Below are 57,671 nucleotides of genomic sequence, written 5' to 3'. Positions count from 1 at the left end.
GTCACCGGGTGACATCGACGTCGTCTTCGCGGACGCGGCGGCCACCCCGGAGCTCGACCGGATCGAGGCGGCGACGATCACCGAGGTCTTCGGGCCCCGGGCGGTCCCCGTCACCGCGCCCAAGACCATGACGGGCCGGCTCGGTTCGGGGGCCGCCCCCCTGGACGTCGCCACCGCCCTGCTGGCCATCCGGGACGGGGTGATCCCGCCGACGGCGAACGTCACCCTCTCCCCCGACTACGACCTGGATCTGGTCACCACGCCGCGGCACACCCCCGTGACCACGGCTCTCGTCCTGGCCCGGGGCCGCGGCGGCTTCAACTCCGCCCTCGTCCTGCGTTCCGTCGACTGGAACTGACCGAAAAAGTGAAGGAGACCAGGGTGAGCACCACCGGGTCCGCCACCGCTCATCTCCCCGTACAGAAGCGACGCATCCTCGGACTGTTCCGCCCGTATCGCAGGAGCCTGCTGTTCGTCGCGTTCCTGGTCGCGGGCTCGTCCCTGGTCTCCCTCGTCAACCCGTTCCTGATCCGCGAGATCATGGACGTGGCACTGCCGCAGGGCAGGACGGGGCTGCTGTCGCTGCTCGCCCTCGGCATGATCGTCGTCTCGATCTCCACGAGCTCGTTCAACGTCTGGCAGACCCACGTTTCCGCCAAGGTCGGCCAGCTCGTCATGCACGACCTGCGCACCTCCGTGTACGGCCACCTCCAGCGCATGTCGCTGGCCTTCTTCACCCGGACCCGTACCGGCGAGGTGCAGTCGCGCATCGCCCACGACATCGGCGGGATGCAGGTCACGGTGACGACCACCGCCACGGCGCTGGTCTCGGACGTGACGATCGTCATCGCCACGACCACCGCCATGGCCGTGCTCGACTGGCGGCTCACGATCGCGTCGATGATCATCCTCCCGGCCTTCGTCTGGGTGAGCCGGCACGTCGGGGACGAACGCCGCGTCATCACCCGTGACCGGCAGCGGCAGTTCGCCGACCTCTCCTCGATGGTGCAGGAGTCGCTGTCGGTCAGCGGGATCATGCTCGGCCACACCATGGGCCGGTCCCGCTCGCTGACCGACACCTTCGCCCTGCAGTCCCGCAAGCTCACCGACATCGAGGTGCGCGCGAGCACGGCGGGCCTCTGGTACCAGTCCACGATCTGGATCGTCATGGCCTCCATGCCCGCGGTGATCTACTGGGTGGCGGGACTGACCGGGCGCGGCGGCCACATGGCCATCTCCATCGGCTCCCTGGTCGCCTTCACCACGCTCCAGCAGGCCCTGTTCCGGCCGGCGCAGCGGCTCCTGACCATCGGGATCGACATCCAGGCCTCCCTCGAACTGTTCGGCCGCATCTTCGAGTACCTCGACCTGCCCGTCGACGTCGCCGAGCCGGAGCGGCCCGTCGTGCCGGCGCACCTGCGCGGCGAGGTGTGCCTGCGGGGAGTCGGCTTCTCCTACCTGGGGGCGGAGCGGCCCACGCTGGACGGCGTCGACGTGACCGTCCCCGCCGGGCGCAGCCTGGCGATCGTCGGCGAGACCGGTTCGGGCAAGACCACCCTCAGCTATCTCATCCCGCGCCTGTACGACCCGACGTCCGGCAGCGTCACGATCGACGGGGTCGACGTGCGCGACCTGTCCTTCGCCACGCTCGCCGCAGCGGTCGGCGTCGTCTCCCAGGAGACCTACCTGTTCCACTCCACGGTCGCCGACAACCTCCGGTTCGCCAAGCCCGACGCGACCGACGAGGAGCTGGTCGCGGCGGCGCGGATCGCGCACATCCACGACTATCTGATGTCCTTGCCCGACGGCTACGACACGGTGGTCGGGGAGCGCGGATACCGGTTCTCCGGCGGGGAGAAGCAGCGCCTCGCGATCGCCCGCGCCATCCTGCGCGACCCGCCGATCCTGGTGCTCGACGAGGCCACGAGCGCCTTGGACACCCAGACCGAGCAGGCCGTCCAGGAGGCCATCGACGCGGCGAGCGCGGGCCGCACCACCATCACGGTCGCCCACCGGCTGTCGACCATCCGCGACGCCGACGAGATCATCGTGCTGGAACGGGGCAGGATCGCCGAGCGCGGCACCCACGACGAGCTGCTCGGACTCGGCGGCCACTACGCGACGCTCGTCAACCGGGACACGGAGATGGTGACCGCCTGAGCCGGTGGGGGACGGCCGCCCGAACCGCCGCGGCACCGCTGCGGCGGGGCTGGAGCCGGGCTCGAGCCCGGCGAGAGCGGCCGTCCCTAGCGTCTGGCGAATGGAACCGACCGTTGCGAGAAGACCCGACCCGACCGGGCTGAACCGTCGTGCGCTCCTCCAAGGCGGCATCTTCGCCGGCCTGGGCGCCCTGGTGGCCACCGCCCCGCTCTTCGCCGATTCGCCGGCCGCGGCCGCCGCGACGCCCGGCGGGCCCGAGCCGTCGGCGGCCGGGCTGAAGCTGACCAAGTTCAAGGATCCGCTGCGGATCCCGCCGGTGCTCCGCCCCCGCGGCCAGGGCGGTCACGACGAGCTGACCGTGCGCCTGCGCACCGCCGACGTCACCCTGCACTCGGAACTGCCGCCGGTGACCATGTGGACCTACGAGGGCGTCTATCCCGGTCCGACGATCGAGACGGTCAGCGGCCGTCCGCTCCGGGTCGCCTGGGAGAACCACCTGACGGGGAACATACCGGTCACCGCCGTCGACTTCGGCCTGGCCACCGGCCCCTCCCCCGACCCGCTCTCCAACTACCCCGGCACGGACGGCTGCCAGGAGGTCCCCGGCGTGGCCGGCCTGCCGCCGTGGGCCGCGGTGCACCTGCACGGCATGCTGACCGGCGGCGGCAACGACGGCTGGATGGAGAACCTGATCGGGCCCGGCGACGTGCAGTTGTCGGCCTACCCGAACAAGCAGGCCGCGACGACGCTCTGGTACCACGACCACACCCACCACGTGAGCCGCTTCAGCGTGTACGCCGGGCTGGCGGGCCTGTTCATCTCGCGCAACGCGGAGGAGCGCGCGCTGAACCTGCCCAAGGGCGCCCACGAGGTGCCGCTGATCCTCAGCGACCGCAACTTCGGGCTGGACGCGTCGGGCGCCCTCACCGGCCGGTCGGTCCACAAGGTGGAGATGGTCGGCGCGCAGCGGCTCATGCGCCCGCACCACGGCCCGTACACCCTGGTCAACGGGGTGGTCTGGCCGTATCTGGAGGTCGAGCCGCGCTGGTACCGGTTCCGCATCGCCAACACCGCGAACTCCCGGCTCTACCGGCTGATGCTGCTGGCGGACGGCCGGCCCGTCCCGGGGGCGTTCCAGGTGATCGGGACCGACCAGGGCCTCATCGACAAGCCGGTCGCGGTCGACGGGGCCCTCAACCTCTCCCCCGGCGAGCGCGCCGAGGTGCTGGTCAACTTCGCCGCGTTCCGCGGGCAGGCCCTGAAGCTGGTCAACACGTTCCAGGGCGTCACGCCCGGCGCCTCCAACCAGCGCAACGACCTGGCGGAGCCCGACGTGATGCAGTTCCGCGTCGCGGACCGCAATCCGGTCACGCGCTTCGCGCTGCCCCCGGTCATCTCGCCCACCTTCAAGCGGGTCACCCCCGGGGACCTTCCGCACGACCACCCCCACCGGTGGGTGGTGCTGGTCGGTCCCGGCGCGGCGAACCTTCCCGAACTCTGGGAGATGGAGGAGATCGACGCGGCGGGGATCACCTTCCCGTCCGCCGGGATCGTCCAGGTCCAGGACGCCCAGGGCGCGGTGAAGACGCTGCGCAGGACGGCGATGTCCTACGACGAGGGCAGGGCGTTCACCGCGGCGCACGACGGCGTGGAGACCTGGAAGTACCTCAACCTCGCCGCCGCCCCGCACCCCATGCACATCCACCTGGCCCACTTCCAGGTGCTGTCCCGGGAGAACTACGAAGTCACCGGGTTCGACCGGGTCACCCGCGGGTCGGCCCGGCCGATCGCGTTCAAGGCCGCGTCGGTGCTCGAAGCGCACGAGCTCGGGGAGAAGGACGTGATCCGCGTGGGGACCGCCGGCCAGATCGTCCCCGGGCCGAACGGCACCCCGGGCGAGCTGGTCACCGTGGCCGTCCGGTTCCCCGTCGTCGGCAGGGGCGTCCACCACTGCCACATGCTGGAGCACGAGCAGCACATGATGCGCCCCCTCGTGGTGAGCCCGGCCGCCCATCTGCACCGGGGCGGCGCCGGCGGCCACCACTGACGCAACGCCGAGTGCCCGCGCCGGAGGGGCCGGCGCGGGCACTGCTGGGGGGACCGCTCAGGGATTCAGCACCCAGGCGGAGTGGTGCGCGGTGAAGCCGATGTGCGGGTAGTAGTCCGCCGCGGCGGGCGCCGACAGCAGGACGATCTTGGCCTGCGGCGCCTCCTTGCGGGTCGCCTCGATGAGTTCCCGGCCGATGCCCGAGCGCTGGTGGGCGCGGACGACGGCGATGTCGGACAGGTAGGTCACGTAGGAGAAGTCCGAGATGCTGCGCGCGATGCCCACGAGCTCGCCGTCGACGCGGCAGGTGACGACCAGGTTGGCGCCCCGCACCATCGCCGCCATGCGCTCGGTCTCCCCGATCGGCCGGCGTTCGCCGAGGCCCGACTCCCGGTAGACCCGCAGCACCTCCCCGAGGTCGAGGCCGGGACCGCTCTCCCGCTCAATGCTCCAGCTCACGAAGGTTTTCCAATCGCTTGTGAATGACGTCGTGGTTGACCAGGAAACGCTCGGGGCCCGGCAGTTCGGCCTCGATCCCCCCGGTCCTGAGCAGCGTGAAGAAGTCCTCTCCGTTCGCGGCGTCCTGGATCATCCGGTACGTCCGCTCGCGCTCGCTGCCGCCCTCCAGCAGGTCGGCGAGCACGGCCGAGCTGTAGGCCAGCCCGTTGGTCTGGTCGATCGCGGCGCGCATCCGGTCGGGGAAGACCTCGAGTCCCCGTACGAGGTCGGCCGCCGCGGTCACCTGGTAGTGCGCGACCGTCAGCGCGTCGGGCAGGGCGACCCGTTCGACGGACGAGTGGGACAGGTCCCGCTCGTGCCACAGCGCCACGTTCTCCAGCATCATCCCGGCGTACCCGCGCAGCAGCCTGGCCAGCCCGGTCAGGCGCTCGCTGGTCGTCGGGTTGCGCTTGTGCGGCATGGCGCTCGACCCCTGGTAGCCGGCCGTCCGGGGCTCCTCCACCTCGCGGACCTCGCTGCGGGACAGCAGCCGGACCTCGACGGCGATCTGCTCGACGCACGCGCCGAGCGTCGCGATCGCCTGGACGAGCTGGACGTGCCGGTCGCGGGCCACGACCTGGCTCGGCGCCGGCTCCACGCCGAGGCCGAGCGCCTCGCACACGTGCTTCTCGACGAAGGGGTCGATCAGCGCGTACGTCCCGACCGAGCCGGAGATCGTGCCCACGGCGACCTGCTCACGCGCGTCCCTCAGCCGCCGGACCGAGCGGTCGATCGCGAAGGCGAATCCGGCGAGCTTGTGGCCGAACGTCGTGGGCTCGGCGTGCATGCCGTGCGTGCGCCCGATGCACGCCGTGTCCCAGTGCTCGACCGCCTTGGCCACCAGCACGCCGCGCAGCCGCTCCACCGCGCCGATCAGGAGGTCGCAGGACCGGGCGAGGGTGTACCCGAGGGCGGTGTCCACGAGGTCGTAGCTCGTCATGCCGAGGTGCACCCAGCGGGCGGAGTCGTCCGGCATGTCCTCGCAGAAGGCGGCGAGGAACGAGAGGATCTCGTGGTCCCGCTCCCGTTCGAGCTCCGCGACGCGCGCCACCGAGGGCACCCGGGCCCGCCGGATGTCCTCCAGGGCGCTCGCGGGAACCCGGCCGAGCAGCACCTGCGCCTCGGAGGCCAGGACCTCCACCTCGGCCCAGGTGGTGTAGCGGGCCTGGTCGGACCAGAGCTCCGCCATCTCGGGCAGCGAATAACGGGCTATCACGAGCGTCGTACCTCCTCAGGAATGACCACCGGCCCGCGGGAGCGAAGGCGCGGCGCGGCGGCTTTCAGGCGACCTTGCGGACGATCTCGACGGCTCCGGAGTCCACGAGGGTCCGGATGTCCGCCTCGCCGCCGGCGAGGGCCAGGTCCATGTCGTGGAGGCGGTCGACGATGGACAGCACGACCTTTTCGGTGTGCGTCTCCTCGGTGCCCTCCCAGATCAGGTCCGGGAAAACGGTCAGATAGACCTTGTCGTTGCCCTGCGTGTAGATGTTGACTTCCATGATGTCCCGGAGAGCCATTCGGGCGTTGTAGATCAGAGTATTCATGTGAGCCACCGACTTTCGATATCCGATTTTTGAGACAAACACAGTCTGAGGCTTACTCGCCGCAGGTCCTGACCCATCGTGGTCAGCCGCCGGGGCGGCGGCATCTCCGACCTTGCCATGGTGGACCGCCACCCCGGAACGGTGCCCGGCGTTCACTTGTTCAAGTGCGTGAAATCCGCAATCGAACGGGGCACCGTTCTTTGAGAGTGTTTGACAGAAAAAGCGCCCGCTGTGGAACATCGGTGTGTTCACAAATGCGTCAGGCCGCGTCTCACGAAAAGCATCCGGAGTGCCATGAAAATCCTGTTCATCACCACGGGCAGCCAGGCCACCTTCTATGCCGCCGCACCGCTGGCAACGGCCGCACGGAACGCCGGTCACCAGGTCATCCTGGCGGGCCACGAACCGTGGGTGGAAACCGCGGAGGCCATCGGAATTCCCACGTTCTGCTACACGGTCGACCCGATCCGGCATTTCATGCGGATCACCAACCCGGGCAAGGGCCTGCGGTTCCCCCGGGAGCTGGGCGACGAGGAGATGTTCGGCCAGGGCCGCGGCTTCGCCCGGATGGGTCTGGCCGGCGTGGAGTCCCTCCTGGACCTGGCGAAGGACTGGACCCCCGACGTGGTCGTCGGCAGCTCGCAGAGCTACGCGGCGATGCTGCTCGCCGCCCACCTCAAGGTCCCGTACGTGCGCCAGGTCGAGTACCTGGGGATCCCGCTCACCGGCATCGACCCGGGCGCCGAGGAGGAGCTCCGGCCCGAGCTGGAGCGCCTGGGCCTGGACGGGCTGCTCAAGCCCGACCTGCTGCTCGACTCGACCCCGCCGTCGCTCCGGCCGAACCACGACCCGACCGCCCAGCCGATCCGCTGGATCCCGAGCAACCCGCAGCGCCGGCTGGAGCGCTGGATGTACACGCGCCCCGAGGGCCGTCGCCGCGTGCTGATCACCTCGGGCTTCCGCAGCCTGATGTTCCGCGACCCGGGCTGGTCCATGCCGCTGCTGGTGAGCGAGCTCAACGACCTGGGGGCCGAGGTGCTGATCGCGGCGTCCCCCGGCGCCGCCGAGCGGTTCGGCTCGCGGCTGGGCGACGCGCGCGTCGGCTGGATCCCGATGGACGTCGCCGCCGGTACCTGTGACCTGGCGGTCCACCACGGCGGCGCGACCACCGCCACGACCCTCATGGCCAACGGCGTGCCGCAGCTGATCATCCCCGAGAACCCGCCGGAGTTCCCCCCGAACTACCACCGGGAGGCCATCGCCAAGGCCATCACCGACTTCGGCGCCGGCAAGACCCTGTGGCCGCAGGCGGAGCAGCCCGACAAGGCGCCGGGCGAAGTGATCGCCGCCGCTTGCAAGGAACTGCTGGAGAACCCGAGCTACACCGAGCGGACGCAGTTCATCGCCAAGGAGATCTCGACGCTCCCCACCCCCGCCGAGATCGTGCCCATGCTGGAGGCGCTGGCTTCCCGGTAAGTCCGGCCCCCGCAACGCGAATCGCCCTGAGACCACGGAGATCCTCTCCATCGGTCTCAGGGCGATTCGCGTTGCCGCGTGGCGGCGGGGCCGCGCGCCGACGGCCGGCCGGCGGGGCTGCCGGCCGGCACGTCGACGGTCAGGCAGCGGCGAGGGCTTCCAGTTCGAGCAGTACCTCGGCGGGGGTCGGCAGCGTCGCGGCCTGCGCGGCGAGGGCGCGCGTCCGCTCGGCGTACCGGGGGTCCGACAGGATCTCCCGGCAGCCCGCGGAGATCACCTCGTCGGGGCTGCGCCCCGCCTGCGGCCGGTTCCGGTCCACCACCAGGGCGGCGCCGAAGCCGGCCACGGCTTCCGCGACGGCCTTGCCGTAGCCGTTGTCGGGGATGATCAGCTGCGGGACGCCCGCGTTGACCAGGGTCATGGCGGTGGTCGCGCCGCCGTGGTGGACCGCCAGGTCACAGGTGGGGGCGACCACGTCCAGGGGGAGCCAGCCGATGCGCACGTCGCCCAGTTCCGCGCCGAACCGCTCGGCCGCCTCGGGCAGCGCGGCGATCAGCACCTCGGCACCCGCCCCGGTCAGTTCGTCCACCAGCTTCCGCAGCGAGCTGCCGGGGGTGTCGAGCATGAGATTGCGGGTTCCGGCGGTGATCAGCACCCGCCGGCGCCCCTCGGGGCGGGTGTACATCCAGGGTTCGAGCCGGCTCTGGCTCACCCGGGGGACCCAGCGCATCGACCGCGCGGCCGGGGCGCCCTCCGGGCGGATGGACGGCGGGCAGAGGTCGATGAAGAGGTCGGGCGCCGGCAGTTCGGTCAGCCCCAGGCGTTCCAGCTCCGGCTGGAGCTCCTGGACCGCCTTGCGGTCGCGGTGCGCCATCGGGGCGATGTGCCAGATGTGGCGGACGTAGGGGACCTTGAGGAGGGCGGCGAGCACCCTCGGGACGTGGGACAGGCCGCCGACGACCAGGTCGGGGGTCCACGCCCGCGTCAGCTCCAGCAGGGCGTCGAGCCGGACGGTGGCCGTCATGGACTCCTGGCCGTACCGCATGCGTTCGGGGGTGATGCAGACCGCGGGGAGCCCGACGGACGCCGCGGCCGCCATCAGCGGCTCGTCGGCGGCCAGCAGGATCTCGTGGCCCGCGTTCCGCGCGGCCGCGGCGAGGGGGGCGACGCCGAAGACGGCCGCCTGGCTGCCACCGACGGTGAACAGTATTTTCATGGCGATGGGACTTCTTCCGGTGAGAAGGCGGATACGACGTTTTGGCGTTCTGGGGCTTGGGGCTTCCTTCGGGAATCAGCCCGCCTGGGCCACCTCCATGACGTATTGGCCGTACCCGGATTTCGCGAGGCGGCTGCCGAGCCGGTAACAGGACTCGCGGTCTATGTAGCCCATGCGCCAGGCGATCTCCTCGATGCAGGCGATGCGCACTCCCTGACGGTGTTCGAGGACCTGGACGTAATTCCCCGCCTCCATGAGCGCGTCATGGGTTCCGGTGTCCAGCCAGACGAAACCGCGGCCCAGCGGGATCAGCGTGGCCTGGCCCCGCTCCAGGTAGACGCGGTTGAGGTCGGTGATCTCCAGTTCCCCGCGCTCCGACGGCTCCAGCTCCCGCGCGATGTCCACGACCTGGTTGTCGTAGAGGTACAGGCCGGTGATCGCCAGGTTCGTCTGCGGCTTGGCGGGCTTCTCCTCCAGCGCGACGAGCCGGCCCTCCCCGTCGAGCGTTCCGACCCCGTAGCGTTCGGGGTCGCGCACCGGGTACCCGAAGAGGACGCAGCCCTCGATGTCCTGGGAGGCCCGCTGGAGCATGGGGCCGAACTCGTAGCCGTGGAAGATGTTGTCGCCCAGCACCAGGGCGACGGAGTCGTCACCGATGTGGTCCGCGCAGAGCAGGAACGCGTCGGCGAGCCCACGGGGCTTGTCCTGCTCCACGTAGGTCAGGGAGATGCCGAGCCAGGAGCCGTCGCCCAGGAGCCGGCGGAACATCTCCTGGTCCTCGGGGGTGGTGATGATCGCGATCTCGGTGATCCCCGCCAGCATCAGGGCCGACAGCGGGTAATAAATCATCGGCTTGTCGTAGACCGGGAGCATTTGCTTTGATACACCGAGCGTGATCGGATGAAGCCTCGTACCATTGCCGCCGGCCAGGATGATGCCCTTCACCGTGGCGCCTCCTCAGTATTCGTGCCAATAAGGCGGATGCCCCGCACTTTATATCGGCGGAACGCACGGCCGGAAGTCGCTTCGATGCCACAAGGTTCCGAATATCGGCGGGCATTGACGAACAAAGCGCTACCTCTCCATGCTGGCGTACACGCCGGTTCAGGCACGCGAATTCCTATGCCCTTTAGGTGGACCTGTGAAAATGGAAGATCTGACCCCCCTTCACGAATCCGAGCGGACGGCCCGCATCGGCGTCATCGGGTGCGCCGACATCGCCGTACGGCGGGCCCTCCCGGCGATCCGGCAGTCGCCGTTCCACCTGGTGGCGGTCGCGAGCCGTTCCCGGGAGAAGGCCGCGGGCGTCGCGGCCTCGTTCGACTGCAAGGCCGTCGAGGGCTACGAGAGGCTCCTCGAACTGCCCGACATCGACGCGGTGTACATCCCGCTGCCGAACAGCGAGCACGCCGAGTGGGCGCGCCGGGCACTGGACGCGGGCAAGCACGTCCTGATCGAGAAGCCGGCGGTGCCCAGTGCGGAGACCGCGCGGGAGCTCGTCGCGCTCGCCGAGGAGCGCGGACTGCTCGTCATGGAGAACTTCGCGTTCCTCCGCCACCCCCAGCACGCGCTCGCGCAGACCCTGCTGGCCGACGGGGCCATCGGGCAGCTGCGCGCCTTCAACGGCGTGTTCGGCATTCCGCCGACCGACCCGCAGGGGATCAAGTACCAGGCGGAGCTCGGCGGCGGGGCGCTGTGGGAGGTCGGCTGTTATCCGGTGCGCGCGGCGCAGGCGTACCTCGGGGGGTCGCCGCAGGTCCTGGGAGCGGGCCTGGAGTTCGACGCGGAGCTGGGCGTGGACGTCTCCGGAGTGGCGCTGCTGCGGAGCGACGACGGCGTCACGGCGAACTGCTCCTTCGGCCTGTCCCACAGCTACCGGTCGACCTACGACCTCTGGGGGACCGAGGGGCGCCTGACCCTGGAGTGGGCCTTCACCCCCGCGCGGGAGGCCCGTCCCGTGCTGTGGCTCCAGCAGAAGGACCGCGAGACCAGGATCGCCGCCCCGGCCTCGGACCAGTTCCTCGGCGTGTTCAACGCCTTCCACGACGCCGTGCGCGACCCGGCCGCGCGGCCGGCCCACCACCACGACCTGGTGCGGCAGGCCGAGTTGATGGCCCGGATCCGCGCGCACGCCGCCGGCCAAGGAGACTCGGTGGGCGCACACGCGTGAGCGCCTCGCGACAGCGGAAAACGGCAGCCGGTGTCCGAGGACACCGGCTGCCGTTCTCGTCGTACTACTGCGGGGTGAGCTTGACGATCGGGTACTCCCGCTCGGACTTGCTCTGGTACTTGGCGATGCGCGGCTGGAGGGTGGAGATGAGCTTCCACGCCTCCTCGCGCTCGGCGCCGTCGAGCCGGTGCGGCTTGATCTTGACCGCACCGCGGCCGGGCAGCTCGACCGTCGCCCGCTCCGGGTTGGCCATCAGGTTCGTGTACCAGTCCGGGTGCTGGGTCCCGCCGCCCGAGGCGATGCTCAGCCAGGCGTCGTTGCCGTCACCGAACCAGGCCACGGGGGTCACCCGCGGCTGGCCGCTGCGCTTGCCCACCGTGTTGAGGAGCAGCACCTCCATGCCCATGAACTGGGCCTTTCCATTCCGGACCTTGCGAATCATCCGGTCGTTCATTTTCTTCTGCATCCACCGGGAGAACGCCCCGGGCGTACCCGGCTTGCGCTTGGTGTCCGCCATCGCCCACCTCCAGTCATTTCCCGCGCCTCACGGCGCGATATCACGTCGGAATTGTTGTCGTCATTCGCCGTGCCCGCCACCCGAATCCGTTCAGACGGCCAGGAAAGGACGCGGGAGGCACTGTTCCCAGGTCGGCAGGAGGCCGGCGGCCGCCGCCTCGGCCAGGGTGGGGGCCACGGCGTCCTTGTCCGAACGGATCGGCGGCTCCTTCAGGTCCCACGGAAGGGCCAGCTCCGGGTCGAGCGCGTCGACGTCGATCATCGTGCCCGGCACGTACTCCTGCGAGCAGAGGTAGCTCATGCACGTGTCGTCGGTCAGGGCGAGGAACGCGTGCCCGACCCCGTCGGGCAGGTACACGGCCGTCCCCGTCTCCGGGCTCTGATAGGTGACGTCGTAGTGCCCGAAGGTCGGCGAGCCCACGCGCAGGTCGACGGCGATGTCGAGCGCGCTGCCCCGCACACACGTGACGAACTTCGCCTGGCCGGGCGGGACCTTGGTGCCGTGGATGCCCCGGAGGGTGTTCCGCTTGGACACCGAGTAGTTGACCTGGCGGACCGCGAAGTCCCAGCCGCTGTCCGCGAGCAGGGCGCTGGTCTTCACCGACTCGAAGAAGTACCCCCGCCGGTCGCTCAGCGGCTCGGGTTCGACGCGGTACGCGCCGGGGACCGCCATTTCCGTGATCAACACCGCATGCTCCTCACTGACTCATCCGGCGGTGACCGGGCCGGCTCCGGCCGCCTCGGCGATCCGCCGGCGCATGGCCGCGGAGTCGTTGGCGTGCGGGAAGTCCTCCTCGGGAACCTCGACGCCGAGGAAGGCGCACAGCGGCTCCCACCCCTGCTTCACGTCGTAGACGAGGACGTTGTCCGGGCCGAGGGTGCGCACCACGTCCTCGTTGTGCCGGTGGTAGACCTCGATGGCGTGGTCCTTGTCGGCGAACCCGCCGTCGAAGAGACCGTCCCAGACCATGGTGTTGGTGAAGTCGAGCAGCCGGGCCTGCCGCGAACCGGGCGCCGGCGGGTTCTCCTGGCTGCGCAGGACGAACTGGTACAGCGTGTCGTAGGTGCTCCGGTACCAGCCCTCGGCATCGCGCACCGTGAGGATCACCTTGGCCTCGGGGAACGCCTCGCTGATCTGCTGGTAATGGACCGCGCAGGGGCCGTCCACCGCGGCGGTGTAACCGCCGAACAGCGCCGGCCAGTCGGGGCGCTCCCCGTCGCAGACGATCCTCGCCCACTGCTCGAGGCGCTGCTCGTCCCCGACGATGTCGAACATGTGAAAGCAGGGGCCGAGACCGAGCCGGTCCAGGGCCACCTGCAGTGATGTGGTGCCGGTCCTGCCCAGACCGGCGTTGATCAGCTTCAGCACGGTGCCGTGTCCCCTTCCTCAGCGCCAGGCCGCGGGTTCCTGGCTGCTGGCCACGTTCACGCGGTTCCAGAAGTTGACCAGGCCGATGTGCATGACCAGCGCGCCGAGCTGCTCGTCGGTGTAGTACTTGGCGGAGTCCTCCCAGACCTCGTCCGACGCCATGTCCTGGGGGTCGGTCATCAGGGTGACGGCCTCGGCCATCGTCAGGGCGGAGCGCTCCGCGTCGGTGAAGCAGGACTCGGTCTGCCAGGTCGCCACCTGCGGAAGGCGCGCGTCCGCCTGCTCGGCCTCGTCCGCGAGCGTGTAGACGCGGCCGTTGATCTGGCTGACGCGCAGCCGGACCAGGTCGAGGGTCGTCTGCGGCACGCCGACCTTGCCGATGACCTCGGTCAGGTCGAGCAGGGGCTGCAGGGCGCCGGGAACGACCAGGGAGGGGTTTTCCATCCGTGGAGTCATCGGGTCTTCTCCTGTGCGATTAAGTACGTGGGATTTACCTCGGAAACATGCTGCTCGCCGCCCGCCCCATTCGCAAGAAATCTTGTTCAAGTGCGGATTGCACGCAGATGCAACACCACACAATCCGTAAGTTGCCAGAAATTCAGACGATGACTTGTAGTGGTCTCGTGTCAGAGTCCACCGCAACGAAGAGTAGACAGCCGATCTGCCGCGGCATTCACGAGACGCGGCAATTCCTTCTCGAGGGTCATTCCACGGTCGCCGGGCACGTCCTCGACGTGCTCACCGCCATCCGTGAGACGGACCCGGAGCTCGGGGCGTACGTCGAGGTCGCGCAGGCCCGTGCGCTGCGGGAGGCCGAGGCGGCCGACCGCCTCATCGCCGGCCTCGGCGCGGCCGCCTTCCGCGACCGGCCGCTGCTCGGCGTGACGGTGTCGGTGAAGGACCTCATCCAGACACGGGAGATCCCCACCCGGCGGGGGTCTCTGCTGCCGAACGGCCGCGCCGCCGCCGACGCGCCGTCCGTGGCCCGGATCCGGGCCGCGGGCGCGATCGTCGTGGGCAAGACGACGACCTCGGAGTACGGATGGAGCGCGAGCACCGTCAGCCGGGTGTCCGCCCCCACCCGCAACCCCTGGGCGCTCGACCGGACCGCCGGCGGCTCCAGCGGCGGGTCGGCGGCCGCGGTGGCGGCCGGCCTCTGCACCGCCTCGCTCGGCACCGACGGGGCCGGGTCGGTGCGCATCCCCGCGGCGTTCTGCGGCGTGGTCGGGTTCAAGCCCTCCTACGGGCGGATCCCGTACGTGCCGCCGTGCGCCGAGCGGCTGTCCCATGTCGGGCCGCTCGCACGGAGCGTGGCGGACGTCGCCGAGCTCATGGCGGTGCTGAGCGGCCCCGACCACCGCGACCCCGACTCGGTGACCGCGGCGCCCGCGCCCCCGGCGGCGCTCACCGCGCTGCGCGTCGGCTGGATCGAGTTCCCGGGGACGTCCGGAGCGGTCCGCGACGTCACCGAGGGCGTCCTGCCGGTGCTGACCTCGCTCGGACACCGCGTCGACCGCATCGAGGTCCCGTTCCCCGACCCGTACGGCGCCCTGGTGGACATCCTCGCCGCCGCCGACGCGCACGGCACGGCGCCGCAGGACGATCCGTGGTGCGACGAGGGCCGGCTCGCGATCGTGCGGTACGGGCGCTCCCTGAGCGGCGCCGCGGTGGCCCGCGCCGAGGCCGCGCGGCTCGCCCTGCGGACGCGGCTCGCCTCGGTGATGGAGACCTACGACCTGCTGGTCATGGCGACCGTCCCGATCGAGCCGTTCGCCGCCGACGCGATCGCCCCGCCCTGGGCCGCCGACCCCGGGGACCTGCGCTGGCTCGCGTGGTCCCCCGCGGCCCACCCCTTCAACCTCACCGGCCAGCCCGCCCTGTCGCTGCCCGTCGGCCTCACGCCGGCCGGGCTCCCGGTCGGGCTCCAACTCGTGGGCCGGGTCGGCGACGACGACCTCGTGCTCTCGGCAGCCGAACGCCTCGAGACGGCACTCGGCCTCACCCTCACGCCCCCCGGCATCACAACGGAAGGAAAATGATCATGGTTTCCAGGTCGTGGTCCCCGTACAGCGACGACAGCGGCGCCGCCCGCCCCTCGCTCGCCGCCGAGCCCGTGGTGAGCCGGGTCGACATCGACGATCTCGTGTTTTCGGCCGCCGAACTCCTCCAGGCCGCACTCGGCCTCACCCTGACGCGCCGCGGCGTGCCAACGGAAGGTAAATGATCATGGTTTCCAGGTCGTGGTCCCAGTACGGCGAAGTCGGCGGTGGCGTCGGACGCCCCTCGTTCGTCGCCGAGTTCGGGCTCTGGGACGACCGGCAGGCCGCCGCGGCCGAGCAGGTCGAACTGCAGCTGGACGAGGTCGATCTCGTCCGGGTCGTGTTCTGTGACCCGCACGGCCTCGCCCGGTCCAAGACGGTGCCCGCGAACGTGTTCCGCTCGGTGCTGCGCAACGGCATGGACTTCAGCGCCGGGCCGTTCCTGTTCGACACCGGCCACGCCGTCGCCGTCGACTTCCTCGCCGACGCCGGCGTGGGGGTCGGCGAGCTGCTCGGCGCGGGCGACTTCGTGCTCGTCCCCGACCCGCGCACGTTCCAAGTGCTGCCCAGGAGCGGGCCGAGGACCGCCTGGGTGCTCGGCAACGAGTACCTGCGCGACGGCACGCCGCACCCGCTCTCCGCCCGGGGCGTCCTGCACCGGGTCCTCGCCGAGTACGCCCGGCACGACCTGTCGCCGGTCATCGGCCTGGAGGTCGAGTGGTACCTGACCCGGCTGACCGGCGGCCCGGTGGGCAACGCCGGCAACGGCTTCGGCCTGCAGGGCGCCGCCCCCGAGGTGGAGGCGGTGAACCCCGGGTACCAGTTCAACCTCGACAGCTCCTACGACTCGGTGGCCGACGTCGCCGACCCGCTGGCCGCGATGCTCATGCAACTCGGCCTGCCCCTGCGCTCGTTCGAGCACGAGTCGGGTCCCGGACAGCTGGAGACGACCTTCAACCCGATGTCGGCACTGGACGCCGCCGACGCGATGCTCCTGCTCCGCACCCAGCTCAAGCAGGAGTGCCGGCGGCGCGGCTACCACGCGTCGTTCATGACGCTGCCGCGCCTGGAGAGCTTCGACCCCAGCGGCTGGCACCTCCACCAGTCCGTCAGCAGCACGAAGACCGGCGTGAACCTGTTCGCCGAGGGCGACGGCCTGCAGGACGCCATCTCCGCCGGGGGCGAGGCCTACATCGGCGGCCTGCTGTCCCGCGCGCGGGAGTTCTGCCTGCTGTCCGTTCCGACCGTGAACGGCTACCGCCGGCTGGCCCCGGAGTTCACGCTCGCCCCGACCTCGGTCGACTGGAGGTTCGAGGACCGCAGCGCTATGGTCCGGGTACTCAGCGGTGGCAGCTCGACCCACGTCGAGAACCGGATCGGGGAGCCGTGCGCCAACCCCTACCTGGCCATCGCCTCCCAGCTGCACGCGGGCCTCGAAGGGCTGCTCTCCGGCGTTCCGGCCGACCGTAGCCCCCACCCGCCGCTGCCGCGTTCCCTGCCCGAGGCGCTGGAGGCGTTCCGCGCGAGCGACAGCGCCGAGCGGCTGCTCGGCGCGCCGCTCAAGTCCTGCCTGGCGAAGCTGAAGGAGAGCGAGGCGGCCAGGTTCGACGCCTGGTCCGCGGCCGAGCCTCCCGAGAGCGCCGCCGGCGGCGTCACCGAGTGGGAGCACCGCGAGTACTTCGGTGCCTTCTGACCCTCCCCCGCGCCCTCCCGCGCACCCTCCTGTTCCCCCGTTCCCCCCTGCACCCTCCGCACCCCCCGCACCCCCTTGTCACTCATGCACCCGCTGCTTTCCCGCAGCCGGCTCACACCCAGAAATAAGGAGCACACCACTATGTCGCGGTACGAATGGGATGGGACCAACCCGGCCATCGAGACCCTCAAGGACGCCATCCAGCCGTCCCGTCAGAAGGTCCTCAGCCACCCGATCTACCACCAGCTGACCAGCGTGGACGCGGTCGTCACGTTCATGGAGCACCACGTCTTCGCGGTGTGGGACTTCATGTCGCTGCTCAAGTCCCTCCAGCGCCGGCTGACCTGCGTCGAGGTGCCGTGGGTGCCGTCCGCCCTCACCGGCAGCCGCCGGCTCATCAACGACATCGTCCTCGTCGAGGAGAGCGACGAGCTCGGCGAGGGCTTCATCAGCCACTTCGAGCTGTACCTCGACGGCATGCGCCAGTCGGGGGCCGACACCACGCGCATCGACGCCTTCATCGCCCTGCTGCGCGACGGGCGTTCGGTCCCGGACGCGCTCCAGGAGGCGGGCGTCCCGCAGTCGGTGTCCGAATTCGTGGGCACGACCTGGGACTTCATCGACCACTCCCCCGTGCACTGCCAGGCCGCGGCCTTCGCCTTCGGCCGCGAGGACCTGATCCCCGACATGTTCGACCAGGTCGCCGCCCTCAACGCCGGCCACGGCACGCTGTCGACCTTCGTCGACTACCTGCGGCGCCACATCCAGGTGGACGCCGAGGAGCACACCCCGATGGCGATGCAGATGCTCGCCGACCTGTGCGGCGACGACGAGGTCAAGTGGGCCGAGTGCCAGGACACCATCGACCGCGCCCTCGCGGCCCGGACGCGGCTGTGGGACGGCATCTCGGACGCGATCACCGAGCACTCCCGCTGACGGGCCCCCGACTTGTGAAGGTGAGACACCATGCCGTGGGTAAAAGACACTCCTTCCGTAGCCACCACCGCACGTACCGAACGGATCGCCCGCCAGTCCCGCGATGAGAACTGGCGCAAGCCGCCGCGCCGCATCGAGACGTCGGAGTGCATCACGTGCGACACGTGCGTGCGCAGCTGCCCGCCCGAGTTCGGGGCGATCTTCGACGACGGCCTCAACGTCGTCATCGTCCCCGAGCTCTGCTCCGGCTGCCCGGTGTGCGTGATGGTCTGCCCCGTCGACTGCATCTACGTGGACGAGGACTGGACCGCCACCGAGGCCCGGATGTGGGACCACGTCGACCTGACGGTCAGGGGATCTGCATGACTCTCCCGACCGAGCGGGACGACAGGCTCCCCCGCAGGGCCGCCCTGGCCAAGGCGCGGCAGAGCCGCCGGCCCAGCCGGCTCGGCCGGCCGGCCGGAGCCGCGGGCGAACCCGACTACCTGACCGCCGAGGACGCCGGGTTCCCGGCGCTGCTCAAGCAGACCTGGCGGCGGGCGACCGCCGCACCGGACCTGGCCACGGCCGTCGACACGCTGCTCACGCTCGCCGGGCACGTCCCGGCGGACATCCAGCTGCGGGCGCTGGCCGTCGAGGACGAGACCGCGCTGAAGGTCCTGGTCGGCCGCTCCTGGCGGGGCGACCGGCCCACCGACCGGGCCGCCGGCGCCGCCACGGCGTTCCTCGGCGAGATCGGGCTGGACAAGAGCGGCCGGGTCGTCGTGCGGGTCCCCTCGAAGGGCCCGCTCAGCGGCGAGGCCGACCTGGTCGACGGCGTGCTGCGGGTTCCGTGGTCCGCCGAGGACCTGGCGGACTACCAGGTCGAGCTGGCCCTGGCCGCCGAGCGGTGGGACACGTCGGTCGCCGACTGCCGTCAGTGGCTGATGGCGGCCGGCGCCGACGGCCGGCGCGGCCTGCTGGAGGACCTGACGGAGGCGGCGATCAGAACCGCCCCGTTCATCCTCTACGCGGGTGGACGCCAGTACACCAACTTCCGCGACCAGAACACGCTGACGGGCAAGACGCTGCGGCCGGGCCACCCCGACTGCGCGCTGAGCAGCCTGGCTTCGGTGCCGCTGGAGCTGTGGTCGGACAGCGACGTGCTCCTGGTCGTCTGCCTGACGCTGCTGGTGCGGTCGGCCGGGTACGCCCGCATCGAGGAGGCCAACGGGACCCAGCTCACGCTGGACCACGTGGCCCTCCTCTTCGAGCGGACGCGCACGGCCTACAACGCGGCCTGCGAAACGCTGCCCCCCGTGCCGGCTCCGGCCTCGCACGGGGTGGCGGCGCTCGGCGAGCTCGCGGAGGCACTGGCCGGACGGCGCCGGGAACTCATGGGGAGCGTGCAGCTCTACCGCGAGATCTACGGCCCGCTGATGCACAAGATCGAGCGGGTCGCCGGCCCCGTCAAGGACGACGCGCGGCAGCTGGAGGCCGCGCTGTGCGCACGCGTGCGCGAGCGGCTCCCGCTCACCGGCGACACCCTCGCCGAGCTGGCCGCGGACCTGGAGGCGTCGCCGGGCTGGCTGGCCGAACCGCACGGCGGGTTCGGCTCCGGCCTGGAGTCCCTGGTGTACGAGACCGTGCGCGCGGCGACGGAGGTGTTCGACGCCGACTTCGCGATGAGCCGCGGCATGCGGTCGCTGCCCGCACTGATCGCGGCGCTGCGCGCGGAGGAGCTCCCCAGGATCGCCGCCTGGGACATCCCGCACTTCTTCTGCTGTGTCGTCCCGTCGCGGGAGGCCCGCCGGTTCTTCGGCGGTTCCGCCTCGCACCTGGCCGACACCGCGTGGGCCATCTCCTCGCGGATGCAGTACAACTCGTGGCACTTCCTGGTCGGGAACCTCCCGAAGGTTCCCGAGATCGCGGCACGGGACCACTTCGTGCCGCCGGTGATCCCGGACATCGCGTACTACTCCGACCAGCACCACAACGGCCACGTCGCGGCCCGCGTGCGCTTCACCGTCCGCAGTCCGCAGGCGGTGGAGGTGCTGGGCCGCAGGTTCAACGGGTTCATGGACCTGCGCCTGCTGCGCTGCGAGGGGCTGCCCTTCGACGAGCAGGACCTGCTGGCGGCGCACCGGACCTCCGGGTTCATCGCGAAGGCGACGAGCCTGGCCGCCACCCTGGTGGCCGGCGGGGCGGAGATCGAGATCGCCTCGTTCGACTCCCAGTGGCACTGGGACGAGATCGCCGCGTAGGAGCGCGACCACGCGTAGGGCCCCTGGCTGGAAGCCAGGGGCCCTACGCGTGGTCGGTGTCCGGGGGGTCAGACCTTCACGGGCTGCTCGGCGGACCGGGTGTGGACGGCGCGGTAGCCGTTCCAGTCGGCGCTCTTCGTCAGCGAGTTCCGCTTGTCCTGGAACCCGCGCCGGGCGGACGACCACTCGGACTCGGCCAGCGCGCGGAAGGCGTCGTAGGACTCCTTGCCGTCCCACTGGGAGTAGACGACGACGAAGTCGTTGTCCGTGCCCACGGTCGCCAGGGTGCCCTCGCCGCCCTCCAGGTTGCGGGAGCGGATGCCGCGCATCACGCTCTGCGAGCGGTAGCCGGGGACGTCGACCAGCCAGGAGTGGGCGGTGCCCTGCGCGGCGACCAGGGCGCCCTGCTCGCCGGGGGTCACGCCGAGGATCTCGACGACCGTGTAGTCGTCGCGGTCGGGCGAGACCTCGGTGACGTCGACGCCGGGGTGGCGCTGGCTCAGCTCCACCTCGGTCTGCATCAGGCGGACGTAGTTGGTGATCTCACGGAAGACCGGCACGGTGTGGTGCTTGAACTCGCTGTCGTTGTAACGCGATTCCAGGTCCTGCATGCCGCGCCACTGGATGAAGTTCAAGGTGCCCGGCGTGTGCTCGCCGCGGTGCACCGTGCTGGAGATCCAGCCCGGGTACGCCGCCACGTCGACGATCTTCTTCATCTCCGTGACGAGCGTGTCCACGCGGGCGCGGGTATCGGTCTTGAAGAGGTTGAGGACGGTCAGGTGCCCGTCTTCGGGGTTGATGAACGGCATGGTGTCTCCTCGGTAACGGTAGGGCGCCCGCGACGGCGGGGCGTTCGTCGTGTCGGTGTCAGTGGGAGTCGCGGGGAGCGCCGAACCAGCGGTTCAGGGCGTCCGTCAGGCCGGCCGCGCCGGAGCCGCCGGAGGCGATCCAGGCGATGTAGCCGTCCGGACGGACCAGCAGCGCCTCGACGTCGGCGAGCGCGCCCTCGGGCCGGGAGTCCGCGGTGACGACGTCGATCCGGTCGGTCCACGGCTCGGCGGCGGCGCTCAGCTCGGTGCCGCCGCGCAGGTCGAGGACGAAGCCGCGGCCGCCGTGCAGGAGTTCGTACGCGGTCGTCTCGCCGTCCGCGCCGGCGGTGAGGCCGAAGTTCGGCAGCCGGCGGCCGTGCAGCGGGTGCTCGCCCGCCGCGCCGTCGTAGGCGATGTCGAGGCCGGTGACCATGCCGACCAGGAGCTTGCGGACGTCGTCGTACGCCAGCAGCTCGGCGAAGACCGCCCGCATCGGGTCCAGCTCGGGGCCGCCGAGGTACAGGCTGCGCTGGGTGAGCGTGTTGGCCAGGATGCGGGCCCCGACCGGGTGGCGCTCGGCGTGGTAGGTGTCGAGCAGGCCGTCCGGGGCGTGGCCCTGGATCACCGCGGCGAGCTTCCAGCCGAGGTTGACGGCGTCGCCCACGCCGGCGCTGATGCCCTGCGCGCCGATCGGCATGTGGATGTGCGCCGCGTCGCCCGCCAGGAAGACCCGGCCCTTGCGGTACTCGGCGGCCTGGCGGCTGGAGTCGGTGAAGTAGCTGAGCCACACCGGGGTGCCGCTGCTGATGTCCTCGCCGGTCACGCGCTTGAAGGAGTCGGCCACCTCCTGGAAGGACGGCGGCTCCGAGGTCGGCCGCACACCCGCGCCGCGCTCGAAGACGACGACGCGCGTGGTGTTCGGGCCGACGGGGAGTACGACGACCATGCCCGCTTCGCCGAGCTCGCCGGTGGGACGCAGCCGCACCTGGACGTCGGTGACGTCGGCCATCAGCATCTCGAGGGTGGCCTCGTAGCCGGGGAAGTCGATGCCGGACAGCTTGCGGACGACACTGCGCGCGCCGTCCGCACCGACCACGTAACGGGCGCGCAGGGTGCGCGGGCCCTCGGGGGTCTCCGCCGTCACCACGACGCCGTCGTCACCCTCGGTCAGCCCGCTGAGCGCCCAGCCGCGGCGGACCTCGGCGCCGAGGCCGGTCGCCCACTTGTTCAGGATGGCCTCGGTGAACGCCTGCGGCACCCCGCGCACGCCGAAGTTGCCGCCCGGTATGACGGTGTAGTCGAGGGGCATGCCGCCGAAGTGGCCGAACGGAATGACGCCCATGTCGCCGAACTGCTCCAGCAGTCCGCGCTGGCCGAACTCCTCCATCGTCCTGGCCGAGAAGCCGAGGGCGCGCGACTGCCGCATCGGCTCGGTCAGCCGCTCCAGTACGACGGCCTGGACGCCCGCGAGGCGCAGTTCCCCCGCGAGCGTCAGCCCCGTGGGGCCCGCCCCCACGATGATCACGTCTGTGTCGAAATCCTGCACTGTCTTCCTGCCTTCCCTACGTGTCGTTTGGTCAGAGCCGGTGGTCGAGGTTGCTCGCCATCGCCGTCAGATGGGCGCGGACCCGGTCGAGGCCGATCAGCTCGGAGAGGACCGCGCGCAGCGGCTCGGCCTCGGGGCCGCCGAGCATGAGCTGTTCCTGGGCCGCGACGTGGTCGAGCACCCGGGCCGCGACGGGATGCCGTCGGTCGTGGTAGGTGTCGAGGGATCCGGGCGCGGCGCCGCCGTGCACGGCCTCGGCGAGGGCGCGGCCCAGGTCGACCGCGTCCTGGAGCCCGGTGTTGAGCGCCTGGCCGCCGACCGGCGGATGCCAGTGGGCGGCGTCGCCGGCCAGCAGGATCCGGCCGACCCGGTAGGCGTCGGCCTGTCCCTTGGCGTTGTCGAAGGCGTCCAGCCAGAGGGGGGCCGCGCCGGAGACGTCCTCCCCGGTGACCCGCTCCCAGGCCTGCACGACCTCCCCGAAGGCGGGCGGCGCGGTGCGTTCGGCCACGCCCGCGCCGAACGCGTGCACCATCACCCGGGTGACGCCGTCACGGGTCGCGGCGACCGCGAAGCCGCCGGCGAGCCGTTCGAACCGGCGGTCGCGGATCCGCAGTCCCGTGAGGTCGGCCCGCAGCAGTTCCTTCGTCGCGGCCTTCGCCGTCACGGGGAACCCGGCGAGCCGGCGCACCGTGCTGTGGGCGCCGTCGCAGCCCACGACGTACTGCGCCCTGATCCTTGCCGGGCCGTCGGGGCCCTGGATCCGGCACAGGACGTGGTCCGGCCGCTGGGTGAGCCCGGTCAGTTCGTGTGCGCGCAGCACGGTCGCGCCCAGCCGCACGGCGCGTTCGCCCAGGGCGGCCTCGGTGCGGTACTGGGGCACCTTCCAGTTGCCCGCGTACGCGCTGTCGACGGCGGAGAGCGCGAAGCCCAGTCCGCCGAAGTGCGTCCGCGGCTCGTGCGCGGCCTCGGCGAGCAGTGCGTCGAACCCGCGCTCGTGCAGCAGTTCGGCGGTCAGCGTGGTGAGCTGGCTGGCCCGGGACTCCGTCATCGGGCCGGCCAGACGCTCCACGACGACCGCCTGGACCCGGGCCCGCCTCAGCTCGCAGGCCAGCAGGAGCCCGACGGGGCCCGCACCGACGATGACGACCTGCGCATCCGCCCGGGACGGGCTCACTGCGCCGTGCGCCCGCCGCCGAGGCCCTCGGCGTAGGCCTTCGCGAGGCCGAGGGTGGCCAGGCTGTTGCCGCTCAGGGCGGTGCGGACGAACTGCTGCGCGCTCTGCACGGTCGCGTCCTCGCCGAGGACCTTGGCGATGTTCGCGGTGTTGATGCGCACCGTGTGGCGCGACGTCACCGAGACCCCGCCGCCGTCGCGCTCCTCGATGAGCCAGCGCCCGGTGTGCAGTGTCATCAGCGCCGGCAGGACGATCTGCTTGTACACGATGGCGGTCGCGGGCCGGCACACGCGCACGGACCGCGTGGTGTGGGTGCTGCCGTCCTTCGTGCGGGTGTCCATCTCCAGGACCTGCAGGCCGGGTTCGTCTTCCTCCAGCGACACCCGGGCCACGTGCGGCAGCCGCTCCTGCCAGAGCTGCGCCTCGTTGAGGAAGTCGTAGACGTCCTTGCCGTTCCCGTCGACGGTCACGGTGTCGTCGAAGGTGATGAGCTCGTCGGGGCCGGTCGCCTCGGCGCTCGCCTTCAGCGCCTGGAGCTCCGACGCGCTGTTGCGGTCGACGGCCTCGCTGATCCAGTCCAGGTCGGCGGGGTCGTCGGTCGCCGCCCGGAAGTCGTGCAGCAGGCGCACGCGGCACGAGGTGTCGGAGACGGGCTCCACCACCCACGCGCCCCCCATGGAGCCGACCGGTTGCTGCGACCGCTCCTGACGGAACGTCACGCTCATGCCCTCCGGGTCGTGCACGCGCCGGGAGGTCCAGGTCTTGGCGGATCCGTTCGCGGTCGCCCAGAGCCGGATCAGCTCCGTGTCGCCGTCCTTCTCGACGACCTCGGCGTGCACGGTCGGGGGGAAGCTCTCCGGCCACCTGGTGACGTCCGCGACCAGCGCGTACACCAGCTCGGCAGGGGCGGATACGTTGATCTCGTGTTCCGTCTCGCGTATCGCGTTCTCGGTCACGTTCCTTCTCCTCTCGGTAGCGGGGGGCCTCTCGTGCTGTGGCCGGAAAGGTTTGCCGGGTCGCGGCGTCCGGTGCGGTGCATCGCAAGGCGGAGGGCCGCAGCTCGTACTGGACGTACCTGCGCGGTCCGACAACGCGGCGAGGTGCCGTGCCGGGGGCCGTGACCCGGTGAACCTTGCCGGTCACAGCACTAGCGGGCCTCGCCGAACCAGCGCCGCAGCGCGGCCGCGAGACCGCCTCCGTCCGGCGCCGTCCAGGCGATGTAGCCGTCGGGGCGGAGGAGCACCGACTCGGTCGCGGCGCCGGCCTCCTCCGGTCCGGCCGGGAAGCTCTTGACCCGGACCACGTCGACGCGGTCGGACCAGCCGGCGGCGGTCCGGCCCGTGTCGCCGGAGGCGTCGGAGGTGATCAGGACGCCCCGGGCCGGGTGCAGCAGCCGCGCGATCCGGTCCTGGCCGCCGTCGGCGAGCTCCAGCTCGCGGTCGGCCATCCGGGTGCCGAGCAGGGGGTGCGCCGGCCGGTCGGCGCCGGGGCCGTCCGCTTCGTCGCTCCTGTAGGCGATGTCGAACCCGCTCACCGTGCCGGACAGGTGGCGTGCCACCGCCGGGATCGCGATGAGCTCCGCCATGACGCTGCGCATCGGCTCGACCGACCTGCCGGTGAGGTTGAGCGTCCCCTGGGCGAGCGTGTTGCGCAGGACCCGCGCGCCCACCGGATGGCGCTCGGCGTGGTAGGTGTCGAGCAGGCCTTCGGGGGCCCACCCCTTGACCGTCGCCGCCAGCTTCCAGCCGAGGTTGAAGGCGTCCTGCACGCCGACGCTCAGCCCCTGCCCACCGGCGGGCAGGTGGATGTGCGCGGAGTCGCCGGCCAGCAGGACGCGGCCGCGCCGGTACTCGGTGGCCTGGCGGGTGGCGTCGGTGAAGCTGCTCACCCAGCGCGTCTCGCCGTGGTGGATCGAGTCGCCGGTCAGCCGCTGCCAGGCGTCGGCGACCTGGGTGAAGGTCACCTCGCGGCTCCGGTCCGGCGGCGTCCCGTTCTCACAGACGATGATGCGGGTGTAGCCCTGCTCCAGCGGCGCCGCCATGACCATGCCGTTCGGCAGCAGTTCGCCGATCATCCGCGGCTTGATGTCGCAGCCGCTGACGTCCGCCAGGTACATCTCGCGGGTGGCGTCGGAGCCGGCGAACTCGATGCCCACCAGGCGGCGGACGGTGCTGCGCCCGCCGTCACAGCCCACCAGGTAGCGGGCGGAGCACTCCTCGGGGCCGTCGGGCCCCTCGACGACCGCGGTGACGCCGTCACCGGTGTCGGTCAGGCCGGTGAGCTCGTAGCCGCGGCGCAGGGTCACGCCCAGCTCCAGCGCCCGGTCCTCCAGCATTTCCTCGATCTTGTACTGGGGCGCGCCGCGCACTCCGAAGTGCGAGCCTTCCAGCACCCCGTAGTCGATCGGGATGCCGCCGAAGTGCCCCTGCCGGGTGATCTCGATGTTCTCCAGGCGTTCGAGGATCCCGCGCTGGTGGAACATCTCGGTGGCGCGGGCGGTGAAGCCGATGCCGCGCGACTCCCAGCTCCGCTCGGCCCGCTGCTCGAAGACGACGACGCCGGCGCCGCCGAGGCGGAGTTCGGCCGCGAGCGTCAGTCCCGCGGGACCTGCACCGATAACGATGACATCGGTTTCCATGTTTTCCTGTCCTGAGGCTCGACTTCTGCGATGGGGGGACCGGCTGCGCCCGCCGGGGATCAGGCCGGGATCGCCTCGATGATCGAGATCGGCGCGGTGGTGGGGACGGCCCTGGTGACCTTGAAGCCGGCCTTGGCGAACAGCTCGGTGTACTGCGCGAGCGTGCGGTCCTGGGCGCCGAGCATGAGCATCAGCCAGAGGTCGATGGTGTGGCCGAGGTGGTGCTCGTTGTTCTCGGGGAGCACGTACTCGATGACCAGCAGCTTGCCGTCGGGGCCGATCGCCTCGCGCGCGTTGCGCAGCGCGGTCACGGCGTCTTCCTCGGAGAAGTCGTGGATGATGTGCTTGAAGACGTAGGCGTCGGCGCCCGACGGCAGCTTGTCGAGGGGGCCGCCGTGCTCGATCGTGAGCCGGTCCGCCACGCCGGCCGCCTCGAAGAGCGCCGGCGAGTCCGCGGTCGCGACCTCGGAGTCGAACAGCACGCCCTTGACGTCCGGCGCCTGCTGGAGGATGCCCGCGAGCAGGCTGCCGCGCCCGGCGATGACGTCCACCACGGTGCCGAACCCGGAGAAGTCGTAGGCGGCCAGGATCGGGTCGGTCTCCGACTCCGAGAGCTGACCGAACGCCTGGAAGAAGACGCCCATGTACGCGGGGTTCGCCTGGAAGTAGTCCAGTGCGCCCATGCCGCGCAGCTTCGGCAGGTTGGGCTCGCCGGTCTCCACGGTGGTGAACAGGTGGCCCCACTCCTCCCACAGCAGCGGGTGGCTCATGAGCAGGGCGAAGCCGCGCATCGAGTCCGGGACGTCGTCACGGAGCTTGTCGGAAAGCGGCGTCTGCTCGAACCGGCCGTCCGGACGGACCGCGAACAGGCCGTGGCCGCTGAGCGCGCGCAGGATCCGGTGGGTCGCCTTCGCGTCGGCTCCGACCCGCTTGGAGATGTCCTCCACGGAGAGCGGCCCGTCGGCGAGGACGTCCGCGATGCCGAGCTTGGCCGCGACGGAAATCGCCTGGGTGACGACGGCCCCCTGAATGAGATCGAGCAGCGAGTACGAGAGCGACTGGTCGCGGACCTCGGACGATTCGGGCATGACTTTCCTTCCAGAGCGCCTTATTCGTGGATTCCAGACACTAGGTCGACGCTTCTCGGACCCGCAACTCCCGGCCTTTATTGAATTTTTTCCTCGAACGTTCAACCGGAGAATGTGGGCGGTTGAACGGAGTTACCTCCACCGGCACTCGACCGGTAATCCGGGCTTCTTTGTCAGCTTGTTCCGACCCTACATACACCCGGAGAAGGAGCAGGCGGAATGGCGGACAACGACCAGCAGGTGGCGCTGATCACCGGTGGGACGAGCGGAATAGGCCTGGCCATCGCCGAGAACCTCGCGGGCCAGGGGCTCACGGTCTTCCTCTGCGCGCGGAACCCCGAGACCGTCCGGGAGACGGTCGACAAGCTCCGGGCGGACGGCCACGCGGCCGACGGCCTGGCCGCCGACGTGCGCAAGCCCGAGGACGTCGCCCGCCTCGTCGACACGGTCGTGGAGCGGTACGGACGGGTGGACGTCCTCGTCAACAACGCCGGCCGCAGCGGTGGCGGCGCGACCGCGGAGATCGCGGACGAGCTCTGGTACGACGTGATCGACACCAACCTGAACAGCGTCTTCCTGATGACGCGCGCGGTGCTCAAGGCGGGCAACCCCGTCGAGCGCGGCTGGGGCCGGATCATCAACATCGCCTCGACCGGCGGCAAGCAGGGCGTCGTGCTCGGCGCGCCCTACTCGGCGTCCAAGCACGGTGTCATCGGCTTCACGAAGGCCCTGGGGCTCGAACTCGCGAAGACGGGCGTCACGGTCAACGCCGTCTGCCCCGGCTACGTGGAGACCCCGATGGCGCAGCGGGTGCGGCAGGGTTACGCCGCCCACTTCGAGACGACCGAGGAGGCGATCCTCGAACGCTTCGAGGCGAAGATCCCGCTCGGCCGCTACTCCACCCCCGAGGAGGTGGCCGGCCTCGTCTCCTACCTGGTCTCCGACGCGGCGGCACCCGTGACCGCGCAGGCGATCAACGTCTGCGGCGGCCTCGGAAACTACTGATCCCCGCCCGCAGAACACATCAAGGAGGACGACGTTGCCGCACGACACCCCGACCCCGGTGGACTTCTGGTTCGACCCGACCTGTCCCTGGGCGTGGCTGACCTCCCGCTGGATCCTCGAGGTCGCGCGGCAACGGCCCCTCGACCTGCGCTGGCACATCATGAGCCTGACCGTGCTCAACGAGGGGCGCGCCGACCTGCCCGAGCGCTGGCACCGCGACCTGGCCCTGCGCATGGAGCCGGTACGGATCTGCGCCGCCGCCGAGGACCGTCACGGATCCGAGGTGCTGGGCCGGCTGTACGCCGAACTCGGCACCCGGTTCCACCTGGCGAAGGCGCCCAAGGAACGGGCCACGTACGAGGCGGCCCTGGCCGCCTCGGGCCTCGACCCCGCCCTCGCCGACGCGGCCGGGTCCGACGCGTTCGACGCCGCGGTGCGCGCTTCGCACCACGACGGCATCGGCCGCGTCGGCACCGATGTGGGCACCCCTGTCATCGCGGTGGGGGACGTCGCGTTCTTCGGCCCCGTGGTGACACCGACCCCGCGCGGCGAAGCCGCGGTGAAGCTCTGGGACGGTGTGCTCGCCGTGGCCGCGACCGACGGGTTCTTCGAACTCAAGCGCACCCGCACCCGCGATCCGATCTTCACCTGAGGTCCACCGGTCAGTGTCCGGACGCAACCAGGGGAGCGGTCCAGTGGGTGCTCAGCCAGGTCTCCAGGGAGACGAGGTCCGGCCTGATCCGGCGCAGTTCGGGCAGGTCGGCGTGGTAGCCGTCACGCTCGAACCAGTCGAACATGTTGGCGAGGTCCTCGCGGGCCGCGCGCAGCGGCTCGATGGGCAGCTGCCGGAAGCGGGTCGGGACACCGGACACGGCCTCGAACGCCGCGGCCATCTGGGGTCCGGTCAGGTCGTCGCCGGCGATCTCGACCACCCGGCCGAGCCAGCCGTCCCGGTCCTCGAAGGCGTCCGCGGCGAACTTGCCGATGTCGCTCGGCGCGATGAGCTGCACCGAGGTCTCCGGGTCCAGCCACATGGACAGGACGAGCTCGCCCTCCACCGCGCGCGGGGCTATGTCGAGGAGGATGTCGTGGAACGCGACCGGCCGCAGCACCGTCAACGGCAGGTCCAGCGTCTGCAGGTACTGCTCGATCTTCAGCTTGCTCTCGAAGTGCGGGACCCGGGTGTCCCGGTCCGCGCCGCCGACCGAGCTGTAGACGAAGTGCCCCACCCCGGCGCGGACCGCGGCGTCGGCCACCGCCCTGCCCTGGCGCTCCTCCGCCTCGACCCCGCCCGGTCCCCGGAACGTCTGGACGCTGAACACCCCGTGGACGCCCTCCATCGCCGCCGCCAGCGACGCCTCGTCGTCCAGGTCGCCGCGGACCAGGACGGCGCCCGCCTCGGCGAGCGCCCGCGCCTCCTCCTTGCCCGGGTCGCGGACCAGGGCGTGCACGGTCCGCCCGCGCCGCAGCAGTTCGCGGGCCACCGCCCCGCCCTGCCGGCCGGTACCGCCCAGCACCAGGATCGTTCCCTCAACCGTCACTGTCTCTCTCCATGTCTGTTGTCCGCCGGGTCCCCGCCCGGCGCGACGATCGGTTGTGATGGCCGCGAACGGCCTCGGTCCGTCACGGGATCAGACCGCCGACATCACCTTCAGCTGCAGCAGCGAGTTGACGAACTCGACGAGTTCCCGGGCGGTGTTCATCAGGCCGACCTCGTCCTCGGAGAGCTCGACGCCGAAGTCCCGCTCGATCCTGCTGTGCGTCTCCAGCAGCGCGAGGGAGTCGTACCCCAGCTCGTCGAAGGGGCGGTCGGGCGCCTGCTCGAGCGGCAGCGCGTCCTCGGCCTCGCCCGCGCACTGGTGCAGGATGGTCTGGAGGTCGCTGATCGTGATCTGGAGCACAGCCATTCCTCTTCTCTGTTGATGCCGTTCCGCGCTACCACGGAACGGGTCCGTCGTCCGCCAGGCACGCGCCTGACGGGCCGGCCTCGTCCAGCAGGGCGAGCCGGACCGCGATCACCGCTCCTTCGGCTGGTGTCCGGTGACCGCGGTGGTGGTTGATGTCGGTGGCCACCACTCCGGGGAGGGCGGCGTTGACCTTGATCGGGGTCCCGCGCAGCTCTTTCGCGTACGCGACCGTGACCGCGTTCAGCGCGGTCTTCGAGGACTGGTAGGCGATCATGTCGAGGCCCGCCAGCGGGGACCCCGGATCCGAGTTCAGGGTCAGCGACCCCACGTGGCTGGACAGGTTGACGACGCGGCCGGCCGGGGAGAGGCGCAGCAGCGGCAGCAGGGCGTGGGTCACGGTGACCACGCCGAAGACGTTGGTCTCGTAGACCTCCCGCAGGTCGGCGGCGGTCGCCTCGCCCGACGCCCCGGTGAAACCGCCCGCGACGCCGGCGTTGTTCACCAGGATGTCCAGGCGTCGGTACCGCCGTTCGATCTCGCGGGCGGCCTCGGCCACGGAGGCCGGGTCGGTCACGTCGAGCCGGAGCGGTACCGCCGTGATGCCGTCGCCGGCCAGCGTGTCGGCTGCCTGCTTGCCGAGCACCTCGTCCCGCGCACCGACGAGGACGACGATCCCCTGCTCACCGAGCTGCCGCGCGATGGCGAATCCGATGCCCTTGTTGGCGCCCGTGATGAGCGCGATCTTCTCGACCGGCACGTCTTTTCCCTTCGTGAGGGGCGTTCTGCTTCAGGCGCCCCGTGAATTTCTCATGCCCGCAGATTAGTAAGAGGTGAAAGTCGGGGGCACCTCCTACATTGCCATTCGGTCCCAGCGTTCAAGCGTTCATGTCCGCGTTCAAGCACAAGAATTCCTCGGTTGAACGCTCCACCGGCGCACGCATTCGACTCATTGCGGCCGAACATGGCGCTGGGTAGCTTCACAACGGCCAACCATTGCCACAGCGCAGAAGGCCTGAATATGAAAACAACTGACGTCATAGTGGTCGGCGCGGGGCCTGTCGGCCTGATGCTGGCCGGGGAACTCCGCCTCGGCGGAGTGGACGTGGTCGTCTACGACAAACTGCCCGCACCGAGCGGGGAATCCCGCGCCCTCGGCTTCAACCGGCGGGCCGCCGAATCCCTGGGCCAGCGCGGGCTGCTCCCCCGGCTGGGCGAGTTCCGCTGGGGCCCCATGGGGCACTTCGGCGGGGTCCGCTTCGACCTCGGCATGCTCGACGAGGACCACAGCGGCGTGCTCGGTCTGTCCCAGGCCAGGACCGAGGAGGCACTGAGCGGCTGGCTGGCCGACCTCGGCGTCCCGGTGCGCCGCGGCCACGAGGTGACCGCACTGCGCGAGACCCCCGAGGGCGTCGTGGTCTCCTTCGCCGGCCCCGACGGCCCCGGCGAGGAGCACGCCGCCTACCTGGTCGGCTGCGACGGCGCGGGAAGCACCGTCCGCGCGCTGGCCGGCATCCCGGCGCCCGGCTGGGAGGCCACCCGGGGCATGTACACCGCGGAGATCACCGGCGTCGCCCTGCGCCCGCGTCCCATCGGCGAGCGCCTCCCCGGCGGCAGCATGGTCGTGTGCACACCGCTGGGCGAGGGCCGCTTCCGCGTCGTCATCCACGACCTGGCGCTGCCGGCCCGTCCGGACCCGGAGTCGCTGACGTTCGCGCAGGTGGCCGACGCGTGGCAGAAGCTCACCGGCGAGTCCATCCACCACGCGGAACCCCAGTGGCTGTGGGCCTGCGGCAACTCCGCCGCGCTGGCCGAGGAGTACCGGCGCGGCCGGGTGCTCCTGGCGGGCGACGCCGCGCACGAGATCCCGCCGCTGGCCGCGTGGGGACTCAGCGCCGGCCTGCAGGACGCCGCGAACCTCGGCTGGAAGCTGGCGGCGACGGTCAAGGGCTGGGCGCCCGAGGGTCTGCTCGACACCTACCACGCCGAACGCCACCCGGTCGGACGGGAGTTGATCCGCAACGCCCGGGCCGCGGCGAAGGTCTACCTCGGCGAGGACACCATGAACCCGGTCCGCGAGGTCATGGGCGAGCTGCTGGCCCACAAGGGAGCGGCGGAGCAGGTCGCCGGGATCGTCAGCGGCCTCGGCATCCGCTACGGCCTGGGCAAGGGCGACCACCCCCTCCTCGGCCTGCGCATGCCGCCGGAACGCGAACTCACCCTCCCCGACGGCACCCGCACCCGCATCGCCGACCTCCTGCACACCGGACGCGGCCTGCTCATCACCACCGGCAGCACGGCGGACAGCACCGCCGGACAGCTCGCGAACGACCTCGCCGACCGGATCGACACCGTCACCGGCACCTGGACCACCCCGCCCGACCCCGCCCTCGACACCGTCCTCATCCGCCCCGACGGCTACGTCGCCTGGACCTCCCCCGGCACCACCGACGACCTCACCGAGACCCTCCACCGCTGGTTCGGCACAGCCGGCGTCCCGCAGCCCGCCGACCGGTGACCGTGACCGGCGGCATCGACGGAACCCCCAGCAGAAGAGGAGCGTACGCATGGCCAGGGATGTAATCGTCGTCGGAGCGGGCCCGGTCGGGCTGATGACGGCAGGCGAGCTCAAGCTCCGCGGCGTGGACGTCGTCGTCTACGAACGGCTGCCCGCCCCGCCGCGGGAGTCGCGCGGCGCGAGCTTCACCAAGCGCACCGCCGAGTGTTTCGACCAGCGGGGCCTGCTCGGCCGGCTCGGCGCGACCGAGCCCGCCGACAGCCACTTCGGCGGGGTCCGCATCGACCTCGGCGGGCTGGCGCAGGACCACTACGGGCACCGGGGCATCTCCCAGTTCCGCACCGAGCGGATGCTGGAGGGCTGGGTGACCGAACTCGGCGTGCCGATCCTGCGCGGCTACGAGGTGACCGGCTTCCACGAGACCGACGGCGCCGTCGTGGTGACCGTCGACGGCCCCGAGGGCCACCGGGAGGAATCGGCCCGCTACCTGATCGGCTGTGACGGCGGGCGGAGTTCGGTCCGCAAGCTGGCCGGGATCGGCTTCCCCGGCACCGACGGCCGGCGCGGCTTCTTCACCGCCGACGTCACCGGCATCGACACCCGCAAGCGGCGGATCGGCGAGGACCTGCCGGGCGGCAGCATGGTCATGGCGATGGACCTGGAGAACGGCGTCACCCGGGTCGTGGTCCACGAGGCCGGCACGCCGCCGCGCGATCGGGACTCGCTCACCTTCGCCGACCTCGCCGATGCCTGGCAGCGGCTCACCGGCGAGTCCATCCACCACGGGACGTGCCGCTGGATCAGCTGCTTCACCGACGCCTCACGGGCCGCCGCCGCGTACCGGCGCGGCCGGGTGTTCCTGGCGGGCGACGCCGCGCACGTGCAGCCCCCGGCCATGGCGCAGGGCCTGAGCGTGGGCGTCCAGGACGCGGTGAACCTCGGCTGGAAGCTGGCGGCGACGGTCAAGGGCTGGGCGCCGGAGGGTCTGCTCGACACCTACCACGCCGAACGCCACCCCATCGGGGAGCAGTTGGCGCGCAACGCCCGCGCGGCGATCGAACTGCGGCTCACCGGAGAGGACATGGACCCGGTCCGCGACATCATGGCCGAGCTGGTCTCCCACGCCGACGCCGCCGAGCACCTGGCCGGCATGCTGAGCAACCTCGGCGTCCGCTACGACCTGGGCAAGGGCGACCACCCCCTGCTCGGCCTGCGCATGCCGCCGGAACGCGAACTCACCCTCCCCGACGGCACCCGCACCCGCATCGCCGACCTCCTGCACACCGGACGCGGCCTGCTCATCACCACCGGCAGCACGACCGACGCCACGACCGGACAGCTCGCGAACGACCTCGCCGACCGGATCGACACAGTCACCGGCACCTGGACCACCCGGCCCGACCCCGCCCTCGACACCGTCCTCATCCGCCCCGACGGCTACGTCGCCTGGACCTCCCCCGGCACCACCGACGACCTCACCGAGGCCCTCCACCGCTGGTTCGGCACGGCCGGCGTTTAGGGTCCAGCCGCCCTCGACCGGGGTTCGGGGGTTCCCGGAAAGACTGCCAAAACCTGTCCCAGCGCCGCCCGTCGGCGCGGGGACGGCTCTACGACACCGTAACCATGAAGGAGCTGGTGGAATGGCTGGGAGCGAACGGGATCAGGCGAGCGGCAAGCCCCATGTGGTCATCGTCGGGGGTGGTATCGCGGGACTGTCGGCGGCGTTCCATCTGCGCAACGAGCCGGTCCGGGTGACGCTCTTGGAGGGGTCCTCGCGGATCGGCGGGAAGCTGTCGGTCTCCGAGGTGGCGGGCGTCGCGGTCGACGAGGGCGCCGAGTCGCTGTACGCCAACCGCCGCAAGACCACCGGACTGATCAAGGAAGCCGGGCTCGGCGACCGCATCATGTCGGCCGGTGTCACCGCGTCGGCGATCTGGACCAGGGACGAGATCCGGCAGCAGCCCGACCGCCAGTTCATGGGCGTGCCCTGTGACCTGGACGACCTCGCCCGGTCCGGCGTGCTGTCCGCCGCCGGCCTCGACCGCGCGCGGCAGGATCTCGCACTGCCCTCGTTCGACCGGGACGGCGACGTCTCGGTCGCGTCGTACGTCGGGGGGCGGCTCGGCCAGGAGGTCGTCGACCGCCTCGTCGACCCGTTCCTCGCCGGTGTGTTCTCCGGCCGTGCCGAGGACCTGTCGTTCGAGGCCACGCTGACCCCGCTGGCCATGGCGGCCCGCAGTCACGTCTCGCTCGCGGACGCGGCGGGCTCGCTGACGCCGCAGCTCGCGGAGGGGGAGAAGCCGCCGCCGGTGAGCGTCGCCACCCTCGAGGGCGGGTTCGGTTCGCTGCCGCCCGCGCTCGTACGGGACGTACTGGCAGCGGCGCCGGACGCGTCGCTGCGCACCGGGGCGGCCGTCAGGGAGCTGGCGCGGACCGCGGACGGCTGGCGGCTGACGCTGGGCCCGGTCACCGACCCGGAGTACATCGAGGCGGACGCCGTCATCGTCGCGGTTCCGGCCGGCCCCGCGAGCCGGCTGCTCGCCGGGGTGCCCGGGACCGGCGCCGCCGTCTCGGCGCTCGCCGAGGTCCCGTACGCGAGCGTGGCCACGGTCACCCTCGCCTACCCCCGCGCGGCGTTCCCCGGCGGGCTCGCCGGCCGGGGGTACGCCGCCTACCGGGTGCCCGCGGTGGAGGGGAAGCTGGTCAAGGAAGTCACCTTCACGACGGTGAAGTGGCCGCACCTGGCGGGCGAGGTGGAGATCGTCCGCTGCGCGCTCGGGCGGTTCGGCGAGGAGCACCTGCTGCAGCGCGACGACGCCGATCTCGTGGCGGTGGCGGCGGCCGAGCTCGCCGCGGCCACCGGAGTGACCGGCGGTCCGGTGGCGACCCGGGTGAGCCGCTGGGACGACGCCCTGCCGCAGTACACCGTCGGCCACCTGGACCGGGTGAAGCGGATCCGCGAGTCGGTGGCGACGCAGCCCGGACTCGCGGTGTGCGGCGCCCTGTACGACGGCGTGGGCGTCGGCGTCTGCATGACCACGGCGCGCAAGGCCGCCGACCAGGTCCTCACCTGGCTGAAGAAGGAAGCCGCCACCCGTTCGGTCGCGGTCGGAGTCTGAGGAAAGCCGCCCGGAACGGATCCGTTCCGGGCACAGAAAGTGGCCGTGCCCGAGGATCGGGCACGGCCACTTCTCGTTTCCCTGTCAGCGGTCGGCGGTCAGGGCGGGTTCGGCGGTCAGCGGTCCAGGAGGGCCGCGAACACCTCGGCCAGGATCTGCTCCGGGTCCTCCCCGGCGTCCGTGCTGCGCCAGGCGACGTGGTGGTCGGGGCGCACCAGGACCGCGCCGGCGTCGGTGATCTGCCGGACGGCCTCCCACCCGCCGTCCACGTCGGCGTACTCGGCGCCGGTACCGGCGGCGCCGATGCGGGCCGTGACGAGCGGGACCGAGAACTTCTCGGCCACCAGCGCGGCCGCCTCGCACCACGGCGTGCCCTCGGGGCCGGTGATCAGCGCGAAGCCGGTCGTGCCGGTGAGGTCGAGCGTGGACAGGCGCTGTCCGTCCCGGGTGATCCAGGCGTGCGGCAGCCGGTGCCCGGGGCGGGACGTCGGCCGGTGCACGTTCCGCATGGGGACGCGGGCCGGCCGCTCGGTGCCGTCGGGGACGAGCGCGCCGTCCTCGTAGCCGAAGCCGACCTCCATGTCGAGCGACTGGCATCCGCCACGGTGGGTGTGGAAGATCTCCAGTGCGCGCGCCCGCACGGTGTCGCCGAGCGGGGACGGGTCGAAGTACGCCTCCAGCCGCTGCCCGCGGCGCCCCGCCGGTATGTTGTGGCCGGCTCCGATGGCGTCGATGACCACCTGGTGGTGACCGGCGGCGGAGACCGCCCAGTCGACGTTCTCCCGGCCCACGGGCCGGCGTTCGGCCTCGTAGGTGTCGATCAGGCTGTCGGGCGCGCCGCCGCCCAAGACCGCGGCCAGCTTCCAGGCGAGGTTGTGCGCGTCCTGGATGCCGGTGTTGAGGCCGAGTCCGACGGCGGGCGGCTGGCGGTGCGCGGCGTCACCGGCGATCAGCACGCGGCCGACCCGGTAGCGGTCGGCGAGGTGCGCGTGCACGATCCAGTCCGTCACCTTGTGGACGGTCACCTCCAGGTCCGGCAGGCGCAGGAGCTCGCGGATCCGGGGGATGACCGTCTCCGCGTCCCAGCGTCCGGGCGGGCCGGGGGCGAAGTGCAGGCCCCACTGCTCGCAGGCCTTGCCCCAACTCGGCCCCATCTCGATGAGGTTGCTGGAGAGGTCGGGGTCCTCCGGGCTGAGGAAGTGCGTGATGAGCGTGCCTTCCTCCCACCACTGCGACAGGTCGGCGGAGAAGTACGCGGTCGTGGTGTTGACCAGTCCGGGCGGGCCCTGCATCTCGATGCCGACCGCGGGGCCGACGAACCGGCCGCCGTCCGCGCCGATGAGGTACTGCGCCTTGACCGTGGTGGTCTCCCCGGTCTCGACGTTGCGCAGCTCGGCGAGGACGTGGTCGCCCTCGTCGGAGAAGGTGGTCAGCTCGTGGTGGAAGAGGATCCGCCCGGGATTGCGCTGTTCCGCGTGGCGGCGCAGGATCGGCTCGAGCCACATCTGCGGCAGCTTGGCGGGCAGGACGGGCCCGACCGCCGCGTAGGTCTCCTCCAGTTCGCCGCCGCCGAAGGCGTCCATCTCGTGGATCAGGCGCCGGTCCATCGGACCGTCACCCGCGAGCGTGGTCTGCCAGCGGACCTTGCCGAACATCTCCAGGGGCGCCGCCTCCGCGAGGACGTCCTCGGCGATTCCGTGCTGCCGGAAGATCTCCATCGTGCGCTGGTTGAGATAGTGCGCCTTCGGAATCCTCGACGTGTCCGGGTGCCGTTCCACCAGCAGATGATCGACGCCCTGGTCGGACAGGAAAACGGAGGCGGACAGACCGCATCCGCCACCGCCCACGATCAGGACCGGAACCTCGATTGCTTCCATATTCGCCCTTCCAGAAATTGACGGATGCCTTGCCTTCGCAGCCTGGCAAGGCCGTCTTCAGCTCTGGTCAAGAACGACTGGACTCCGCCCGCGCCGGCCGGTCCCGCGGACGGGGCCGGCCGGCGCGGGCGCGCGGGCCGGGCCGCGCGGGTCAGCCGAGCCAGACGCCGTCGCGCATGAGGCCGCGTCCCGCCAGCTCGTTCGCCTCCCGCCAGGCCTGCGTCCGCTGCGGCCGGATCCGGAAGTACTGGTAGGGATCGGCGAGTTCGCGCGGGTCGAACCCGGTCTTGGCCGCGAAGGCGTCCGCGGCCTCCTGGCCGAGCTCGGCGACGTCCACCGGCTCCGCGACGCCGTCGACGATCACGACGTCGCGGGTCGGGCCGAGGCCGAGGCGCACGCGGCCGTCCGCCAGCAGGTTGCGGCCGGTGACCGAGGCGCGCGGCGTCGAGATGAGGAACGCGGACCCGTCCCAGAGGTACGAGAGCGGGATGAGGTGGACTCCGCCGCCCGAGGCCCCCGACGTCGCGACCCAGAGGTCGACGTCGTTCTCGAGCCTCGCGCGCGTGTCCTTCAGCCTCTCCTCCAGCCCACGTGGTGCGTCCGTCATGCTTCCTCCATCGGTGTCATGGAGAGTCCCCGTCCGGGAGGTCTCCGTCGGTTGCCGGCCGGGCCTCGGGCACCGTGGCCGCCACGGCCGCCAGCGCCCCCACGGCCTCGCGCACACCGATCATGTCGTGTGCCCGGTGCACGACGAAGCGCACGTATCCGTTCGGCAGCGGCAGGACGCGAACGCCGTGGCCGGCGAGGCGCTCGGCGCACGCGTCCGGGGCCAGTCCGCGCAGCCGCGCCATGACGATGTTGGTCGGCCGCGGCGGGCGCATCAGTACGGCGCCGGGCACCGAGGCGAGCCCGGCGGCGAGCGCGGCGGCCGTGTCGTGGTCGGCGGCCAGGTCGGGCAGCCGGCCGAGCGCGACCAGTGCGGGCGCGGCGACCACTCCCGCCTGGTGGAGGGAGCCGCCCAGCCAGGTCCTCAGCTCGCGGGCGCGGTCGACGTACGCGCGCGTCCCGCACAGCAGCGCGCCGACGGGCGCGCCGAGCCCCTTGGAGACCGAGAAGGCGACGCTGTCCGCGGGCTCGGCCAGCCGCGCGGGAGGGACCCCGAGCGCCACGGCCGCGTGGGCGAGCCGGGCGCCGTCGAGGTGGAAGTGAGCGCCGTACCGGTGGGCCAGCGCGGCCACGGAGCCGGTCGCCGCGGCGTCCAGGGCGTTGCCGGAGCGCATCATGCTCGTGTTCTCCAGGGACACCACGGTCGGCGCGCCCGCTCCGGCGGCGAGCAGCGCGGCCAGGACGTCGAGGTCGGGCAGGCCGTCGGGGCGCTGCTCCACCGGCACCAGCTCGACCCCGCCGAAGCGGCGCAGGCCGTCCGCCTCCAGGAACGCCATGTGGGTGTCGGCTCCGGTGATCAGCCGCGGCGCGGGCGATCCCGGCGTACCCGGCGGGCCGGACCGGGCGAGCGCGGCGAGCGGGGCGAGCAGGTTCGCCATCGTGCTGGTGGGCGTGAGCAGCGCGGCCTCGGTGCCCAGCAGTCCGGCGACCGTCTCCTCCAGCAGGGCGACCGTGGGATCGTCGCCGTACACGTCGTCGCCGACCTCCGCGCCGGCCATCGCCGCCCGCATCCGCGCGTCCGGCACGGTGCGGGTGTCGCTGCGGAAGTCGAGCCGTGGGAAAGCGGCCCGCGCCATCGCGGCCTACCGCCCCGGCCGGTGGGCCACCCAGACCGCGCGGGGCCTGGTATAGCCCTCCACCGCGTGGATGCCCAGCTCACGGCCGTATCCGGACTGGCCGAGACCGGAGACGCTGACCGACTCCTCGGTGTCGCCCCAGGTGTTGACCCACACCATGCCGGCGCGCAGGGCCCGGCCGAAGCGCTCGACGCGGTCGGCGTCCGAGGTCCAGACCGAGGCCGACAGGCCGTACGCGGTGTCGTGCGCGAGGGCCAGCGCCTGGGCGTCGGTGTCGAACGGCACGACGGACAGCACCGGGGCGAACAGCTCCTCGCGCCAGGCGCGGCCGTCGGCCGGCGCACCGTCCACGATGACCGGGTTGACGTAGAACCCTCCGTCGAGATCGTGCAGGACCCCCGAACTGCCGGGCGGCAGGATCACCTTCGCGCCCCCTGCCACCGCCTCCTCGACCACGTCGGCCGCGCGGTCGGCGGCCGCCCGGCTGATCAGCGGGCCGAGATCGGTGCCCGGGTCCTGCGGCGGGCCGACCCGCAGGGCGGCGGCCAGCTCGGCCACGCGGCCGACGAACTCGGTGTGCACGGCCCGGTCGACGATCAGGCGCGTCCCGGCCACGCACATCTGGCCGGTGTTGCCGGTGAAGCCCGTGACGACGGCCCGCGCGGCCGCGTCGAGGTCGGCGTCGCGGAAGACCACGACGGGGCTCTTGCCCCCGAGCTCCAGGGAGACGGGCCGCAGGCCCTCCGCGCAGCGTCGGGCGACCTCGCGCCCCGCCGCCGTCGAGCCGGTGAAGGAGACCATGCCGACGGCCGGGTGGTCGCACAGCACCCGGCCGGTCTCGGCGCCGCCGTACACGGCGGTGAGCACGCCCTCGGGAAGGACCGCGGCGGCGCGGTCGACGAATCGCCGGGTGGAGAACGGTGTCTCGGGCGCCGGCTTGACGACGACCGTGTTGCCGTACGCGAGCGCCGCGGCGATCTTCCAGACGGCCAGCAGGAGCGGGTAGTTGTTCGGGGCGATCGCCGCGCACACCCCGACCGGCACCCGGTCGGTGTAGGTCCGCATGCCGGGGCCGCTCGGGTGGGTCTCCCCCACCGGGTACCGGGCCGCCGCCGCGAACCAGTCGACCACCCGGGCCGCGAAGTCCACCTCTCCGAGGGCGCGTGCCGTGGGCTTGCCCGCGCCCTGCCGCTCCAGTGCCGCGAGCTCGTCGCGGTCCTCGCGCAGCAGGTTCCCGAGCTCGCGCAGGAGGCCGGAACGGCCGGCCGGGGAGGTGTCGGCCCAGACCCCGCGGAACGCGGCGTCCGCCCGGGCCACGGCGTCGGCGACGCCGGGCGCACCGGTGTCCGGCAGGCGGGTGACGGCCCGGCCGGTGGCGGGGTCGAGGACCGGCCGGCCCGCGGCGCTCATCCCAGTACCTCGGCGTTGCCGGCGAGCCGCAGCGCCGCGTCGATCTCGGCGACCAGGCCGAGGAACGCCTCCCGCCCCAGGTCCGTCCCCGCGCTGCCGAGCAGCCTGAGGTCGTACCCGTCGGGGTGCTGCCACCAGGCGTCGCAGGCCCCGTACCGGGCGTCGACGTAGCCCAGGTGCACCGGGCGGCCGTCGAGGTCGCGGACCTCGACGGCGGCGGGGTGCTTGTCCCGCGCCGGCGGGAACGCGAGGCGCCCGCCGCCGGTGCGCTGCGCGGTCAGGCGCAGTTCGCCGCCGGACGGCGAGGCGTAGACGACGTCCAGCTCGCGCACGTCCGCCCCGTCGCCGAACGTCGCGGCGCTGTCGGCGCGGAACCCGCCGGCCGACACCGGCACTCCCTGCTTGGTGAGGAACGCGGTGACGTCCCCCGACGGGATCCAGTCGCCCTCGTGGTCCCGCCCGCGCCGGTGGAAGGAGAAGACGCCGGTGGGCACGGACACCATGTCGGCCGCGTGCCGGGCCCAGTAGCTCAGGCCGCGGAACGGTGTGGCCAGCACGCTCGCCACGACCTCCGGCACGGCCGGCCGCAGCGCGGCGAAGAGCGCGACGATCTCCTCGTCGGAGAAATCACCCTCCAGCACCGAGAGTTCGACCGTGGTGCGGGCCATCCGGGCGCTGCCGGCCCGGTGGCCGAGGTAGTCGGTCCCGAGCCAGGCCACCCGGCCCTCGCCGATCTCGAACGGCCGGGTCTCGCTGCCCCACAGACACGGGTGGTCCGCGGCGGGGAAGGCCCAGTCGTACAGGAACTGCTTGAGGCGCAGCCTCCGTCCGCCGCCGGAGATCTCGGTGCGGTAGCCGGACGGGTTGGCGTCGCTCCACGGGCTGCGGCCCTCGGCGTCGACGCGCCCGGGGGGAGCCTCCCGGCGGATGGTCCCGACGCTGGTGTCGCAGCCCTCGGGCAGCGCGGACGGCCGCCACACGACGAAGTTGCACCCGTCCTGGGCCGCCTCCTCCGCGATCACCGGGGGGACCGGATCAAGATCGGCCGCGCTGCCCAGGATCTGCCAGCGCCACTGCGGGACGGAACTGCTCACCATGACTCCTCGGATCGGTCGTGAACTCCGCGAGGTGGTCGAGCCAGGCGGAGGTGGAGGCCAGGAACATCCATTCCCCGACGCCGAGTTCGGCGCGGAGTGCGGCCGGAACGGGCGGCAGCCCGAAGGGGGTTCCGATGCCGTCGGCGAGTTCGGTCAGCCGGCGGACGTAGCCGGGGTCGGCGGGGCTGGGGAAGCCCTGCTTGCGGCGCAGCCGCACCGATTCGGGCAGCAGGTCGCCGAGCGCGGCCTTGAGGAGCCCCTTGTGCGTGCCGGGCTTGTTGGTGTCCTTCAGGTGCTCGGGGCAGCGGAAGGCCAGCTCGGTGAGGGTGACGTCCTGGAAGACGGGCCGGTCCTCCAGGGTGAAGGTCGCCGAGGTGACGTCCACCATGTCGTTGACGTACACGAGGAAGCGCCGCATGAGGTGGTGCCGGCCGCGCTTGAGCGGGGACGCGGTCTTCAGCGCCCGGTACTCGTCCATGGTGCGGGCCCAGACCCGGTCGGTGACCTCGGTCATGTCGACGCCGAGTTCCTGGGCCATCCAGCCGACGAGCCGGGCCCAGACGGGCCGTTCCTCGGCGTGCAGGAGGTGGGTCAGGTAGTGGCGCCCGTGGATGTAGGTGGGGGCGAGGGGGTCGACGACGGGGAAGTAGCGGCCGTCCTGGTAGCCCCAGAGCTCGTCGGCGCCGTGCCCGGAGTAGACGACCACGTTCCCGTCGGCGGCGATGGTGCCGTACAGGTGGTGCATGGCGAGTTCGGCGCCGTGCAGCAGCGGCCGCATCAGCCGGGTGGGCAGGACCGGGACGAGGCGTGCGGCCGTGCTCTGGTCGAGGTCGCAGACGGTCAGCGGGACGCCGAGGCGTGTCGCGACCTCGGTGGCGTAGGTGACGTCGTCGCCGGAGCCGCCGATGCCGTCCTGGTAGCGCAGGACGTAGCCGTCGATCGGGGTGCCGTTCGCGGTGAGGCCGGCGACGATCGCGGTGCTGTCGACGCCGCCGCTGAGGACGGCGGCCCGGGGCACGTCGGAGACGGACCGCTGCTCGACCGCCCGGTCGAAGGCGGCCCGGATCTCGTCGGCCTCGATGGGCTCGTCGACGGAGATCGGCTTCCAGTAGCGGTGGGCGCGCAGGTGCGGCCGGTCGATGATCAGGTACTCGGCGGGCTGGAGGGACCTGATCCCGCGCAGCCAGGTGTGGTCGTCGGCCGCGTCCATCCGGATCCAGGAGCGCAGCACGAACTCCTCGGGCTCCACCTCGGCGGTGATCAGCCCGGTGCGCAGCAGGACGCCCTGTTCGGAGGCGAAGACCAGGCCGCCGTCGACGTGGGCGTAGAACAGCGGCTTGACGCCGAAGTGGTCGCGGGCGAGGACGACCCGGCCGGTGGTGGTGTCGTGCCAGGCGAGCGCGAACATCCCGTCGAGGGGCCGCAGCGCGGGGCCGGGCTCGTCCTCGCGGCAGATCTGCTGGAGGACGAACTCGGTGTCGCAGCTGGTGCGGCGCGGCCACAGCGGCGGCGCGGGCGAGCGGGAGCCGTAGACCTCGCCGTTGTGGACCAGGACGATCCGGCCGGTGGGGTCGGTCATGGGCTGGTCGCCCGCGTGGGAGCGGTCGCGGATCGCGAGGCGGGTGGCGCAGAGCATGACGGTGCCGCAGTCGGAGACGTACGGGGCGCAGGAGCCCTCGCCGCGGTGGGCCATCGACTGCGTCATGGTGCGGCCCAGGGCGTCCAGCCAGGCGGGGTCGCGCCGCCCGTCGAGGCTGATGAAGCCCGCTATACCGCACACGTGCCGACCGTCCTTTCCGCCCAGACGTGGCGGAGTTCCGCCAGGGCGTCGGTGAAGACGTGCTCGATGCCGTGGTGGCCGCCCTCGTGCTCCCGGTACTGGTGGGGCACTCCGTGGGCGTCGAGGGCGGCGTGCAGGGCGCGGGCGCCCCAGTGCATGCCGTAGTCGTCGCGCTGCCCGACGCTCAGGTGGAGGTGGTCGAGCCGGCCGAGCGCGTCGGCGTGGTCGTCCAGCATCCGCACGGGGTCGTGGGTGAGCCAGCGCTGCCACACCTCGTCACGGAAGACGCCGGTCTCGGGGTCGCAGGGCAGCGCGTCGGACGGGCTGGTCCACGGCTCGTCGGCGTAGCACATGCCCATCGCGATGATGCTCATGGCGACCATGAACGGGACGTCGATCGGGCCGGTGGAGCGGCGGGCGAGCAGGGCGTCCATGCCGCCGGCGGCCCTGATGGTGTCGAGGGCGCGCGGGACGAGCGGCAGGTAGCTGTGCTCGAACCCGGCGTCGGGCGAGCAGGCGATCACCGAGCCGAAGAGGTCCGAGGTCATGCCGGCCACGAGCGCGCCGTAGCCGCCGCTGGACTTGCCGCCGACGGCGCGCCAGCGCGGCTCGGGCCGGGTGGCGAAGCGCCGGTCGACCTCGGCGACGACCTCGGCGAGGTGGCCGGCGTAGCGGCCGGAGGATGCGGAGTCGATGTACTGGGAGCCGCCGTAGGCGGTGGTGCCGTCGGGCACGACGAGCAGGGCGGGCGGCACCCGGCGGTCCGTCATGGCCTCGCGGAGGCGGTCGGCGACGGAGGGGCCGAAGGCGAGGGCCCTGCCGGAGAGGCTGGGGTGGGCGCCGAAGCCGGGCAGCCAGTAGACGACGGGGAACGGGCGGATGCCGTCGTACCCCGGCGGCAGGTGCACCTCGACCCGGCGGTGGTACGGGTCGCCCAGCGGGTTGTCGCGCAGGCAGTCGCTCTCGTGCTCGAACACGACTGTTGCGGGGGCCTCGCTCATGCGCGGCTCGCCTCCCGGAGCTCCCGCTCGACGTGGCGGGTGTAGAAGGACGGATGGTGGAAGACGGCGGAGAGCAGGACGCCGTCGCTGGCCCACAGGCCGAAGGAGCTGCCGAAGAGGAGGTCGGCGCCGAGCAGGGCCTCCAGGGTGCTCGCCGCCGTCTCGGTCCAGCCCTCGGCGCCGGTGACGTGGTCGCGGGCGGGGCCCGCGCCGAGTGCGGTCACCCGGCCGGAGACCGGGTCGAGGAGGTAGGAGGTCTCGTCGCCCGTGTCCTCGTACAGCGAGACGACGTGCCGTCCGGCGCCGTCGTCGAGCGCCCGGTACCAGTAGTCCGTGGCGACGAGCAGGTCGAGGAGTTCGCGGAGCATCTCCTCGGCGGGACGGCTCTGTTTGCCGTACCGGTCGAGGGAGGCGTCGAAGGGCGGCACCACGGTACCGGGGTCGAGCCGCACCGCGGCGTAGACCGCGTCGAAGTCGTACGCGTCGGGTGCGACCGGCCCGTCGACCAGGGCGGCCTCGCCGTCGGCCACGGAGAGGACCTGGCCGGGGCCCCAGAGCAGGCCGTCGCGGCCGCGCTCGGCCAGCCGCTCCAGGGCCTCGGCCGGGGTGAAGGGGAACATGGTGCGGTTGCACCAGTCGTAGTCGCGGTCGGTGTCGCCGCTGACGCGCCAGCCGAAGGAGGAGGGCACCGTCAGGCGGGCGGGGAGGCTGTCCACGTACCGGTCGAAGTTGGCGACGGCGCGGGCACGCACGCCCTGCGGGTCGGTGAGCGGGCGGCGTTCGGTGAGCACGCCGGGCGGCGAGATGCTGTGCGTGGGCACCAGGACGACGTCGAGCCGCGGCGCGTCCTCGCGCCGGAAGGCCTCCACGGTCGCCTCGTGCAGGAGCGCGTCGCCGCAGACCATGACGGCCGCCTCCGCGGTCTCCACCAGCACGCTCATCTCGGGGAAGGAGACGGCGGACGGGAAGGTCCGCAGGGTCGCCCCGCCCAGGGTGACGGTGTCGCCGGGCGTCACCGGGTGCAGCCGCTCGAAGCCGAAGCGGCGCAGCGTCCAGGAGATCGCCTGGTGGCCGAGGCCGGAGGCGGTCAGCGTCGGCGGGACGGGGCCCGCGGGGTAGACGCAGGTGACGCCGGCGCTCTGGCGCGGGCTGTCGTCGAAGTCGACGTCGGCGCCGTCCACCAGCCGGCCGAGCGAGGGGAAGTGGTGGTGGTCGAAGTGGTGGTGGCTGAGCACCACGTAGTCGACGCCGTCGTCGAGGACCCGGCGGACCAGGTCGTCCTCGAGCGGCGGATGGTGCTCCCAGAAGCGGTCCAGGCGCTGGGTGAGCCACGGGTCGAAGAGGATCCGCTCCGTCCCCGTCTCGACCAGGACCGCGGCGTGGCCGAGCGATGTCAGACGCATCAGCCGGCCGTCTCGTACACGCACCGGAAGCCGACCTCCATGTGCCGGTCGGTGATCAGGTCCTTGCCCCGGTAGAACGTGGTCAGGCAGGCCGGCGGGGAGGTCCAGGTGCCGCCGCGCAGGACGTGGAAGGCCTCCTTGCGGTTCATGAAGTCCAGCGGGTGGCGTCCCTTGAAGAAGGGGTCCATGTCCTCGCCGGTGTAGAAGTTGGTCCGGGTCAGCTCCCAGACGTTCCCCGACATCTGCAGCACGCCGTACGGGCTGGCGCCCTGCGGCAGCGCGTCCGCGGGCAGCACCGGACGGGCCGGGTTCTCCCCCTGCTCGATGGTGACCAGCAGCGCTTCGAGGGAGTCGAGGTCGGCCACGGCCTCGCCGAACGACCGCTCGACGTAGTTCACGCGGTCGGGGTCCCACTCCTCGCCCCACGGGTAGCGGCGGCCGTCCACGCCGCGCGCGGCCTTCTCCCACTGGGCCTCGCTGGGCAGCGAGCCGCCGGCCCACTTCGCGAAGGCGTGGGCGTCGTACCAGTCGATGCCGACCACGGGGAGTTCGGGGGCGTTGAAGCGCGGGTCGTGCCAGTGCGCGGGACGGTGCGAGCGCTCCAGCGGCTGGTCCGGGTGGTCGAACCCGCCCGAGTCGCCGACCTCGTCCAGGAACTCGCGGTAGCGCGCGTTGGTCACGGTGGTGCGGTCGATATGGAAGGCGGGCACGTCCTCGGCGCGCAGCGTGGTGTCGTCCTGCGCCATGCGGAAGGCGTCCGGCTGCTCGTTCGCGCCGATGATCGCCGGTCCGCCCGGCACCAGGACGACGTCGTCGTTGCGCCGGGGGCGCTTGCGGGCGGCCTCGATCCTGGACCGCATCTCGGTGAAGTACTCGTCCTCGAGACGGCGGAGTTCGGCGGGGTCACGGGTGCCGAAGACGGCGATGAGGGCGCGCTTGGTCAGCGCCGCGCCGCAGCCGACGGGCTTGCGGGCCCAGTCGGGCCGGGTGAAGTTGCTGGGCCAGCCGGAGATGCGGATGAGGTCGGGGACCGCGGCGGCGATCCGGTATTCCGTGATGACCTTGAGCGCGGTGAACGCGACCCAGTCGACCGTGTCGTGCGTCGCGGCGGCCACGGCGGCGTCGGCGGCGGGGGCGCCCGCGTGATGCTTCGCCAGCAGCCGCACCGCACCGGCGCGCACCGGCCACTCCGGGTGGGTGACCACGAGGCTCTCCAGCAGCGGCACGCCGTCGGCGGCCTGGCCCTTCTCCTCCGCCAGGGCGACGACACGCTCCACCGACGCCCAGTAGCGGTCGTCGGCGGAGTCGTCGATCACCAGCATGTCGGCGGGAATGTCGATGACTTGTGAAACGCGATTACCTACCATCTCAACCTCTCTCAGGACGACGAGCCGCCCGTACGGAATTCGATCCGTACGGGCGGCGCATTTCGCTGATCAGCGGACTACCACTTGCTGGTCTCCTGCTGCGCGTCACGGGTCTCGATAAAGTCACGGTCGCTCATTCTTCACTCCCTTCTTCGTGTTGTTCTCATGTGGCCTACTGGCCTCATGGACCGAAAGCATAAGCACGGCGCGGAACACGCGACAACGGCCGGCGCCGCGAACGAAGAGAAAGAGCATTCTGCGATATGTGGGAGTAGGTTCGCGGCGATCCGGACGTAAGGAAAGGGACAGAAGAATGGTTGACAGCGATTCCCGTGACCTGCGGGAGAACGGGTTCGTACGGCTCCCCGGGCTGGCCGGCGGCGACGCGCTCGCGAGGCTCCGCGGCGCGGTGGGCCGGCTGGAGGAGCTCACGCGCGAGCGCACGGTCTCGACCGGGGACTTCGTACTGGAGGCGCCGGGCATCGGCGGATGGGCGGCCTGGCAGCAGGGCGGCGCCGGGGCCCTCACGGGGGTGCTCCGGTCGGCGGACCGCATCCACGTGCACGTGCCCGAGTTCGACGCGGTGCAGCGGGAGCTGGGGCTGGCCGACGGGCTGGTCGCCGGAGCGGCCGGCGGCCCGGGCGAGCTGATCAACGCCTTCCTGTGGGCGAAGCCGCCCGTGGTGGGCTCGGCGAAGCCCTGGCACCAGGACATGGCCTTCGCGCCGCCCGGCTTCGCCGCGCGGGAGCAGGGCATCGTGACGATCTGGATCGCCCTCGAACCCGCCACCGAGCGCAACGGCTGCCTGGAGTTCTTCCCCGGCTCACACCTGCTCGGGCTGCTCCCGCACACCGGGGACCGCGAGCGCCTGCCGGGCGAGCCGCCGCGGGAGGGGGCGGTGGAGCCGCACGTCGCGGACGAGCACCTGCCGAGGACGGGCGAACCGGTCGCCATGCCCCTCGACGCCGGTTCGGCCGTCCTGTTCGACGGTCTGGTGCTGCACCGCTCGGCGCCCAACACGACGGCGACCGAGCCGCGCACCGCCGTCAGCTTCGTCTACAAGGTGCCGCAGCCGTCCTGGGCACGGCGGGAGCCGGCCGCGGCCCGGCCGTGACGTTCGACTGCGGCGGATCCGCGGTCGAACGGCGGGGTGCGGCCGGCGGGGTGCGGCCGGCGGGGTGCGGCCGGCCCGCCCGTCCCGTCCGTCCCGTCCGGTCAGGCGCGGGCCGCGTGGTCGAGGACGTAGAACGCGGCGCCGTCGAGGTGGCGGATCGTGTTGAGGTCGCGCTGCACGACCTCGTCAAGGTCGTGCAGCAGCGTCACGATGACCGGGTAGGTGAGGTCGTCGACCGTCGGGTGGATCTCCTGGCCCGGTTTCACCGGGGTCGCCAGGGCGTGGAAGCTCTCCAGCTCCTCGATCTCCTCGATGCCGCGGTACGCGCCGAGCACGCCCTCCACCGGCGAGACCATGCCGGCGATCGCGCTGTAGCGCCGCACGTCGTACGGGATCGCGGCCCGGGCGTGGAACCGCTCGGGCCGCAGGTAGGCGTCGACGGTCCACTCCAGTTGCGACTCGCCGATGCCGAGGCCGGCGCCGGCCGGGATACCGCCGCCGGCGATCCGGGCGCCGACCTCCACCAGGCACGGCCCGGTCGGGGTCATCCTGATCTCCAGGTGGGCCGGCCCGTACCGGATGTCGAGGGCGTCCAGGACCTGGAAGGCGTACTCCGTCAGGGGCTCGACGACCCGGCTCCCCGAGTCGATCAGCGAGAGGGCGTCGCAGAGGTCGACGACCCCGTTCGCGCTGACCCGGCTGGTCCGCCAGACGTCGCACACGTGGTGGCGGCCGTCCCGGCTGACCGTGTTCACCATGTACTCGGTGCCCGGCAGGTACTCCTGCGCCACGGCCCCGTTGTTGGGCTGGGAGAAGACGTCGTCGGCGTCGGCGAGGGCCAGGAAGGCGGCGACGGACTCCTCGGGGGTGTCGCAGAAGGAGACCCCCTGGCTGCCCGCGCTGCGCGGCGGCTTCACGACGACGCGCCCGCCGAGCCCGCGGTGCCAGGCGGCGAGTTCGTCCGCGTCGGTGGCCCGCAGCTGGCGGGCCGCGCGGAGCCCGGCGGCGCGCACGGTCTCGACCATCAGGTGCTTGTCGCGGCGGGCGGCGCTGAGGGCCGTTCCGTTGCCGGGCAGGCCCAGGCGCTCCGCCAGCAGGTCCGCGAGCTCGACCCCGACCTCGCCCCCCGAGATCACCGCGAGCGGGGCGAAGGCCGCCACCGCCTCGACCGTGGCCGCCAGGTCGCCGTCGTGGACGATGTCGGCGACGAAGTCCTCGGGGACGAAAGGAGCCGACCGGTAGACGAACGGCACGTCGGTCGTGCTCTGCACGCGGACGACGGAGCACCCTTGCTCCCGGAATTCCAGAACGAGTGAACGGACTGCCGCATAGGCATCGACGATCACGATGTACGGGCTACCCTCAATGGCTGCTGTCATATGTTCAACGATAGACAGACTTTCCCCTCGCCGAAATCTGTTCAGCTCTGCCATCCTCCAGCCCTTGGAGGGGTACCTGATGACACTTTTTCCTGCTCGTTTCCGCTCGCCGCATTTCACTCCCGCATTGCTGTTCGTCAACACCTGCGGGAGTTTTCTGCTTCTCGTGAGCCTGTCCACGCACGTGGGGTCGGTCACCGGATCGGGCCTGCTCGCCGGCGCCGTGCTGAGCGCGCCGTGGCTGCCCGCGCTGCTGCTGGCCGGGCCGCTCAACCGGCTGCTCGCCCGGCGCGCCCCGGAGCGGCTCGTCCGGCTGGCCGAGGCGGCGAGCCTGGTGCTGACCGCGGCCGCCCTCCTGGCGCCGGGCCACGCACTGCTCGCGACCGCCACCGCCCTCGTCCTCGCCCGCGGGTTCTTCGAGACGGTCACCCGCTCGGCCACGTCGGTCGTCCTGCGCGGCGCCGTCGCGGCGCAGCGGCTGGACCGGGCCAACACCGTCGCCGAGATCGGCAAGCTGACCGGCCTCAGCGTCGGCGCGGCGCTGGCCGGGCCGGCCGCCTCGGTCTTGCCGCTCCGGGGCCTGATCGCGGTGAACGTGGCGACGCTGGCGCTCTCCGCGCTGCTCGCGTGGGCGCTGCCGGCGCCCTCCGGGGAGGCTCCCGAGCGTGCCCGGGACGCCGCGGGTTCCGCAAGCGGTACGCGGCTTCGCGTCGAGGACCCGGTGCTGCGCCGGCTGTTCGCCCGTTTCCTGCTCGTGGCGTTCTGGCAGGGCTTCCACACGGTGGCCGTCACCGTGATCCCGCTCCATGTGCTGGGTGGCGGAACCCGCCTGGTGGGCCTGTTCGTCGCGATCTCGGCGGTCGCCGTCTTCGCCGGCTCGCTCGCCGCCCTGCCGGCCCAGCAGTACCTCGGCCGCGTGCCCTCGTCCGTCTGGGCCGTGCTGCCCATGCCGCCGCTGCTGGCGGCGGTCCTGGTCGGCAGCACCGCCCCGACGCTCGTGCTGTACGCGCTCTTCCTCGTCCTCTTCGAGATTGCCTACGTCCACTACAACAACCGGCTGCTGGCCGCGGCTTCCGCCGAGGAGCTCGCGTCCGTGGTGACGCTGCGGGCCACGCTGCTTCCCTCGGGCGTGGCGGTGTCGATCCTGGTCATGGGCACGCTCTGCGACCTGGTGGGCCCGCTGCCCGCGGCTTTGGCGGTCGCCGCCGTCACCTTCGCGGTCACCGCCGCGACCGGCGAGACCCGGCAAACCTGGAGAAGATCCGTAGCCGACGCGTGAGCATGATGGCAGGGGCTCGGAAAGCGTGGCGTCGCCCGTGAACTCCCCACCCCTGAAGCTAAGGAAGTCCGTCGTGCGCGTTCTCATTGTGCCGTTTCCCTTTAAGACGCACCTGTTCAATCTGATTCCGCTGGCATGGTCCCTCCAGACGGCCGGGCACGAGGTCCGCGTGGCCGGATGGCCGGACCTGCTCGACGACGTCACCGGGGCCGGGCTGACCGGCATCGGCGTCGGCCCCGGCGAGAGCGCGGAGTTACGCCGGGCGCGCGACCAGCAGGCCCAGCGCGAGAAGAGGACCGCGCCCGCCGCGGCAGCCTCTCCGCAGGGCGGCCTCGGCCCGCTGTTCGACGTGCGGCCGGACCGCGACCGGCTGAGCTGGGAGCAGGCCACCTGGGTCTTCGACAGCCTCGTTCTCCCGCAGGCGCGGCGGTCCAACGACTCGATGATGGAGGACCTGGTCGGCTTCGCCCGGACCTGGAAGCCCGATCTGGTGCTGTGGGGCGCGAAGGCGTTCGCCGGCGCGGTGGCCGCCGCCGCCGTGGGCGCCGCGCACGCCCGGGTGCTGTACTCGGTCGACGTCTACACCCGCATGCGCGAGGACTACCTGCACGCCCAGGCCCTGCAGCCGCCGGAGGACCGCGCCGACGGACTGCGCGACTGGCTGACGGGCTGGGCCGGGAAGTACGGCGTCGAGTACTCCGAGGACCTGGTGAACGGGCAGTTCACGATCGACCCGCTGCCGGAGGCGTTCCGTCCCGACCTCCGGCCGACCACGCTCCCCATGCAGTTCGTCCCCTACAACGGGCCGACGCTCATGCCGGCGTGGCTCGCCGAGCCCCCGCGGGCGCCGCGGGTCCTGATGACGTTCGGCGACGCGGTGAACGACGGGCCGGTGCGCCAGCTGCTGCCCGTCGAACGCATCCAGGAGATCCTCGACTCGGTGGGCGACCTGGAGATGGAGCTGGTCCTGACCCTCCCGAAGGAATCCCAGGACCAGCTGCGCGACGTACCGGCCAACACCCGCCTCGTGGAGTCCGTGCCCCTCGCCGACGTCCTGCCGACCTGCGCCGCCATGGTGCATCACGGCGGGACCTGGTCGTTCGGCTGCGCCCTGCGCTACGGCGTCCCCCAGCTGCTGGTCAGCCGGGCGTTCGACGTTCCGCTCAAGCTCCAGTGCCTCGACCGGACGGGTGCGGGGCTCGCCATGAAGCCCGCCGACGTGGACGGGCCCTCGGTCCGCGCCGCGATCGTCCGCCTGCTGGAGGACGGGACCATCCGGGCGAACGCCCGCCGGCTCCGCCAGGAGGTGCTCTCCATGCCCGCCCCCAACGAACTGGCGCGCACGCTGGAGGTCCTGGTCGTCGCCCACCGGGCCGGCGCGGCAGCCGCCGCGCGCTGACCCGCGAGGAGCGGGCCCCGCATGCTGCTCATGCGGGGCCCGCTCGGCGACGCGTGGCGTCACATGGCTTCACGTGGCGTCGCGTGCGCCGGATCAGACCGTCGGCACCGGGTCGGCGGCCGCCTGGCAGGTCGCGTCGACGCCCCACTTGGAGGACGGCCGGGTGCCGTCCCGCAGGTAGTTGCTGACGTGGGTGTTCAGGCAGGCGTTGTTGTTCGCCGACAGGGCGGCGCCGACGCTGTGGCCGCCCTGCTCCAGGATCAGCCGGGAGTTCGGGAACAGCAGGTGCGTCTCGAAGGCGCCGAACAGTCCGTGCGCGGTGTCGAACTGCGGCTGGATCAGCAGGACCTCGACCGAGCCGTTGCCGACCTTCTGCGGCGTCTGGGCGGGCGCCGGCCAGAAGGCGCACGGCGCGGTGTACCAGGCGTTGCTCCAGGTCAGGAACTTGGCTCCGATGGCGTGCTGGCTGGAGTACGCCGCGCTGTACTGGTTCCAGTCCCGCGGCCACGGACCGTCGGTGCAGTTGACCGCGTTGGTCATCGTGTGGCGGTTCTGGTGCGGGAAGCCGGGGTCGGAGAAGTTGGCCTTCAGCGAGGTCGCGTCGTTGTTGACGACGAAGTCGGAGAGGATCTTCGCGCGGTTGAGCCAGATCCAGTGGCGGTAGACGACCGGCTCGAAGACGTCGGCCCATTCGGCCGGGCCTATCTTGCCGTCGACGGGCGCCGTGCGCAGCCGGTCCTGGCCCTCGTAGTACTTCGCCTCGACCTGGGCGGCGGTCGTGCCCAGGTGGTAGACCGAGTCGTACTTGGCGACCCAGGCGAAGAAGATGTCGGCGTTCTGCTCCGACGTGAAGTTCTTGCCGAGGTGGTTCGGGAAGCCCACGCCGCCCGGGCTCGCCACGCTGTCCAGCAGCAGCCGCTGCACGCGGTTCGGGAACATGGAGGCGTAGACCGAGCCGAGGTAGGTGCCCCAGTCGGTGCCGAAGTAGGTGATCTTCTCCTGGCCGAACGCGATGCGCATCTGGTCCAGGTCGCGCGCCGCGTCCTTGGTCGTCATGTGGTTGAGCACGTCACCGTACTTCTGGCCGCAGCTCTCGGCGTACGCGCGGGCCCGGTCCACCCACGCCTGCTCGGCGGCGGGCGAGGCCGGCACCGGGTCGGGCAGGGCATGGCCCGGGTTGATGTACGAGGGGTCGCAGACGAGGGCCGGCTCGCTGGCCCCGACACCGCGCGGGTCGAAGCCGATCCAGTCGTAGGCGGCGCCGACGTCGGCCGCCAGGCCGGTGGTGCCCTTCGCGTACCGGGTGGGCAGGTCGCGGCCGATGCCGCCGGGCCACTGGCCGCGGTTGAGCACCACGACGCCCTTGTACTGGGCGTCGGCAACGGTGTGCTTGGCCCTGGTCAGGGCCAGGGATATCTTCCGGCCGGCGGGCTCCGCGTAGTTGAGCGGCACCTGTATCGAACCGCACTCCAGCCCCTTCAGCATGGGGCCGAGGTTCGGGTCGTTCTCCGGACACGGCGCCCAGGCGACGCTTCCGGCGGTCGGCGTGACCGTGTTCTCCGCCGCCGACACCGGGGCGACGGACGGACCCAGCAGACCGGCCACGATCACCGAGGTGACCAATGCGAGCTTTTTCACGTGATTCCCCTTCTGGATGCAACGCGCTCGCATCCTGACAAGGGCCTCTGCAATTCCGGTCAAAGATGGCTGGAACCCCACTGGAGTGAGCAAGAACGGAGAAGCATCACGTCTGGGAAATTCCCTACCATGCGGTAACGAGAACTCAACCCCAGGAGAGACCATGGCTGACCCTGCCGTCCAGGGAATCAAGACCGTGCTGCATCCCGTCGCGGACCTGGCAGCAGCCAAGCAGGTGTACACCGCACTGCTCGGCATCGAACCGCAGACCGACCAGGACTTCTACGTCGGCTTCGACGTCGCAGGTCAGCACATCGGACTGGTCCCGGGAGCGGGCACGCAGGGCATGAGCTCACCGGTCGCCTACTGGCACGTCCGGGACATCCAGGCGAAGCTCGCCGAGGTGACCGCGGCGGGTGCCACGGTGCAGAACGCGGCGGCCGATGTCGGCGGCGGCCGCCTGGTGGCCACCGTCACCGACATCGACGGAAACGTCCTCGGACTGATGCAGGACCGCTAAGTCGGCGCGATTCTCGAATCCCCCTCGGATCCGCCTCGAATCCCCCTTGATTCCCCGTCGAATCTCCCTCGAATCCGTCGCGAGTCTTCTTCGAGGCGTCCTCGAGGGGGATTCGAGTGCCACGCCCCAGGCTCGCCGGATGGGGGCCGGGCAAGGGCGGTCCCCATCCGGAGAGATGGAGACACGATGAGCAAGGACACCCGGACGGACGGGCAGCCGTCCGAGCCGAACGCCGCCAACAGCCACGACGTGATCCGCGTGCTCGGTGCGCGCGTGAACAACCTCAAGGACGTCAGCGTCGAGATCCCGAAGCGTCAGTTGACGGTGTTCACCGGGGTCTCCGGTTCGGGCAAGAGCTCGCTGGTGTTCGGCACGATCGCCGCGGAGTCGCAGCGGCTGATCAACGAGACGTACAGCGCCTTCGTCCAGGGCTTCATGCCGTCGCTCGCGCGGCCCGAGGTCGACGTCCTGGAAGGGCTGACGACGGCGATCATCGTCGACCAGCAGCGGCTCGGCGCGGACCCCCGCTCCACGGTCGGCACCGCCACCGACACCAACGCGATGCTGCGCATCCTCTTCAGCCGGCTCGCCACCCCGCACATCGGCCCGCCCAGCGCGTACGCCTTCAACGTCCCCAAGCGGACGGCGAGCGGGGCCATGAAGGTCGACAAGGGCAAGGGCGAGCGGATCGTCGTGAGCAAGGCCGTCTACCACGGCGGCATGTGCGCGCGCTGCGAAGGCCGCGGCACGGTCTCCGACATCGACCTCACCCAGCTCTACGACGACTCCAAGGCGATCGGCGACGGCGCGTTCACCATCCCCGGCTGGAAGCAGGACAGCTTCTGGACCACACGGGTCTACGCCGAGTCCGGCATCCTCGACCCGAAGAAGCCGATCCGCGAGTTCACCAAGAAGGAGATGCAGGACTTCCTCCACGGTGAGGCGGTCAAGGTGAAGATCGACGGCGTCAACCTCACCTACGAGGGCCTGATCCCGAAGATCCAGAAGTCGATGCTGTCCAAGGACAAGGACTCGCTGCAGCCGCACGTCCGGGCGTTCGTGGAGCGGGCGGTGGCCTTCGCCGCCTGTCCCTCATGCGAGGGCACCCGGCTCAGCGAGGAGGCCAGGTCGTCGAAGATCGACGGGGTCAGCATCGCCGACGCCTGTGCCATGGAGATCAGGGACCTGGCCGCCTGGGTGCGCGCTCTGGACGAGCCCTCGGTCGCGCCGCTGCTGGCCAAGCTGCTGTTCACCCTGGAATCGATCACGGAGATCGGACTGGGCTACCTCTCGCTCGAACGCCCCGCGGGCACCCTGTCGGGCGGCGAGGGTCAGCGCATCAAGATGATCCGCCACCTCGGCTCCGCGCTCACCGACACCACCTACGTCTTCGACGAGCCCACCACCGGCCTGCACCCCCACGACATCAGCCGGATGAACGACCTGCTGCTGCGGCTGCGCGACAAGGGCAACACGGTGCTCGTCGTGGAGCACAAGCCGGAGGCGATCGCCATCGCCGACCACATCGTCGACCTCGGCCCGCGCGCGGGCGCCGGCGGCGGCCAGGTGATGTTCGAGGGCTCCCTCGAAGGGCTGCGCGCCAGCGGCACCCTCACCGGCCGCCACCTCGACGACCGGGCCACCCTCAAGGAGACGGTGCGCACCCCCAAGGGGCACCTGGAGATCCGCGGCGCCTCGACGCACAACCTCCGGAACGTCGACGTCGACCTCCCGCTCGGCGTGCTGTGCGTCGTCACCGGCGTGGCCGGCTCGGGCAAGAGCTCGCTGATCCACGGCTCGGTGGCGCGCAGGGACGGCGTGGTGGCCGTCGACCAGTCGCCGATCAAGGGGTCGCGCCGCAGCAACCCGGCGACCTACACCGGCCTGCTCGACCCGATCCGCAACGCCTTCGCCAAGGCCAACGGCGTCAAGCCCGCACTGTTCAGCGCCAACTCCGAGGGCGCCTGCCCCACCTGCAACGGCGCGGGCGTCATCTACACCGACCTGGCGATGATGGCCGGGGTCGCCACGACCTGCGAGGACTGCGAGGGCAAGCGGTTCGAGGCGTCGGTCCTCGACTACCGCCTGGGCGGCCGCGACATCAGCGAGGTCCTCGCCATGCCCGTCGACGAGGCCAAGGAGTTCTTCGGCGCCGGCGAGGCGCGCGTCCCCGCCGCCCACCGGATCCTCGAACGCCTCTCCGACGTGGGCCTCGGCTACCTCGACATCGGCCGGCCCCTCACCACCCTGTCCGGCGGCGAGCGCCAGCGCCTCAAGCTGGCGACCCACATGGCGGACAAGGGCGGCGTCTACGTCCTCGACGAGCCGACCACCGGCCTGCACCTCGCCGACGTCGAGAACCTGCTCGGCCTGCTCGACCGGCTGGTCGACGCGGGCAAGTCGGTCATCGTCATCGAGCACCACCAGGCCGTGATGGCCCACGCCGACTGGATCGTCGACGTCGGCCCCGGCGCCGGCCACGAGGGCGGCACGATCGTCTTCGAGGGCAGCCCCGCCGACCTCGTCGCCGCCCGCTCCACCCGCACCGGCGAACACCTGGCGGCGTACGTCGGCCGCTAGAGCCCCGGTCAGGGGGTGGTCGGGGGGTGGTGGCGGGGCGATACCCGCCACCACCTCTCGGCGTTTTCAGCGGTTGAACCGGCAATCTGAAAGGTGCCCGGATTCCGTCGACTCCTTAGCGTGAATTTCACGGCATCCATCCCCCTCATCGAAAAGGGTCAATGCACATGCTTCGAGCGTGGAATTCCGATTGCGATGTGGTCACATGAGAATCCTCGTCACCGGCGGAGCCGGATTCATCGGCTCGCATTACGTACGGACCATGCTCGACGGGGGATATCCGGGGTACGAGGACGCGCACGTCACGGTTCTGGACCGGCTGACCTACGCGGGAAACCGTGACAACCTCCCCCTCACCCACCCGCGGCTCAGCTTCG

Annotated in this window: 51 protein-coding genes (2 of these 51 cut by a window edge); 22 read left to right on the top strand and 29 right to left on the bottom strand. The window is 71.7% G+C overall.

Annotation, left to right across the window (positions count from 1 at the left end; translation table 11 throughout):
• The 3 genes from OG534_RS24140 to OG534_RS24130 all read left to right on the top strand — a co-directional run.
• Positions 1–358 carry the 3' end of a ketosynthase chain-length factor gene (locus tag OG534_RS24140; RefSeq protein WP_326590637.1) on the top strand. The gene continues 863 nt to the left of window position 1, outside the view, so 358 of the gene's 1,221 nt are visible here — the last part of the coding sequence; its start codon lies off the left edge, out of view; its stop codon occupies positions 356–358.
• Positions 359–381: 23 nt separating this feature from the next.
• A complete protein-coding gene (locus tag OG534_RS24135) occupies positions 382–2,160 on the top strand; it encodes an ABC transporter ATP-binding protein (protein ID WP_326590636.1) in 1,779 nt (592 codons plus the stop codon).
• 100 nt (positions 2,161–2,260) lie between these two features.
• Complete coding sequence (locus OG534_RS24130) at positions 2,261–4,207, top strand: multicopper oxidase family protein (protein ID WP_326590635.1); 1,947 nt, start codon at positions 2,261–2,263, stop codon at positions 4,205–4,207.
• A gap of 57 nt (positions 4,208–4,264) precedes the next feature.
• Here OG534_RS24130 and OG534_RS24125 read toward each other — a convergent pair whose 3' ends face one another.
• The 3 genes from OG534_RS24125 to OG534_RS24115 form a co-directional block, all read right to left on the bottom strand.
• On the bottom strand, positions 4,265–4,666 hold the full coding sequence (locus OG534_RS24125) for a GNAT family N-acetyltransferase (RefSeq protein WP_326590634.1): 402 nt from the start codon (positions 4,664–4,666) through the stop codon (positions 4,265–4,267).
• Positions 4,650–5,921 carry an adenylosuccinate lyase gene (purB, locus tag OG534_RS24120; protein WP_326590633.1) on the bottom strand — a complete coding sequence of 424 codons (1,272 nt, stop codon included), beginning with the start codon at positions 5,919–5,921 and terminating at the stop codon, positions 4,650–4,652. Before purB ends, OG534_RS24125 begins: the two co-directional genes overlap by 17 nt.
• Positions 5,922–5,985: 64 nt before the next feature.
• Positions 5,986–6,222 carry a hypothetical protein gene (locus OG534_RS24115; protein WP_326590632.1) on the bottom strand — a complete coding sequence of 79 codons (237 nt, stop codon included), beginning with the start codon at positions 6,220–6,222 and terminating at the stop codon, positions 5,986–5,988.
• Positions 6,223–6,543: 321 nt separating this feature from the next.
• On the opposite strand from OG534_RS24115, the gene OG534_RS24110 reads away from it, so the two are divergent.
• Complete coding sequence (locus tag OG534_RS24110) at positions 6,544–7,725, top strand: glycosyltransferase (RefSeq protein ID WP_326590631.1); 1,182 nt, start codon at positions 6,544–6,546, stop codon at positions 7,723–7,725.
• Between the two features lie 139 nt (positions 7,726–7,864).
• Here the strand turns inward: OG534_RS24110 and OG534_RS24105 are convergent, their stop codons facing one another.
• Both OG534_RS24105 and rfbA read right to left on the bottom strand, forming a co-directional pair.
• Positions 7,865–8,941 carry a glycosyltransferase gene (locus OG534_RS24105; RefSeq protein WP_326590630.1) on the bottom strand — a complete coding sequence of 359 codons (1,077 nt, stop codon included), beginning with the start codon at positions 8,939–8,941 and terminating at the stop codon, positions 7,865–7,867.
• A 75-nt stretch (positions 8,942–9,016) separates the two neighbouring features.
• Positions 9,017–9,886 carry a glucose-1-phosphate thymidylyltransferase RfbA gene (rfbA, locus tag OG534_RS24100; protein ID WP_326590628.1) on the bottom strand — a complete coding sequence of 290 codons (870 nt, stop codon included), beginning with the start codon at positions 9,884–9,886 and terminating at the stop codon, positions 9,017–9,019.
• A gap of 202 nt (positions 9,887–10,088) precedes the next feature.
• On the opposite strand from rfbA, the gene OG534_RS24095 reads away from it, so the two are divergent.
• Positions 10,089–11,111 (top strand): Gfo/Idh/MocA family protein, encoded by a 1,023-nt coding sequence (locus tag OG534_RS24095; RefSeq protein ID WP_326590626.1) that lies wholly within the window; start codon positions 10,089–10,091, stop codon positions 11,109–11,111.
• A gap of 64 nt (positions 11,112–11,175) precedes the next feature.
• On the opposite strand, the gene OG534_RS24090 is transcribed toward OG534_RS24095, so the two are convergent.
• The 4 genes from OG534_RS24090 to OG534_RS24075 all read right to left on the bottom strand — a co-directional run bounded on the left by OG534_RS24090 (position 11,176) and on the right by OG534_RS24075 (position 13,440).
• Positions 11,176–11,628 (bottom strand): nitroreductase family deazaflavin-dependent oxidoreductase, encoded by a 453-nt coding sequence (locus OG534_RS24090; protein ID WP_326590624.1) that lies wholly within the window; start codon positions 11,626–11,628, stop codon positions 11,176–11,178.
• Between the two features lie 90 nt (positions 11,629–11,718).
• On the bottom strand, positions 11,719–12,315 hold the full coding sequence (locus OG534_RS24085) for a dTDP-4-dehydrorhamnose 3,5-epimerase family protein (protein WP_326590623.1): 597 nt from the start codon (positions 12,313–12,315) through the stop codon (positions 11,719–11,721).
• A gap of 18 nt (positions 12,316–12,333) precedes the next feature.
• Positions 12,334–12,996, bottom strand: a complete 663-nt coding sequence (locus OG534_RS24080) for a sulfotransferase family protein (protein WP_326590621.1) — start codon at positions 12,994–12,996, stop codon at positions 12,334–12,336.
• 18 nt (positions 12,997–13,014) lie between these two features.
• Complete coding sequence (locus OG534_RS24075) at positions 13,015–13,440, bottom strand: carboxymuconolactone decarboxylase family protein (RefSeq protein ID WP_326590619.1); 426 nt, start codon at positions 13,438–13,440, stop codon at positions 13,015–13,017.
• A 290-nt stretch (positions 13,441–13,730) separates the two neighbouring features.
• Between OG534_RS24075 and OG534_RS24070 the strand changes: the two genes are divergently transcribed.
• From OG534_RS24070 to OG534_RS24045, 6 genes are all read left to right on the top strand, one after another.
• Positions 13,731–15,035: an amidase gene (locus tag OG534_RS24070; protein WP_326590617.1), complete on the top strand. Its 1,305-nt coding sequence runs from the start codon at positions 13,731–13,733 to the stop codon at positions 15,033–15,035.
• 2 nt (positions 15,036–15,037) lie between these two features.
• Positions 15,038–15,220, top strand: coding sequence for a hypothetical protein (locus tag OG534_RS24065; protein WP_326590615.1), 183 nt, complete (start codon positions 15,038–15,040; stop codon positions 15,218–15,220).
• 2 nt (positions 15,221–15,222) lie between these two features.
• Positions 15,223–16,728: a glutamine synthetase family protein gene (locus OG534_RS24060; RefSeq protein WP_326590613.1), complete on the top strand. Its 1,506-nt coding sequence runs from the start codon at positions 15,223–15,225 to the stop codon at positions 16,726–16,728.
• Positions 16,729–16,869: 141 nt separating this feature from the next.
• Positions 16,870–17,664, top strand: a complete 795-nt coding sequence (locus tag OG534_RS24055) for a DUF3050 domain-containing protein (protein WP_326590612.1) — start codon at positions 16,870–16,872, stop codon at positions 17,662–17,664.
• 30 nt (positions 17,665–17,694) lie between these two features.
• Positions 17,695–18,030: a 4Fe-4S dicluster-binding protein gene (locus OG534_RS24050; protein ID WP_326590610.1), complete on the top strand. Its 336-nt coding sequence runs from the start codon at positions 17,695–17,697 to the stop codon at positions 18,028–18,030.
• The gene (locus OG534_RS24045) at positions 18,027–19,907 is read left to right on the top strand and encodes a hypothetical protein (RefSeq protein WP_326590608.1); all 1,881 of its coding nucleotides are present in this window, start codon (positions 18,027–18,029) and stop codon (positions 19,905–19,907) included. Before OG534_RS24050 ends, OG534_RS24045 begins: the two co-directional genes overlap by 4 nt.
• Before the next feature lie 68 nt (positions 19,908–19,975).
• Here the strand turns inward: OG534_RS24045 and OG534_RS24040 are convergent, their stop codons facing one another.
• From OG534_RS24040 to OG534_RS24015, 6 genes are all read right to left on the bottom strand, one after another.
• A complete protein-coding gene (locus OG534_RS24040) occupies positions 19,976–20,716 on the bottom strand; it encodes an antibiotic biosynthesis monooxygenase family protein (RefSeq protein WP_326590606.1) in 741 nt (246 codons plus the stop codon).
• 58 nt (positions 20,717–20,774) lie between these two features.
• Positions 20,775–22,241, bottom strand: a complete 1,467-nt coding sequence (locus OG534_RS24035; RefSeq protein ID WP_326590605.1) for an FAD-dependent monooxygenase — start codon at positions 22,239–22,241, stop codon at positions 20,775–20,777.
• Positions 22,242–22,293: 52 nt separating this feature from the next.
• Positions 22,294–23,436 (bottom strand): FAD-dependent monooxygenase, encoded by a 1,143-nt coding sequence (locus OG534_RS24030; protein ID WP_326590604.1) that lies wholly within the window; start codon positions 23,434–23,436, stop codon positions 22,294–22,296.
• Entirely contained in the window at positions 23,433–24,392 is a 960-nt protein-coding gene (locus OG534_RS24025) for an aromatase/cyclase (protein WP_326590603.1), read from the bottom strand. The genes OG534_RS24030 and OG534_RS24025 overlap by 4 nt, the downstream gene beginning before the upstream one ends.
• Before the next feature lie 191 nt (positions 24,393–24,583).
• The gene (locus OG534_RS24020) at positions 24,584–26,074 is read right to left on the bottom strand and encodes an FAD-dependent monooxygenase (protein WP_326590601.1); all 1,491 of its coding nucleotides are present in this window, start codon (positions 26,072–26,074) and stop codon (positions 24,584–24,586) included.
• 59 nt (positions 26,075–26,133) lie between these two features.
• Positions 26,134–27,162, bottom strand: coding sequence for a methyltransferase (locus tag OG534_RS24015; protein WP_326590600.1), 1,029 nt, complete (start codon positions 27,160–27,162; stop codon positions 26,134–26,136).
• A gap of 219 nt (positions 27,163–27,381) precedes the next feature.
• On the opposite strand from OG534_RS24015, the gene fabG reads away from it, so the two are divergent.
• Both fabG and OG534_RS24005 read left to right on the top strand, forming a co-directional pair.
• A complete protein-coding gene (gene fabG / locus OG534_RS24010; protein ID WP_326590598.1) occupies positions 27,382–28,167 on the top strand; it encodes a 3-oxoacyl-ACP reductase FabG in 786 nt (261 codons plus the stop codon).
• 34 nt (positions 28,168–28,201) lie between these two features.
• Entirely contained in the window at positions 28,202–28,819 is a 618-nt protein-coding gene (locus OG534_RS24005; RefSeq protein ID WP_326590596.1) for a mycothiol-dependent nitroreductase Rv2466c family protein, read from the top strand.
• A 10-nt stretch (positions 28,820–28,829) separates the two neighbouring features.
• Here the strand turns inward: OG534_RS24005 and OG534_RS24000 are convergent, their stop codons facing one another.
• The 3 genes from OG534_RS24000 to OG534_RS23990 form a co-directional block, all read right to left on the bottom strand.
• Entirely contained in the window at positions 28,830–29,708 is an 879-nt protein-coding gene (locus OG534_RS24000) for an NmrA/HSCARG family protein (protein ID WP_326590594.1), read from the bottom strand.
• 90 nt (positions 29,709–29,798) lie between these two features.
• Positions 29,799–30,068: an acyl carrier protein gene (locus OG534_RS23995; protein ID WP_326590592.1), complete on the bottom strand. Its 270-nt coding sequence runs from the start codon at positions 30,066–30,068 to the stop codon at positions 29,799–29,801.
• 34 nt (positions 30,069–30,102) lie between these two features.
• Positions 30,103–30,831, bottom strand: coding sequence for an SDR family oxidoreductase (locus OG534_RS23990; protein ID WP_326590590.1), 729 nt, complete (start codon positions 30,829–30,831; stop codon positions 30,103–30,105).
• Positions 30,832–31,092: 261 nt separating this feature from the next.
• On the opposite strand from OG534_RS23990, the gene OG534_RS23985 reads away from it, so the two are divergent.
• From OG534_RS23985 to hemG, 3 genes are all read left to right on the top strand, one after another.
• Positions 31,093–32,589, top strand: coding sequence for an FAD-dependent monooxygenase (locus OG534_RS23985; RefSeq protein WP_326590588.1), 1,497 nt, complete (start codon positions 31,093–31,095; stop codon positions 32,587–32,589).
• Between the two features lie 49 nt (positions 32,590–32,638).
• Positions 32,639–34,108 (top strand): FAD-dependent monooxygenase, encoded by a 1,470-nt coding sequence (locus tag OG534_RS23980; protein WP_326590586.1) that lies wholly within the window; start codon positions 32,639–32,641, stop codon positions 34,106–34,108.
• Between the two features lie 121 nt (positions 34,109–34,229).
• Positions 34,230–35,708, top strand: a complete 1,479-nt coding sequence (gene hemG, locus OG534_RS23975; RefSeq protein ID WP_326590584.1) for a protoporphyrinogen oxidase — start codon at positions 34,230–34,232, stop codon at positions 35,706–35,708.
• Positions 35,709–35,824: 116 nt separating this feature from the next.
• Here the strand turns inward: hemG and OG534_RS23970 are convergent, their stop codons facing one another.
• The 9 genes from OG534_RS23970 to OG534_RS23930 form a co-directional block, all read right to left on the bottom strand.
• The gene (locus OG534_RS23970; protein ID WP_326590583.1) at positions 35,825–37,585 is read right to left on the bottom strand and encodes an FAD-dependent monooxygenase; all 1,761 of its coding nucleotides are present in this window, start codon (positions 37,583–37,585) and stop codon (positions 35,825–35,827) included.
• Between the two features lie 151 nt (positions 37,586–37,736).
• A complete protein-coding gene (locus OG534_RS23965) occupies positions 37,737–38,192 on the bottom strand; it encodes a pyridoxamine 5'-phosphate oxidase family protein (RefSeq protein ID WP_326590581.1) in 456 nt (151 codons plus the stop codon).
• Positions 38,193–38,208: 16 nt separating this feature from the next.
• Positions 38,209–39,327, bottom strand: a complete 1,119-nt coding sequence (locus OG534_RS23960) for a threonine aldolase family protein (protein WP_326590580.1) — start codon at positions 39,325–39,327, stop codon at positions 38,209–38,211.
• Between the two features lie 6 nt (positions 39,328–39,333).
• Positions 39,334–40,737, bottom strand: coding sequence for an aldehyde dehydrogenase family protein (locus tag OG534_RS23955; RefSeq protein WP_326590577.1), 1,404 nt, complete (start codon positions 40,735–40,737; stop codon positions 39,334–39,336).
• Positions 40,734–41,834 carry a hypothetical protein gene (locus OG534_RS23950; protein ID WP_326590576.1) on the bottom strand — a complete coding sequence of 367 codons (1,101 nt, stop codon included), beginning with the start codon at positions 41,832–41,834 and terminating at the stop codon, positions 40,734–40,736. Before OG534_RS23950 ends, OG534_RS23955 begins: the two co-directional genes overlap by 4 nt.
• Entirely contained in the window at positions 41,773–43,614 is a 1,842-nt protein-coding gene (locus tag OG534_RS23945) for an asparagine synthetase B family protein (protein WP_326590574.1), read from the bottom strand. The genes OG534_RS23950 and OG534_RS23945 overlap by 62 nt, the downstream gene beginning before the upstream one ends.
• Positions 43,602–44,615 (bottom strand): alpha/beta hydrolase-fold protein, encoded by a 1,014-nt coding sequence (locus tag OG534_RS23940; protein WP_326590572.1) that lies wholly within the window; start codon positions 44,613–44,615, stop codon positions 43,602–43,604. Before OG534_RS23940 ends, OG534_RS23945 begins: the two co-directional genes overlap by 13 nt.
• Positions 44,612–46,018, bottom strand: coding sequence for an MBL fold metallo-hydrolase (locus tag OG534_RS23935; protein WP_326590570.1), 1,407 nt, complete (start codon positions 46,016–46,018; stop codon positions 44,612–44,614). Before OG534_RS23935 ends, OG534_RS23940 begins: the two co-directional genes overlap by 4 nt.
• The gene (locus OG534_RS23930) at positions 46,018–47,340 is read right to left on the bottom strand and encodes a formylglycine-generating enzyme family protein (protein ID WP_326590569.1); all 1,323 of its coding nucleotides are present in this window, start codon (positions 47,338–47,340) and stop codon (positions 46,018–46,020) included. The genes OG534_RS23935 and OG534_RS23930 overlap by 1 nt, the downstream gene beginning before the upstream one ends.
• Positions 47,341–47,698: 358 nt before the next feature.
• Here OG534_RS23930 and OG534_RS23925 point away from each other — a divergent pair, with 358 nt between their 5' ends.
• Positions 47,699–48,499 (top strand): phytanoyl-CoA dioxygenase family protein, encoded by an 801-nt coding sequence (locus tag OG534_RS23925; RefSeq protein ID WP_326590567.1) that lies wholly within the window; start codon positions 47,699–47,701, stop codon positions 48,497–48,499.
• 101 nt (positions 48,500–48,600) lie between these two features.
• Here OG534_RS23925 and OG534_RS23920 read toward each other — a convergent pair whose 3' ends face one another.
• Positions 48,601–49,878: an ATP-grasp domain-containing protein gene (locus tag OG534_RS23920; RefSeq protein WP_326590565.1), complete on the bottom strand. Its 1,278-nt coding sequence runs from the start codon at positions 49,876–49,878 to the stop codon at positions 48,601–48,603.
• Here OG534_RS23920 and OG534_RS23915 point away from each other — a divergent pair.
• Positions 49,847–51,157, top strand: a complete 1,311-nt coding sequence (locus OG534_RS23915; protein WP_326590563.1) for an MFS transporter — start codon at positions 49,847–49,849, stop codon at positions 51,155–51,157. The genes OG534_RS23920 and OG534_RS23915 overlap by 32 nt on opposite strands.
• A gap of 73 nt (positions 51,158–51,230) precedes the next feature.
• A complete protein-coding gene (locus OG534_RS23910; protein ID WP_326590561.1) occupies positions 51,231–52,556 on the top strand; it encodes a nucleotide disphospho-sugar-binding domain-containing protein in 1,326 nt (441 codons plus the stop codon).
• Between the two features lie 93 nt (positions 52,557–52,649).
• On the opposite strand, the gene OG534_RS23905 is transcribed toward OG534_RS23910, so the two are convergent.
• Complete coding sequence (locus OG534_RS23905) at positions 52,650–54,194, bottom strand: alpha/beta hydrolase (protein WP_326590560.1); 1,545 nt, start codon at positions 54,192–54,194, stop codon at positions 52,650–52,652.
• Between the two features lie 163 nt (positions 54,195–54,357).
• Here OG534_RS23905 and OG534_RS23900 point away from each other — a divergent pair, with 163 nt between their 5' ends.
• The 3 genes from OG534_RS23900 to rfbB all read left to right on the top strand — a co-directional run.
• Positions 54,358–54,714 carry a VOC family protein gene (locus tag OG534_RS23900; protein ID WP_326590559.1) on the top strand — a complete coding sequence of 119 codons (357 nt, stop codon included), beginning with the start codon at positions 54,358–54,360 and terminating at the stop codon, positions 54,712–54,714.
• A gap of 186 nt (positions 54,715–54,900) precedes the next feature.
• Positions 54,901–57,294 (top strand): excinuclease ABC subunit UvrA, encoded by a 2,394-nt coding sequence (locus tag OG534_RS23895; protein ID WP_326590557.1) that lies wholly within the window; start codon positions 54,901–54,903, stop codon positions 57,292–57,294.
• 205 nt (positions 57,295–57,499) lie between these two features.
• Positions 57,500–57,671, top strand: partial view of a dTDP-glucose 4,6-dehydratase gene (gene rfbB / locus OG534_RS23890; RefSeq protein ID WP_326590555.1) — the 5' portion only. Its footprint extends 809 nt past the window's final position; only the first 172 of its 981 coding nucleotides appear in the window; its start codon is at positions 57,500–57,502; its stop codon lies off the right edge, out of view.

The organism is Streptomyces sp. NBC_01294 (assembly GCF_035917235.1).
Classification (GTDB): domain Bacteria; phylum Actinomycetota; class Actinomycetes; order Streptomycetales; family Streptomycetaceae; genus Streptomyces; species Streptomyces caledonius.
Note: the sequence above shows the minus strand (reverse complement) of the source record. Positions and strands in the feature narration are given on the sequence as shown.

Coding starts and splice junctions, on each gene's coding strand:
- OG534_RS24130 (WP_326590635.1), top strand. CDS start 2,261: ATGGAACCGACCGTTGCGAGAAGACCCGACCCGACCGGGCTGAACCGT.
- OG534_RS24115 (WP_326590632.1), bottom strand. CDS start 6,222: ATGGCTCTCCGGGACATCATGGAAGTCAACATCTACACGCAGGGCAAC.
- OG534_RS24110 (WP_326590631.1), top strand. CDS start 6,544: ATGAAAATCCTGTTCATCACCACGGGCAGCCAGGCCACCTTCTATGCC.
- OG534_RS24105 (WP_326590630.1), bottom strand. CDS start 8,941: ATGAAAATACTGTTCACCGTCGGTGGCAGCCAGGCGGCCGTCTTCGGC.
- OG534_RS24095 (WP_326590626.1), top strand. CDS start 10,089: ATGGAAGATCTGACCCCCCTTCACGAATCCGAGCGGACGGCCCGCATC.
- OG534_RS24090 (WP_326590624.1), bottom strand. CDS start 11,628: ATGGCGGACACCAAGCGCAAGCCGGGTACGCCCGGGGCGTTCTCCCGG.
- OG534_RS24075 (WP_326590619.1), bottom strand. CDS start 13,440: ATGGAAAACCCCTCCCTGGTCGTTCCCGGCGCCCTGCAGCCCCTGCTC.
- OG534_RS24065 (WP_326590615.1), top strand. CDS start 15,038: ATGGTTTCCAGGTCGTGGTCCCCGTACAGCGACGACAGCGGCGCCGCC.
- OG534_RS24060 (WP_326590613.1), top strand. CDS start 15,223: ATGGTTTCCAGGTCGTGGTCCCAGTACGGCGAAGTCGGCGGTGGCGTC.
- OG534_RS24055 (WP_326590612.1), top strand. CDS start 16,870: ATGTCGCGGTACGAATGGGATGGGACCAACCCGGCCATCGAGACCCTC.
- OG534_RS24050 (WP_326590610.1), top strand. CDS start 17,695: ATGCCGTGGGTAAAAGACACTCCTTCCGTAGCCACCACCGCACGTACC.
- OG534_RS24045 (WP_326590608.1), top strand. CDS start 18,027: ATGACTCTCCCGACCGAGCGGGACGACAGGCTCCCCCGCAGGGCCGCC.
- OG534_RS24040 (WP_326590606.1), bottom strand. CDS start 20,716: ATGCCGTTCATCAACCCCGAAGACGGGCACCTGACCGTCCTCAACCTC.
- OG534_RS24020 (WP_326590601.1), bottom strand. CDS start 26,074: ATGGAAACCGATGTCATCGTTATCGGTGCAGGTCCCGCGGGACTGACG.
- OG534_RS24015 (WP_326590600.1), bottom strand. CDS start 27,162: ATGCCCGAATCGTCCGAGGTCCGCGACCAGTCGCTCTCGTACTCGCTG.
- fabG (WP_326590598.1), top strand. CDS start 27,382: ATGGCGGACAACGACCAGCAGGTGGCGCTGATCACCGGTGGGACGAGC.
- OG534_RS23985 (WP_326590588.1), top strand. CDS start 31,093: ATGAAAACAACTGACGTCATAGTGGTCGGCGCGGGGCCTGTCGGCCTG.
- OG534_RS23980 (WP_326590586.1), top strand. CDS start 32,639: ATGGCCAGGGATGTAATCGTCGTCGGAGCGGGCCCGGTCGGGCTGATG.
- hemG (WP_326590584.1), top strand. CDS start 34,230: ATGGCTGGGAGCGAACGGGATCAGGCGAGCGGCAAGCCCCATGTGGTC.
- OG534_RS23970 (WP_326590583.1), bottom strand. CDS start 37,585: ATGGAAGCAATCGAGGTTCCGGTCCTGATCGTGGGCGGTGGCGGATGC.
- OG534_RS23965 (WP_326590581.1), bottom strand. CDS start 38,192: ATGACGGACGCACCACGTGGGCTGGAGGAGAGGCTGAAGGACACGCGC.
- OG534_RS23960 (WP_326590580.1), bottom strand. CDS start 39,327: ATGGCGCGGGCCGCTTTCCCACGGCTCGACTTCCGCAGCGACACCCGC.
- OG534_RS23955 (WP_326590577.1), bottom strand. CDS start 40,737: ATGAGCGCCGCGGGCCGGCCGGTCCTCGACCCCGCCACCGGCCGGGCC.
- OG534_RS23950 (WP_326590576.1), bottom strand. CDS start 41,834: ATGGTGAGCAGTTCCGTCCCGCAGTGGCGCTGGCAGATCCTGGGCAGC.
- OG534_RS23940 (WP_326590572.1), bottom strand. CDS start 44,615: ATGAGCGAGGCCCCCGCAACAGTCGTGTTCGAGCACGAGAGCGACTGC.
- OG534_RS23935 (WP_326590570.1), bottom strand. CDS start 46,018: ATGCGTCTGACATCGCTCGGCCACGCCGCGGTCCTGGTCGAGACGGGG.
- OG534_RS23930 (WP_326590569.1), bottom strand. CDS start 47,340: ATGCTGGTGATCGACGACTCCGCCGACGACCGCTACTGGGCGTCGGTG.
- OG534_RS23925 (WP_326590567.1), top strand. CDS start 47,699: ATGGTTGACAGCGATTCCCGTGACCTGCGGGAGAACGGGTTCGTACGG.
- OG534_RS23915 (WP_326590563.1), top strand. CDS start 49,847: ATGTACGGGCTACCCTCAATGGCTGCTGTCATATGTTCAACGATAGAC.
- OG534_RS23920 (WP_326590565.1), bottom strand. CDS start 49,878: ATGACAGCAGCCATTGAGGGTAGCCCGTACATCGTGATCGTCGATGCC.
- OG534_RS23900 (WP_326590559.1), top strand. CDS start 54,358: ATGGCTGACCCTGCCGTCCAGGGAATCAAGACCGTGCTGCATCCCGTC.
- OG534_RS23895 (WP_326590557.1), top strand. CDS start 54,901: ATGAGCAAGGACACCCGGACGGACGGGCAGCCGTCCGAGCCGAACGCC.